Annotated in this window: 44 protein-coding genes, 2 tRNA genes and 1 pseudogene (2 of these 47 cut by a window edge); 20 read left to right on the top strand and 27 right to left on the bottom strand. The window is 33.6% G+C overall.

Annotation, left to right across the window (positions count from 1 at the left end; genetic code table 11):
- The 12 genes from dapA to ACNC7R_RS15535 form a co-directional block, all read left to right on the top strand.
- Positions 1–640, top strand: partial view of a 4-hydroxy-tetrahydrodipicolinate synthase gene (gene dapA, locus ACNC7R_RS15590; RefSeq protein WP_417941988.1) — the 3' portion only. Its footprint begins 242 nt before the window's first position; 640 of the gene's 882 nt are visible here — the last part of the coding sequence; its start codon lies beyond the left edge, outside the window; it ends in the stop codon at positions 638–640.
- Positions 641–776: 136 nt separating this feature from the next.
- Positions 777–1571 (top strand): outer membrane protein assembly factor BamD, encoded by a 795-nt coding sequence (locus ACNC7R_RS15585; RefSeq protein WP_417941987.1) that lies wholly within the window; start codon positions 777–779, stop codon positions 1569–1571.
- A gap of 8 nt (positions 1572–1579) precedes the next feature.
- Positions 1580–1897: a DNA-directed RNA polymerase subunit omega gene (locus ACNC7R_RS15580; RefSeq protein WP_008463064.1), complete on the top strand. Its 318-nt coding sequence runs from the start codon at positions 1580–1582 to the stop codon at positions 1895–1897.
- Positions 1898–1906: 9 nt separating this feature from the next.
- Positions 1907–3118, top strand: a complete 1212-nt coding sequence (coaBC, locus tag ACNC7R_RS15575; RefSeq protein WP_417941986.1) for a bifunctional phosphopantothenoylcysteine decarboxylase/phosphopantothenate--cysteine ligase CoaBC — start codon at positions 1907–1909, stop codon at positions 3116–3118.
- Positions 3111–3998, top strand: a complete 888-nt coding sequence (locus ACNC7R_RS15570) for a DUF4835 family protein (protein ID WP_417941985.1) — start codon at positions 3111–3113, stop codon at positions 3996–3998. Before coaBC ends, ACNC7R_RS15570 begins: the two co-directional genes overlap by 8 nt.
- Positions 3999–4037: 39 nt before the next feature.
- The gene (gene recN / locus ACNC7R_RS15565) at positions 4038–5690 is read left to right on the top strand and encodes a DNA repair protein RecN (RefSeq protein ID WP_417941984.1); all 1653 of its coding nucleotides are present in this window, start codon (positions 4038–4040) and stop codon (positions 5688–5690) included.
- Between the two features lie 7 nt (positions 5691–5697).
- Complete coding sequence (locus ACNC7R_RS15560) at positions 5698–6219, top strand: hypothetical protein (RefSeq protein ID WP_417941983.1); 522 nt, start codon at positions 5698–5700, stop codon at positions 6217–6219.
- A 24-nt stretch (positions 6220–6243) separates the two neighbouring features.
- Positions 6244–7434 carry an enoyl-ACP reductase FabV gene (fabV, locus tag ACNC7R_RS15555; RefSeq protein WP_417941982.1) on the top strand — a complete coding sequence of 397 codons (1191 nt, stop codon included), beginning with the start codon at positions 6244–6246 and terminating at the stop codon, positions 7432–7434.
- Positions 7435–7558: 124 nt separating this feature from the next.
- Complete coding sequence (locus tag ACNC7R_RS15550) at positions 7559–8557, top strand: glycosyltransferase (protein ID WP_417941981.1); 999 nt, start codon at positions 7559–7561, stop codon at positions 8555–8557.
- Position 8558: 1 nt separating this feature from the next.
- Positions 8559–9155 carry a dephospho-CoA kinase gene (gene coaE, locus ACNC7R_RS15545; RefSeq protein ID WP_417941980.1) on the top strand — a complete coding sequence of 199 codons (597 nt, stop codon included), beginning with the start codon at positions 8559–8561 and terminating at the stop codon, positions 9153–9155.
- 59 nt (positions 9156–9214) lie between these two features.
- Complete coding sequence (locus tag ACNC7R_RS15540; protein WP_417941979.1) at positions 9215–10798, top strand: sensor histidine kinase; 1584 nt, start codon at positions 9215–9217, stop codon at positions 10796–10798.
- A gap of 3 nt (positions 10799–10801) precedes the next feature.
- Positions 10802–11521 carry a response regulator transcription factor gene (locus tag ACNC7R_RS15535; RefSeq protein WP_163411274.1) on the top strand — a complete coding sequence of 240 codons (720 nt, stop codon included), beginning with the start codon at positions 10802–10804 and terminating at the stop codon, positions 11519–11521.
- 52 nt (positions 11522–11573) lie between these two features.
- Here ACNC7R_RS15535 and ACNC7R_RS15530 read toward each other — a convergent pair whose 3' ends face one another.
- The 7 genes from ACNC7R_RS15530 to ytxJ form a co-directional block, all read right to left on the bottom strand.
- A complete protein-coding gene (locus tag ACNC7R_RS15530; protein WP_417941978.1) occupies positions 11574–11990 on the bottom strand; it encodes an OsmC family protein in 417 nt (138 codons plus the stop codon).
- Positions 11991–12166: 176 nt separating this feature from the next.
- Complete coding sequence (locus ACNC7R_RS15525) at positions 12167–14122, bottom strand: DUF349 domain-containing protein (RefSeq protein WP_417941977.1); 1956 nt, start codon at positions 14120–14122, stop codon at positions 12167–12169.
- 162 nt (positions 14123–14284) lie between these two features.
- Positions 14285–15034, bottom strand: a complete 750-nt coding sequence (locus ACNC7R_RS15520) for a shikimate dehydrogenase family protein (protein WP_417941976.1) — start codon at positions 15032–15034, stop codon at positions 14285–14287.
- Positions 15034–16431 (bottom strand): tetratricopeptide repeat protein, encoded by a 1398-nt coding sequence (locus ACNC7R_RS15515; protein WP_417941975.1) that lies wholly within the window; start codon positions 16429–16431, stop codon positions 15034–15036. The genes ACNC7R_RS15520 and ACNC7R_RS15515 overlap by 1 nt, the downstream gene beginning before the upstream one ends.
- A 274-nt stretch (positions 16432–16705) precedes the next feature.
- Positions 16706–17902, bottom strand: a complete 1197-nt coding sequence (locus ACNC7R_RS15510; protein ID WP_417941974.1) for an aspartate aminotransferase family protein — start codon at positions 17900–17902, stop codon at positions 16706–16708.
- Between the two features lie 72 nt (positions 17903–17974).
- Positions 17975–19642, bottom strand: coding sequence for an OstA-like protein (locus ACNC7R_RS15505; RefSeq protein WP_417941973.1), 1668 nt, complete (start codon positions 19640–19642; stop codon positions 17975–17977).
- A 153-nt stretch (positions 19643–19795) separates the two neighbouring features.
- Positions 19796–20185, bottom strand: coding sequence for a bacillithiol system redox-active protein YtxJ (gene ytxJ / locus ACNC7R_RS15500; protein WP_417941972.1), 390 nt, complete (start codon positions 20183–20185; stop codon positions 19796–19798).
- Positions 20186–20390: 205 nt separating this feature from the next.
- On the opposite strand from ytxJ, the gene clpB reads away from it, so the two are divergent.
- Entirely contained in the window at positions 20391–22994 is a 2604-nt protein-coding gene (gene clpB / locus ACNC7R_RS15495; protein WP_417941971.1) for an ATP-dependent chaperone ClpB, read from the top strand.
- A gap of 360 nt (positions 22995–23354) precedes the next feature.
- The gene (locus ACNC7R_RS15490; protein WP_417941970.1) at positions 23355–24236 is read left to right on the top strand and encodes a DUF808 domain-containing protein; all 882 of its coding nucleotides are present in this window, start codon (positions 23355–23357) and stop codon (positions 24234–24236) included.
- A gap of 56 nt (positions 24237–24292) precedes the next feature.
- Here ACNC7R_RS15490 and pheT read toward each other — a convergent pair whose 3' ends face one another.
- The 6 genes from pheT to ACNC7R_RS15460 form a co-directional block, all read right to left on the bottom strand.
- Entirely contained in the window at positions 24293–26713 is a 2421-nt protein-coding gene (gene pheT / locus ACNC7R_RS15485; protein ID WP_417941969.1) for a phenylalanine--tRNA ligase subunit beta, read from the bottom strand.
- A 144-nt stretch (positions 26714–26857) separates the two neighbouring features.
- Entirely contained in the window at positions 26858–27721 is an 864-nt protein-coding gene (locus ACNC7R_RS15480; RefSeq protein ID WP_417941968.1) for a bestrophin family protein, read from the bottom strand.
- A gap of 26 nt (positions 27722–27747) precedes the next feature.
- On the bottom strand, positions 27748–29058 hold the full coding sequence (locus ACNC7R_RS15475) for a TolC family protein (protein ID WP_417941967.1): 1311 nt from the start codon (positions 29056–29058) through the stop codon (positions 27748–27750).
- Between the two features lie 56 nt (positions 29059–29114).
- The gene (locus tag ACNC7R_RS15470; RefSeq protein WP_417941966.1) at positions 29115–32213 is read right to left on the bottom strand and encodes an efflux RND transporter permease subunit; all 3099 of its coding nucleotides are present in this window, start codon (positions 32211–32213) and stop codon (positions 29115–29117) included.
- Between the two features lie 171 nt (positions 32214–32384).
- Entirely contained in the window at positions 32385–33443 is a 1059-nt protein-coding gene (locus ACNC7R_RS15465) for an efflux RND transporter periplasmic adaptor subunit (protein ID WP_417941965.1), read from the bottom strand.
- 592 nt (positions 33444–34035) lie between these two features.
- Entirely contained in the window at positions 34036–35826 is a 1791-nt protein-coding gene (locus tag ACNC7R_RS15460; protein WP_417941964.1) for an ABC transporter ATP-binding protein, read from the bottom strand.
- Positions 35827–36091: 265 nt separating this feature from the next.
- Here ACNC7R_RS15460 and ACNC7R_RS15455 point away from each other — a divergent pair.
- Both ACNC7R_RS15455 and ACNC7R_RS15450 read left to right on the top strand, forming a co-directional pair.
- Positions 36092–36166, top strand: a tRNA-Val gene (locus ACNC7R_RS15455).
- Between the two features lie 81 nt (positions 36167–36247).
- A tRNA-Tyr gene (locus ACNC7R_RS15450) sits at positions 36248–36328 on the top strand.
- A 101-nt stretch (positions 36329–36429) separates the two neighbouring features.
- On the opposite strand, the gene ACNC7R_RS15445 is transcribed toward ACNC7R_RS15450, so the two are convergent.
- Positions 36430–36849, bottom strand: a complete 420-nt coding sequence (locus ACNC7R_RS15445; RefSeq protein ID WP_417941963.1) for an ISL3 family transposase — start codon at positions 36847–36849, stop codon at positions 36430–36432.
- Between the two features lie 64 nt (positions 36850–36913).
- On the opposite strand from ACNC7R_RS15445, the gene ACNC7R_RS15440 reads away from it, so the two are divergent.
- A complete protein-coding gene (locus ACNC7R_RS15440; protein WP_417941962.1) occupies positions 36914–37318 on the top strand; it encodes a hypothetical protein in 405 nt (134 codons plus the stop codon).
- 315 nt (positions 37319–37633) lie between these two features.
- Here the strand turns inward: ACNC7R_RS15440 and ACNC7R_RS15435 are convergent, their stop codons facing one another.
- The 6 genes from ACNC7R_RS15435 to ACNC7R_RS15410 form a co-directional block, all read right to left on the bottom strand.
- Positions 37634–38467 (bottom strand): outer membrane beta-barrel protein, encoded by an 834-nt coding sequence (locus ACNC7R_RS15435; protein WP_417941961.1) that lies wholly within the window; start codon positions 38465–38467, stop codon positions 37634–37636.
- A gap of 166 nt (positions 38468–38633) precedes the next feature.
- Positions 38634–45056, bottom strand: a complete 6423-nt coding sequence (locus ACNC7R_RS15430; protein ID WP_417941960.1) for an MBG domain-containing protein — start codon at positions 45054–45056, stop codon at positions 38634–38636.
- A gap of 89 nt (positions 45057–45145) precedes the next feature.
- Positions 45146–45289 (bottom strand): hypothetical protein, encoded by a 144-nt coding sequence (locus ACNC7R_RS15425; protein ID WP_417941959.1) that lies wholly within the window; start codon positions 45287–45289, stop codon positions 45146–45148.
- A 581-nt stretch (positions 45290–45870) separates the two neighbouring features.
- A complete protein-coding gene (locus ACNC7R_RS15420) occupies positions 45871–47496 on the bottom strand; it encodes a hypothetical protein (protein WP_417941958.1) in 1626 nt (541 codons plus the stop codon).
- Positions 47493–47723: a hypothetical protein gene (locus ACNC7R_RS15415; protein ID WP_417941957.1), complete on the bottom strand. Its 231-nt coding sequence runs from the start codon at positions 47721–47723 to the stop codon at positions 47493–47495. The genes ACNC7R_RS15420 and ACNC7R_RS15415 overlap by 4 nt, the downstream gene beginning before the upstream one ends.
- Before the next feature lie 52 nt (positions 47724–47775).
- Positions 47776–48126, bottom strand: coding sequence for a hypothetical protein (locus ACNC7R_RS15410; RefSeq protein WP_417941956.1), 351 nt, complete (start codon positions 48124–48126; stop codon positions 47776–47778).
- Between the two features lie 175 nt (positions 48127–48301).
- Between ACNC7R_RS15410 and ACNC7R_RS15405 the strand changes: the two genes are divergently transcribed.
- Together ACNC7R_RS15405 and ACNC7R_RS15400 are read left to right on the top strand one after the other, a co-directional pair.
- A complete protein-coding gene (locus ACNC7R_RS15405; protein ID WP_417941955.1) occupies positions 48302–48706 on the top strand; it encodes a helix-turn-helix domain-containing protein in 405 nt (134 codons plus the stop codon).
- Between the two features lie 290 nt (positions 48707–48996).
- Positions 48997–50274 (top strand): PD-(D/E)XK nuclease family protein, encoded by a 1278-nt coding sequence (locus ACNC7R_RS15400; protein WP_417941954.1) that lies wholly within the window; start codon positions 48997–48999, stop codon positions 50272–50274.
- 84 nt (positions 50275–50358) lie between these two features.
- On the opposite strand, the pseudogene ACNC7R_RS15395 reads toward ACNC7R_RS15400, so the two are convergent.
- The 7 genes and pseudogenes from ACNC7R_RS15395 to ACNC7R_RS15365 form a co-directional block, all read right to left on the bottom strand.
- Positions 50359–50657 (bottom strand): annotated as a pseudogene (locus tag ACNC7R_RS15395) (transposase); the annotation flags it as partial.
- 45 nt (positions 50658–50702) lie between these two features.
- Positions 50703–51431: a Qat anti-phage system TatD family nuclease QatD gene (gene qatD / locus ACNC7R_RS15390; protein ID WP_417941953.1), complete on the bottom strand. Its 729-nt coding sequence runs from the start codon at positions 51429–51431 to the stop codon at positions 50703–50705.
- Entirely contained in the window at positions 51424–52722 is a 1299-nt protein-coding gene (gene qatC, locus ACNC7R_RS15385; protein WP_417941952.1) for a Qat anti-phage system QueC-like protein QatC, read from the bottom strand. The genes qatD and qatC overlap by 8 nt, the downstream gene beginning before the upstream one ends.
- The gene (gene qatB / locus ACNC7R_RS15380; protein ID WP_417941951.1) at positions 52719–53537 is read right to left on the bottom strand and encodes a Qat anti-phage system associated protein QatB; all 819 of its coding nucleotides are present in this window, start codon (positions 53535–53537) and stop codon (positions 52719–52721) included. Before qatB ends, qatC begins: the two co-directional genes overlap by 4 nt.
- Before the next feature lie 7 nt (positions 53538–53544).
- Positions 53545–55359 (bottom strand): KAP family P-loop NTPase fold protein, encoded by a 1815-nt coding sequence (locus tag ACNC7R_RS15375; protein ID WP_417941950.1) that lies wholly within the window; start codon positions 55357–55359, stop codon positions 53545–53547.
- Positions 55360–55750: 391 nt separating this feature from the next.
- The gene (locus tag ACNC7R_RS15370) at positions 55751–56068 is read right to left on the bottom strand and encodes a hypothetical protein (protein WP_417941949.1); all 318 of its coding nucleotides are present in this window, start codon (positions 56066–56068) and stop codon (positions 55751–55753) included.
- A gap of 231 nt (positions 56069–56299) precedes the next feature.
- Complete coding sequence (locus ACNC7R_RS15365; RefSeq protein WP_417943179.1) at positions 56300–56545, bottom strand: transposase; 246 nt, start codon at positions 56543–56545, stop codon at positions 56300–56302.
- Between the two features lie 558 nt (positions 56546–57103).
- On the opposite strand from ACNC7R_RS15365, the gene ACNC7R_RS15360 reads away from it, so the two are divergent.
- Positions 57104–57671, top strand: the start of a protein-coding gene (locus tag ACNC7R_RS15360; RefSeq protein ID WP_417941948.1) for a hypothetical protein. It continues 1397 nt past the right edge of the window; only the first 568 of its 1965 coding nucleotides appear in the window; its start codon is at positions 57104–57106; the stop codon falls past the right edge of the window.

The following is a 57671-nucleotide window of genomic DNA, read 5'->3' as shown; positions in this document are numbered from 1 at the left end:
CAATAATACTATGCAGGTTGTTGAGGAATTAAAAACAAGAGATTTCTCAGCATTTGAAGCTATTCTTTCTGTTTCTCCATACTATAATAAGCCTACGCAAGAAGGTATTTATCAGCATTTCAAAGCTATTGCTGAGGCTTCTCCAGTTCCGGTAGTTTTATATAATGTTCCTGGAAGGACATCAAGTAATATGGCACCTTCAACAGTCATTCGTCTGGCAAAAGATTTTGACAATGTTGTAGGTGTAAAAGAAGCGGCAGGTGATATGGCTCAGGCCTTGCAACTGATTAAAAATGCACCAAAGGATTTTTTGGTCATCTCAGGAGATGATATGATCGCTTTGCCAATTGTATTGGCTGGGGGAGCAGGAGTTATCTCGGTTATTGGTCAGGGATTCCCAAAAGAGTTCTCAGAAATGATTCGTTTAGGTCTGAACCGAAAAGTAAATGAGGCTTTTAAAACCCAATACTTGTTGTCTGATTGTATTGATATGATTTTTGAACAGGGAAATCCTGCCGGAATTAAACATGTATTCCAGTCTTTGGGAATTGCTGATAATACGGTTCGTTTGCCGTTAGTTTCAGTTGATGAATCATTGGCAGGACGATTAGATGAATTTGTAAGAACGGCATTAAAATAGGTTGCAGTAACCTCAGTATTTTATTGTATCAAAAATATTTTGTAGTAGCTAAATTAATAACTAAATTTGCCACCGAATCTTCGGTGTGGTTTTCCTTCGACATAATTGTCTAAGAAATCATAATAAAAGTAAGAAAATGAAAAAAATAGTATCGCTGTTAATTGTTGTTGTCCTTTTTTGCTCTTGTAGTGATTATCAGAAGGCATTGAAAAATGAAGATGTTGCGGCAAAATTTGAAATAGCGACAAAGATGTATGAAGCAGGAAAGTATAATAAAGCAATTAGGCTTTTTGAGCAACTTGCACCTTCATACAGAGGGAAACCTCAGGCAGAGAAGTTGTTCTATATGTTTTCTCAGTCTTATTATAAAACAAAGCAGTATTATTTAGCAGGTTATCAGTTTGAAAGTTTTGTTTCGGGTTATCCACGAAGTGAAAAAGTGCAGGAAGCTGCTTTTTTGGGGGCTTACAGTTATTCTAAATTAGCTCCTGTTTATAGTTTGGATCAAACAGATACAGTGAAAGCATTAGATAAATTACAGGCCTTTATTGATAATTATCCAAATTCTGAATATATAGCTCAGGCAAATGAGGCTGTTAAGGTATTAAGTGGTAAGCTTGAAAAAAAGGCATATGAAAATGCAAAAGGTTATAATACTATTTCAGATTACAAATCAGCATTAGTTGCCTTTGATAATTTTATTGCAGATTTTCCGGGAACTCCGTTTAAAGAAGATGCACTGTTTTATAAATATGATTCGGCATACCAATTAGCGATAAACAGTATTCCTCAAAAAATGGAAGAACGTTTAAATGTTGCCAAAGTGGCTTACAATAACTTGCTTAAGTTTAAAAGTGATACAAAATACAAAAAACTGGCAGACGAAATGAATGCCAGAGTTGAAACAGATTTACAAAAATTTACTAAATAAATAAAGTCATGGATTTAAAAAAGACGAATGCTCCTGTAAATACAATAACTTACAATAAAACGGTTATTGAAGAGCCAACAGGAAATGTGTATGAGGCAATCACTATTATGGCTAAAAGAGCAAACCAGATTAATTCTGAAATTAAAAAAGAATTGACTGAGAAATTAGAAGAGTTTGCTACTTACAATGACAGTCTTGAAGAAGTTTTTGAAAATAAAGAACAAATTGAAGTCTCTAAATTTTACGAAAAGTTACCAAAACCTCACGCTTTAGCTGTTCAGGAATGGTTAGACGGTAAAACATACCACAGAAGCTCAAACAAATAATACAGTACAATGTCAGTTTTAAACGGGAAGAAAATTTTACTGGGGGTTTCCGGTGGAATAGCAGCCTATAAAACAGCCTCATTAGTACGACTCTTTATAAAAGCAGGTGCACATGTTCAGGTGATCATGACACCTGCTTCTAAGGATTTTGTAACTCCGCTTACGTTATCTACGTTATCAAAAAATCCTGTATATTCCAGTTTCTTTAATGAAGAGGATCAGGATGCGGTATGGAACAATCACGTTGATTTAGCACTTTGGGCTGATCTCATGCTGGTTGCTCCTGCTACTGCCAATACCTTATCAAAAATGGTAACTGGAAATAGTGATAATCTTTTAATCGCTACTTATTTATCCGCTAAATGTCCTGTTTATTTTGCTCCGGCAATGGATTTGGATATGTATAAACATCCTTCTACTTTATCCAGTTTTAATACTTTAAAGCAATTTGGGAATGTAATGATTCCAGCTGAAAATGGCGAGTTGGCAAGTGGTTTATCGGGTGAAGGAAGAATGGCAGAACCTGAAAATATAATTGCTTTTTTAGAGTCTGATTTGGAAAGTAAATTGCCTCTGAAAGAAAAAAAAATACTTATAACTGCGGGTCCTACATACGAAGCAATAGATCCTGTACGTTTCATTGGGAATCATTCTTCAGGAAAGATGGGTTTTGATATTGCTAAAGCAGCAGCTAACCTGGGAGCATCTGTTATATTGGTGACAGGACCAACTTACTTAAAGGTTGAAAATCCTTTGATCAAGGTTGTTAATGTTGTTTCTGCGCAGGAAATGTATGATGCGTGCCATTTGCATTTTAATGATACTGATGTGGCTATTGCCGCAGCCGCAGTAGCAGATTATAAACCAAAGTTCGTTGCTGATCAGAAAATAAAGAAAGCAGCTGATGCGTTTACAATCGAACTGGAAAAAACAAAAGATATATTAGCTTCTTTAGGAAAAATTAAAAAAAATCAGTTTTTAATTGGTTTTGCTTTAGAAACTGAAAATGAAATTGAAAATGCTAAGTTGAAAATCCAGAAAAAAAACTTAGATTTGATTGTTTTAAATTCGTTGCAGGATAAAGGAGCAGGTTTTCAACACCAAACTAATAAAGTTACTTTTATAGATAAGGAATTTAAAATTGAACCAATGGATTTAAAATCAAAAGAATCTGTTGCAGTTGATATTTTAAATAAAGTTATAGAACATTTTTATGCGTAAATTAGTTGCTACTTTTTTATTGTTTTTGTTTTTTGGTTTTGCACAGGCACAACAGTTAAATTGTACAGTTACTATCAATACGGAGAGGCTGCCAAATCCAAATTTACAGGTCTATAAAACACTTCAGGCTTCTCTGTCTGAATTTGTGAACAAAACAGACTGGATGGGAGCTGTTTTGAAACAAAATGAGAGAATTAACTGTTCTATGTATATTACACTTTCTTCACATAATTCTGATCAGTTTTCGGGTACTATACAGGTGCAATCTTCAAGATTGATTTATAATTCGACGTATTCTTCTCCTGTTTTTAATTTTAACGATAAAGATTTTAATTTCAGATATACAGAGTTTGAACCTTTGCTCTATAATCCAACTACATTTGAATCTAATTTAGTATCTGTAATATCCTTTTATAGTTATATGATTTTAGGGTTGGATGGTGACACATTTCAGTTTAAAGGTGGTGATTCCTATTTTGAAACCGCCCAAAATATTGCCAATATTGCACAGCAAGGCGGCTCCAAAGGATGGACCCAGTCAGATGGATTGCAAAATCGTTATTTCCTGATAAATGATATGGTTGCTCCTGTTTATTCAGATTTGAGACAAACTGCTTTTTTGTATTATTCAGGTTTGGATGTAATGAACCAGGATTTAAAAGAGGCAAAAGAAAAAATAAAATCTTCACTAATGTTAATAGGTAAATTAAATTCTGTTAAACCAAATGCCTTTTTGACAAGAGTATTTTTTGATGCAAAATCGGATGAGATAGTATCTGTTTTTTCAGGGGGACCAAGTATTACAATTACAGATTTAGTAGAAAATTTAAACAGGGTTTCCCCTCTGAATTCTACAAAATGGTCTCAAATAAGATACTAACTGAATTTTATACTTCAATAATTTTACTTTTAAACCTATATGATAACTTCGCTGTCAATTAAAAATTATGCCTTAATTGAAAAACTTTCTATAGATTTTTCGAAAGGGTTTTCTATAATAACCGGAGAAACCGGAGCAGGAAAATCAATTATTTTAGGAGCTTTAGGAATGGTTTTGGGAAAAAGAGCTGATTTAACTTCTCTCAAAAACAAAGAAGAAAAATGTGTTATCGAAGCGCAGTTTGAAATTTCTAAATATAATTTGAAAGAATTTTTTGAGCAAAACGACCTTGATTATGAGGATGAAACCATTATCAGGCGTGAGATTCTTCCTTCTGGAAAATCACGTGCATTTATTAATGATAGTCCTGTAAATCTTCAGGAATTACAAGATCTGAGTCTGTTTTTGATTGATATTCATTCGCAACAGCAAACTCAGGAACTTTCTGATGAAGGGGTGCAGTTTAAAATAATTGATGCAATTGCTCAAAATTCCGAAATTATAGATTCTTATCAAAAAATTCTGAAAGTATATAGGTCAGATAAATCAAAATTAAATGCTTTACTTAAAAAAGAAAGTGATGCAGGCAAGGAGCAGGAATACAATGCTTTTTTATTAAATGAACTTGTCGCTGCAAAATTAAAATCAGGGGAACAGGAAGAACTGGAAGCTGATTTTGAAAAACTGAATAATGTTGAAATAATCAAAGAGTCAATTGATAAATCACTTGTAATTGCAAATGAAGAGCAATTTGGTGTTTTTCATAATTTGAATGAAATTAAGGCTTCATTACAAAAAATTGCAGCTTTTTCATCAGAATATCAAATTTTGTTTGAGAGAATTACAAGCATAGCAATTGAATTTGACGATGTTTCAAAAGAATTGCAAAATGCCACAGATAAATTATTAAATGATCCCGAGAAATTAGAATTAGTAAATCAAAAATTACAGTTGATTCATAATTTACAGAAAAAACATCAGGTTACTACTGTGGATGAATTGTTGCATATTCAGTCAAACCTGGAAAAATCGGTGTTGGAATTAGGTAATATTGAAGAAGAAATAGCAATTCTGTCCAGATCAATTGAACAAAAAACAGAAGAGTTAGATTTACTTTCAGCTAAAATTCATCAAAATAGAAAAGAAGCAATTCCGGTTTTGTCTAAACAGCTAATTTCAATATTGGAAACATTAGGAATGCCTAATGTTCAGTTTAAAATGGAGCTAACAATATCTGATACTTATTTTCAAAATGGAAAAGATGAATTACAATTTTTGTTTTCAGCGAATAAAGGAACAGACTTTGGCTTGCTGAAAAAAGTGGCATCCGGAGGAGAAATGTCCCGTATAATGTTGGCTGTAAAAGCAATATTGGCACAATATTCTAAATTGCCAACTTTGATTTTTGATGAAATAGATACAGGTGTATCCGGGGAAATAGCTATAAGAATGGGTGAGATCATGAAAGATATGAGTACTAAGATGCAGATATTCGCCATTACACATTTACCGCAAATTGCTGCTAAAGGTGACTCTCATTTTAAGGTATTCAAATCTACAATAAATGATGATACACAGTCAGAATTAAAGCTTTTGTCTCAGGATGAAAGAATTATAGAAATTGCCCAGATGTTGTCTGGAGCGAATATATCTGATTCTGCATTAAATCATGCAAAACAATTATTAAGTTAAAATAGAGATGGAAAGCCTTAGTTATTACGAAAATCAATTTATAAAAGCAGATTCATTAATTTCTGAAGGGAACATTGCTGAGGGAAAAGAATTACTTGAAGAAATATTATCTCAATATCCGGATTTCGGTAAAGCGCATAATCATTTAGGCTGGATTTATTATAATAAGCTTAGTAACTATGATAAAGGGATTTATCATTATAAACTGGCTATGAAATTTGAACCTAAATATCCTGCACCTTATTTAAATTATACTTACCTTCTTATTGATATTGGAAGGTATGAAGAAGCGAAAGAGCATATTAGCTTTACCATGCAGACGCTGGAAAATTTTGATTCCTCATCTTATAATAGTGAATTAGGAAGGATGTCCGAGTATGAGAATAATTATATAGCTGCTTACAAATATTATAATTTAGCAAAAAAGAATGCTTTAAATCCTAATTTTATAGACAATATGAATGCAAACATGAAAAGGGTTAAGGATAAAATGTCTATTTTTGAAAAATTAAAATTGAAACTGAATTAATACAATAAAATAATACAATACAAGATGATCATAGAACCTAGAATGAGAGGATTTATTTGTTTGACATCACACCCAAAAGGATGCGAGCAAAATGTTAAAAATCAAATTGAATATATCAAATCAAAAGGGCCTATCGAAGGGGCTAAAAAAGTGTTGGTAATTGGTGCTTCAACAGGTTTTGGATTAGCTTCAAGAATTACAAGTGCTTTTGGATCCGATGCAGCAACTATTGGTGTGTTTTTTGAGAAACCATCTGCAGAAGGTAAGACTGCTACACCGGGTTGGTACAATTCAGCGGCTTTTGAATCAGAAGCTCATAAAGCTGGATTATATGCAAAAAGTATTAATGGGGATGCTTTTTCAAATGAGGTAAAAAGAGAGACTTTAGATTTGATAAAAGCTGATTTAGGGCAGGTAGATCTTGTGATTTATAGTTTAGCTTCTCCGGTACGTACAAATCCTAAAACAGGTGTAACTCATCGTTCAGTTTTAAAACCAATTGGGCAGACATATACTAATAAAACTGTTGATTTTCATACAGGTAAAGTTTCTGAAGTTTCAATAGCTCCAGCTAATGAGGAAGATATTGTTAACACAGTTGAAGTTATGGGTGGAGATGACTGGGCAATGTGGATTGAGGCTTTAAAAAATGAAAATTTATTGGCTGATGGAGCTAAAACCATAGCTTATTCTTATATCGGACCGGAATTGACAGAAGCAGTTTACCGTAAAGGAACTATTGGTCGTGCAAAAGATGATTTAGAAGCTACAGCTTTTACCATTGCTGATAGTTTGAAATCAATAGGAGGAACAGCTTATGTTTCTGTTAATAAAGCTTTAGTTACGCAATCAAGTTCAGCAATTCCGGTTGTACCTTTGTATATTTCTCTTTTATATAAAGTAATGAAAGAAAAAGGAATTCATGAAGGATGTATTGAACAGATTCAACGTTTGTTTAAAGACAGATTGTATGCCGGAACTGAAATTCTTACCGATGATAAAGGAAGAATAAGGATTGATGATTGGGAAATGCGTGAAGATGTTCAGGCTGAAGTAGCTAAACTTTGGTTAGAAACTACCACGGAAACGTTACCTGCTATTGGTGATTTGGAAGGATATAGAAATGATTTCTTAAATCTTTTTGGTTTTGAATTAGCCGGAATAGATTATAAAGCAGAAGCAAATGAAATGGTTCAGGTAGAAAGTATTAAATAATTTATTTAAATCATTATAAAGGAAAACCATCAACCCAAAGTTGATGGTTTTTTTATGAATAAAACTTATCTTTGCGCAAAATTTTAAATTATAAAACTGTCCTTAAATTCCACATGTACTAATTATGGTTTTTTCTTTAATTATACCCGTTTATAATCGCCCGGATGAAGTAGATGAACTTTTAGAAAGCTTAATGAAATCTGATTATAATGAAGCTTTTGAAATTGTTCTTGTTGAAGACGGATCGTCAATTCCTTGCAAAAGTGTAGTGATGAAATATCAGGGAAAACTCAACATATCTTATTACTTTAAGCCTAATTCAGGACCTGGGGATTCCAGGAATTTTGGTATGATAAAGGCGATAGGTAATTATTTTATTATTTTCGATTCTGATTGTATCATTCCGTCTAATTATTTAACAGAAGTTCGTAAAGAATTAGACAGGGAATATGTAGATTGTTTCGGAGGTCCTGATAAGGCTTTGGATAGCTTTTCAGACATACAAAAAGCAATTAATTTTGCTATGACCTCTTTTTTAACTACCGGTGGAATTCGCGGTGGTTCTGAGAAAATCGGGAAGTTTCAGCCAAGAAGCTTTAATATGGGGATTTCAAAAAAGGCTTTTGAAGCATCAAAAGGTTTTGGGAATATTCACCCTGGTGAAGATCCGGATTTGTCTATAAGATTATGGAATTTAGGTTTTGAAACACGATTATTTCCTGATGCATTTGTTTATCATAAAAGAAGAATAGACTGGGAGAAGTTCTCTGTTCAGGTGAATAAATTTGGAAAAGCAAGACCAATATTGAATAGCTGGTATCCGGAGCATAATAAACTGACTTTTTTCTTTCCTGCCTTTTTTATTTTAGGGCTGTTGTTAGCTTTTTTATTGTTAATTTTTAATATAGATATTTTATTACAAATATATTTTGTATATTTCGTTATAATTTTTCTTACATCTAGTGTGGGTAATAAGAGCATTAAAATTGGGTATCTTTCTGTAATTGCTGTTTGGAAACAGTTTTATGGTTACGGAATAGGTTTTTTAGAATCTTTTGTAAAAATTATTATTTTAAAAAGAAAGCCTCAGCAAGCTTTTCCTAATATGTTTTTCAGGATATAACATGGCAAAGATTATTGGTTTGACAGGAGGTATTGGAAGTGGAAAGACAACTATTGCAAATTATTTTAAAGAAATAGGGTTACCCGTTTATATTGCTGATGATAAAGCAAAAGAAATAATGCAGTCTGAATTTGTACTAAAAGAAATTAAAGCTGTATTTGGGGAGGTAATATTCGAAAACGAAGTACTTAACAGGGCAAAATTAGCAGATATTGTTTTTAATAATGCCGATAAGCTTAATCAGTTAAATGCTATTATACATCCTGCTGTCAAGAAAGATTTTGAATTATGGCTTCAAAAAAATAAAAATTATGATTATGTAATTTATGAAGCAGCAATTTTATTTGAAAGTGGGAGATACATAGAATGTGATGTTGTTATTACGGTTACAGCTCCTGAAGAAATAAGAATTGAGAGGGTTATAAAAAGGGATAAAACAAGTAGAAAGCAGGTCTTAGACAGAATGAAAATGCAATGGAAAGATGAACAACGTATTCCTATGAGCGATTTTATCATATTTAATGATAGTCATGAAAATGCTAAACAAGAAGTTGTTAAAATTCTTAAAATTTTAAATATAAAACAAAATCATTCTTAAATGTTAATATTTGGTTAATGTATTATTTAGTATATTGTTAAAATATTAATTTTGTTTCGATGAATAAATTATTTTTTAGAATACTTGTTTTGCTAATGAGTTTATCCTTAATTGGGATAATTCTGGTTCAGGTATATTGGTTCAATTCTTCCTTAGAGAACAATGATGAGCAATTTAAGTATCATGTAACTCAGGTAATTAGCGATGTTTCAGAGACTCTTGCAAAACTGGAAGAATATAGTTTTCGGAACAAAATTAATCATATAAGGGATAGTACGGGTAAAATTCCGCAAAAAGAAGATTTATTGGAAATTTTATTTGTTCAAAGGAATACTAAAACTAATAAGACTATAGTTTATAAAAATAGTATTACATCTGAAAAGTATGATACTAATGGATCAATTTTTAATAAGAAGTTTAATTCAGATGGTTTTAAAAGCTTTAGTTCGAAGAGGTTAACAGAAGTTTACAATAATAATATTATTGATAATTCCGTCTTAAATCAAAGTACAATTCCGGATATAAAAATCGAAAAGAATGGTAATCTTGATATTTTAGATAAAGCTCAGTTGACGATTACATCTAATGATTATGCGTCAATATTACCAATAGACGAAAGAATTACCAAGAATAAATTAAATTCTCTTTTGAAGAAAGAACTTAAAGAACATGGTATAAAAACTAAATTTGAATTTGGAATTTATAGTAATGGTGTTTCTACAAAAGTGAAGTCGGATGGTTTTCATTATGATAAAGATGCTACTTATAGTATTCCTGTATTTACAGATAATGAAGGGAATAGTAAGTATGAGTTATTAGTTACATTTCCGTATAAAAAGAAGTTTCTGTTGTCTCAACTGGTAAGTATTACGATACTGTCTATAATTTTTACATTAATTATTGTAATTGCATATACAAGTGCTTTAAATCAGTTAATACGCCAAAAGCAAATATCTGAAATAAAAACAGATTTTATAAATAATATGACGCATGAGTTCAAAACTCCTATTGCTACTATAAATTTAGCTCTTGATGCGATTAGAAACCCCAAAATTATTGAAGATAAGGAGAAGGTATATCGTTATCTTCAAATGATCAGAGATGAAAATAAAAGAATGCACGCTCAGGTTGAAAATGTACTCCGAATATCCAAGCTGGAGAAAAAAGAACTGGATATTAGCAAAGAGCCTGCTGTGATTCAAAACATAATTGAGGATGCAATTGAGCATGTGAATTTAATTTTAGAAGACAAACAGGGTACAATTGTAAAACATTATAACGCAGCAAGAACTACTTGTCTGGTTAATGAAGTTCATTTTACAAATGTGCTGGTTAATATATTGGAAAATGCTATAAAATATTCTCCGGATATTCCTGAGATAGAGATTTTTACAGAGAATATTAAAGACATGATTCTGATAAAGATTAAAGATCATGGGTTAGGAATGAGTAAAGTAGCTCAAAAAAGGGTTTTTGAGAAGTTTTACAGGGAACATACAGGAGATCTTCATAATGTAAAAGGGCATGGTTTGGGACTTGCCTATGTAAAAAGAATAGTTGAAGACCACAATGGTCAGGTTTATGTAGAAAGCGAAAAGGGAAAAGGTAGTACCTTCATAATAAAAATACCACTAATAAATTGAAATATGGAAAATATTAATAAAAGAATACTTTTAGTAGAAGATGACCTTAATTTTGGTGCAGTTCTTAAAGATTATTTAATGCTAAATGACTTTGAAGTTACATTGGCAAAAAATGGTATGGAAGGTTTCGAAAAATTCAAGAAAGATGTTTATGATTTATGTATTCTTGATGTAATGATGCCTTATAAGGACGGTTATACTTTAGCAAAAGAAATAAGAGAGAAAAATAGTGAAGTGCCGATTATTTTTTTAACGGCAAAATCTATGAAAGAAGATGTTTTAAAAGGATATAAAGCCGGTGCTGATGATTATCTGAACAAACCTTTTGATTCTGAAGTTTTATTGATGAAAATAAAAGCGATCATTCAAAGAAAATCTTCTGATACAAAGGCTGAGCAAGTTCAGTTTGAGTTTAACATTGGTAAGTTTCATTTGAATTCTAAATTAAGATTTTTGACATTCCAGGATGAGGAGCCTATCAAGTTGTCACCAAAAGAAAATGAGTTGCTTAAAATGCTTATTTTACACGAAAATGACTTAATGCCAAGGGAGTTAGCTTTGACCAAAATCTGGAGAGATGACAACTATTTTACCTCGAGAAGTATGGATGTTTATATTGCGAAACTTAGAAAATATCTAAAAGCAGATGAAGATGTTGAAATTCTAAATATTCATGGCGAAGGGTTTAGACTAGTTGTTAAAAGCAAAGCAATATCTGAATAGTAAAAAAAGCTCCGGACAACCGGAGCTTTTTTATTTATAAAATATTTTGAGTTTAAATCAAATTAACACTTAATGTGATTTCGGTTTTTAATAGTTTGGAAATTGGGCAAATTTCTTTTGCTTTAGCTGCTATTTCAGAAAACTTTTCAGCAGTTATGGAAGGAACTTTTCCTTTTAGTTCTAAGTGAATTAAAGTAATAGAGCCATCTTCAAAAGTAACTGTGGCCTCAGTTGATAAGTCGTCCGCAACGAATCCTTCTTCGTTTAATAAGAAGCTTAATTGCATCGTAAAACAGCTGGAATGTGCTGCAGCAACAAGTTCTTCAGGATTGGTTCCTACTCCTTCTGCAAATCTTGTTTTGAAAGATAATTGTGCGTTATTTAGTGTAGTGCTTTGTGTGCTTATTAATCCGGCCCCTTCCTTACCGGTTCCTTTCCAGTTTGCGTTGGCTTTTCTAGTAAATTTCATATTGTAGTTATTAAAGTTAAAATTATATAGTTGAACTGCGAAATGATGTATCTTTCAAAGATAGTTAATATTTTACAGATTAGTTTTATTAATTTGTTATTGAAAAGTGAAAACAAAAAAAGGTGTAAGGAAAATTATCATCCTTACACCTCTCTTGATTATTAAAATTTAAAACCTTATTCCTGATTCAGGTTTCTTAATTGTTTAAGCTTGTCTTTCCATAATTCAAGACTTTCTTTATGAATGGCAATGTTTTTGCGAACTTCAAGAACAATTGAGTTTTCTTTTTTTGCATTTTTAGTGTTAGTGAAGAACTGAATGTTGTTTTCTAATTGGAATATTTCATTTTGTACTTCTTCAATTTTACGCATTATGAAAATCTTTTCATTATCTAATTTTCGCGTATCATTACTTTCAGATAAAGAATCAATTCTGTTTGAAAAACGCATCATTTCGGTTTCTTTCTTACTTAAGCTTAGCTTTTCAAAAAGTGCATCTAAGATTTTGTTGAACTTGCCTTCAATGTGTCGTCTTGAAAAAGGAACTTTTCCGAATCCTTTCCAGTTTTCAATATGTAATTTAATGGCATCTAAGTCTGTTTTGTGGTCTCCGGTGAGTTCAAATGTTCTTAAAGTATCCAGATATACTTTTTTATTGTCAAATGCAGCTACTTCTTCTGCATTTTCTTCAGATTTGTGTTCTTTTAATTTGTCAAAATAATGGTTGCACGCATCTTTAAATTCTTTCCAGATTTTGTCTGAATATTTTTTTGGCACGTGACCAATTTGTTTCCACTCTTCCTGAATTTGTTTCATGATTGGAGTAGTGGTGTTAAAATCAGTGCTTTCCTGTAATTCTTTTGCCTTTGCAACCAGGGTCATTTTTTTGTTTAAATTGTCGTTTTGATCTTTTTTGATGTCTTTGTAAAATGAGTTTTTAAAAGAATTAAAATTTCTAACGGCAGTTTTAAATGCAGCCCATGTTTCTTCGTTTACGTCACTAGGTACTTTTCCGGCAGCAAAAAATTCATTTCTAAGTGCTTCAACTTTTTGTATTTGTACCAGCCATTGCGAATGAGAAGCTACTTTTTCAGTGGCTAAAGTCTCGATAGCAGCAATGATTTCTTTTTTAATTTCAAGATTTTTTTGCTCGTTCTGTCTTTGGCTTTCAAACAAAAGCTCCCTTTTATCGTGGATTTTTTTAGTCAGTTCACTAAATTTATTCCAAATCGTATCACGATATTCTTTCGATACAGGGCCAATATCTTCTTTCCAGATTCGGTGTAAATCCTGTAATTCACGAAATGCCTTGTTAATGTCAGGCTCATTTACCAATTCTTCAACACGGGTTATAATTTTTTGTTTTTGTTCAAGATTGTATTTGAAATCCAGATCCCTCGCTTCGCGGTCTAAATGAAGATAGTCATAAAAATTCTCAACATGAAAATGATAATTGTTCCAGACGTGATTGTATTTATCTTTTGGAATCGATCCCGCATTTTTCCATCTCTCTCTTAATTCATTAAAATGTTTGAGAGTGTCTTTGATATTTTCCTGAGGATTGATAAGTTCTTTAAGCTCCTCTACTATAGCAAGGCGGTTTTCTAAATTTGATTTTAAATTACTTTGTAAATTTTTAAAGTGTACATTTCTTTTTTCTCGAAATATATTATAATATTCGTCGAACTTCGATTTTAAAGGAGAGTGATATTGAAATTCTTCATTAGGATCCTGGTTTGAAGCATTAAATTCTTCTTTTTTCTCTTCAATAAAGTGATTAAATTGGAGTAAAAATGATTTTTTAATTTCTTCTATATGGTCTTTAACAGACATGATTTTGTCTGTATTTACAAGTTTTTTTAATTCATCAACAAGTTTATCTAAAGAAAAAGTATCATAATCCTGCATAGGAATATCATGACGTTCCTTTAGTGTCTCGTCTTCGCTTTCTTCAGCATTAGAATTTGTTATAGCGTCTAATACTTCCTGATGAGTTGTTTCTTCGATCTCAATATTTTCTGTTGTTTTTTCAGAAATTGATGTTTGTGTTACATCACTTTGTGAAGAATCATTCAGGCTGATTCCTAATATTCCATCTGCTTCCTGCAGGTTGTCATTCTTTTCTTCTAACATTTTTAAATGTATAAGGTTATATTTTAAACATTGCGAAAGATAGTAAAGGTGTTTCTAAATACAAAATAAATCATTTTATTTATGCATATTTTGATTTAAAAATCTTACTCGTTTATATGTGAGAAGTAATTGATTAAGGTAGGGAATTATTTTTTATTTGTATTATTTGTTCCAGATTTTCCATGCTTTTTCTGCTTGAAAAATAAGCATATCATGACCATTTTTTATTACTGCTCCTCTTTCTTTAGCATTCTTTAAGAACTGAGTTTCTGCAGGATTATAAATTAAATCATAGGCTATATGTTTATCTGTGAAAAATTCATAGGGAAGATCGGGACAAGCCTCGGTATTTGGACTTGTTCCAACTGGGGTACAGTTAATGATGATTTGATAATTGTCAAAAGTTGTAGCATTAATTAATTTGTAATCTATGATATTTTCTTTCGCTTCTCTTGAAACAAGAGTATAAGGAATGTCAAGTTCATTAAGTGCAAATGCTACCCCTTTTGAAGCGCCACCGGTGCCGAGAATGAGTGCTTTTTTGTGATGTGGTTCAAGCAATGGTTTTAATGATTTTTTGAAGCCATAATAATCAGTATTATAGCCTTTTAATTTTCCTTTTTTTGTAAACTTTATAGTGTTTACTGCACCAATTAAGGTTGCTTTTTTAGAAAGTTTATCCAAATAAGGAATAACCTGTTCTTTGTATGGAATCGTAACGTTTAATCCTTTTAGGTCTGGATTGTTTTTAAGTAAGCCTGTAAAATGACTAATTTCAGAAATATCAAAATTTTCGTAGCTGTTTCCTGCGAAAATTTCGTTATTAAATTTTTCTGTAAAGTATCCTTTTGAAAAGGAATAACTAATATTGCGGCCTAATAAGCCAAAACGTCTTCTTAAAATATCAATCATTATTCTTTTCTATGTTTCTCAATGTAATTTTTCACCATTTTTTTAGACCAGACAACTGGGAAAAGATCTTCAATTAAAATGTAATTATCAAAATTTAAACGTAAACCATTGCTTAAATGAAACTTAGCCTTTGTGTTGTCCTGAATCATAAAATACAATCCGGCCAAACGGTATTCTATTTCGTTTTCTTCCGGAAAATATTCGGAAGCCTGCAGTAATGTTTGTATGGCGCTGTCAAATTCACCCAAAAACTGAAGGATGTCTACCCAAAATAACCAGGTATCTAATGCATAATCCCCAAATTCTACTGCTTTTCTATAGCCAAACTCAGCTTCTTCAAAAAAGTTCATTTGTTTGTTTATAGTAGCATACCGCTTCCAGTATAAACGATTTTGATTGTCTATAGCTAATGCTTTATTGACAAAAAATAATGCCTTCTGAAAATTGTTTTGGCGAACATAGAAATCAGTAATAGCAATCCATCCTTTGTCCAGAAGAGGGTCTTCGTGAACTGTCTGGTTGTAGTATTTTAATGCAAGGACATTATTTCCAAGCTTTTCGTAACATTTACCAATTCGCAATAAAGCATAAGAGGTTGCATCATCTAATTCTATGGTTCGGTTGTAGCTTTCTATTGCCTGGGCATATTTTTTAAGACGTTCGTATGCTTTTGCTTTTTCCATGAATGCTCCCAGAAATTCTTCATCAATAAGGGTTGCGTAATCAAAAGCGCGAATTGCATTTTCGTATTCTTTTATGCCGTAATGTAATCGACCAATCTGATGCCAGGCGATTTCGCTATATGGATTTTTGTTGATGTATTCGTTAAGATAAGCAATAGCTTCCTGATTTTGGTCTAAAAATTCAAAACAATAAACTACGTTATAAAGTGCAGACTGATCTTCTAAGTCTTCTTCAAGACATTTGATGAAACTGTCTTTTGCCATCTCAAAATTATCCATAAACAGATATTCCATTCCCATTAAGTTATATACATCAGCGAAATCATCTGTATATTGTAGCGCAATTTTAAGTAATTCTACTGCTTTTTCGTGCTGGTCTCTTTTGGAACAAATATTGGCTTTTTGGATATAAATTTCTTCGTTGTTAGGTTCAATGGCATACAATTCATTCAAAAGCTTCTCTGCCATGTCGAGTTTGTCATCGTAAACCAGCATTTCTACTTGTACTAATTTTAAGCCTGTAGATTTTGGGTGTTGATCTAATGCAAGTTTTAAGGCCTTTTTTGCTAAATTAGCCTTGCCTATATCTAAATAATGAAGAATAATTTCTTCGAATTCTTCAGAGTCAAAAAAGAGTACTTTGTTGGTTTTTAACATCGACTCAAATTTGGATAAGGATAGGTTATATTCTTCTTCTTCGTTGCTTAATTGCATACTTTATATTTTTGAAATTAGCCTGTTATAAATTTAGGTAACCATATTGTTTTTTTAGGGAAGGAGATTTATTGTTTTGAACAATTTAATTAACAATATAAACAAGGTTTGTGTTCTTTTTTTGCTTATAATCTTCTGATATATAGAAGATTGTTTGTTTGTTGTTTTGAGTTCTGTTTTTAATTTAGCTACCTAGCCCAGATAGGAACGACATCCTTTTGTTTTTTTCTTTAAAAAACAAAAGATATAGTGGAGAGCTGGAAATAGCTTCTGATTAAGCTGATTGTTCTTTTTTTAAAATTTCATCCATAACTTCAAGAATTACGGCACATCCTTCTTTTATTTCTTCTTCAGAAATGGTTAATGGAGGTGTTATTCTAATGGCGCAACCTTCAAATAATAACCAAAACAAAATAAGCCCTTTTTCCTGACAGTTTAAAATAACCTGATTCGTTATATCGGCACTTTTGGTCATAGCGGCAAGCATTAATCCCTTTCCTCTAATTTCTGTTATCAAAGGATGTACCAAAAGTGATCTGAAGAGTTTTTCTTTGGCTAAAGTTTCCTGCATCAGATTAGTCTCAGTTAATTCTTTCAAAGTTGCCAGACAGGCTGCCGCAATGACAGGATGACCTCCAAAAGTGGTGATATGTCCTAATTTAGGGTTCTCGGTTAAAAGATCCATTTTTTCAGCAGATGCCGTAAAAGCCCCTACTGGCATTCCTCCCCCCATTCCTTTTCCCATAACGACAATATCTGGAACCACATCATAGTTTTGGAAGCCGAATAATTTTCCGGTACGGCCAAAACCAGGCTGAATTTCATCTACAATCATCATCGCACCAACTTCGTTACAGCGTACTCGTACTTTTTGCAGAAAGTTGTTTTCTGGCTGAATAAAACCAGCGCCCCCCTGAATCGTTTCGAGTAAAATGGCTGCTGTTCTGGTCGTTATTTTTTGTAAATCGTCTTCGTTGTTAAATGTAATAAAATCAACATCCGGTAGCAATGGGCGAAAGGCTTGTTTGCGTTCTTCGAATCCCATAACACTCATAGAGCCCATCGTATTTCCGTGATAGGCATTGTTGCATGAAATGAGCTGACTGCGGCCTGTTGTTCGTTTTGCTAATTTAAGTGCCCCTTCGATTGCTTCTGTTCCTGAATTTACTAAATAAGTTTTGTTTAACGAATCTGGTAGGAGTGAAGCTAATAATTTGCAATATTCTACGGCCGGACTTTGTGAATATTCGCCATAAACCATTACGTGTGAATATTTGTCCAGCTGATCTTTTATTGCCTGATTTACTCTTGGATGCTGGTGACCTAGTGTACAGGCTGATACGCCGGCTACAAAATCTAAATATTTTTTATTTGTAGTATCGTAAATGTAAGAGCCGATTGCATGCGAAACTTCCATTCCGAGTGGATATGGAGACGTTTGCGCCTGATATTTTATAAAATCTGGATTCATTTTTTTAGTTTAGAACTACGATTTTGAGGATTTGATTGTTTACGGATGTTTAAACCCCTGTTTTACTAAAAATTATTTTTTAGCTTTTTTGTCAGTTGTTTTACTGGTTTTTGCTGCGGGTTTCTTTTTGTTGTAATTTAATGTTTCTTTTCGGACTTTCATAGGAATATTAGGTTTAGCATTTTCTGCTTTGCCTTCTTTAACTAATTTTTCGTTGAGTTCGTTTTCTTCAGGAGAAAAAATGTCATCTTTTGATTTTATTCTTTCCTCTCCACGCCAGACAAAACCTTTTAATTTGCGGTCATTTTCTGCCAACTCATCTTCTGGATAGCTGTCACTTTGAACATTTTTAAAAAGAGTAATGTTTTCAACAGCATTATTTTCTATAATAAGATTGATTCTGCTACTTACACTTTTATCGATCCCTACAAGTTCATTAGCATTATTTCTTGCGTAATATATTGCTTCGGTATTTTTTATTATATCGACATCATGTAGTTTTCCATCTTTGAATTTTCCAATGAGGTTTATGCCTTTGACCTGGTTGTAACCTGTGCCGAGCGTATCCCGGGAAATTAGGAATGTATTGTTGAACACTTTGAGCGTGTCTAATTTTTGGGTCTTGTTGTTGCCTATTAAATGCATGAGGTCACCTGTGATTTGACTTTCTGCATTCCATAAAATTGGCTTTCCAATTAATTTTGTAAGAGCAGTTTTACTATTTGAATGAAGTGAGTCGCATTTTCCACTCATATCGATTTTGTAAAAACGGACATTATTAAAAGCTCTGATGATTCTTTCTCCTTCTTTCCCGGTAACCATGAGTTTTTTACCATGAATATATACAGAATCTTTTTCGACCAAATTTATAGCAACTGCCCTTTTTGTTACAAACATAGAATCCTTTAGTTTGTATAATTCGGCATAATGACCTTTTACGATGCCCTTATTTATAGAATCTGTGATTTTTACATTTCGTGTTGCTGAAGCAAATTCGGTATTACGATTGTAGTATAAACTGTCACCCTCGATTCGCCGGTCATCGTATTTTATATATGATTTTCGCAGGAAATGTGCAAGGTTTTTTCTGGTGTCATAAAATCCATTTTCAGTATAAATATAATTTTTTTTGCTTGTGATGGTTGATGGGCCAAATAAGTAAGAATGCCCTGAGTTACTATAATAATCTAAGTGATTAGATTTCATAACATATTTAGGGTTTGTAAGTACTACTTCTGTTAAAAACTGAAATTTTTTCTGTTTCACGTAATACCTTCCGGATTTACTTACTAAGGTATTGTCTTTGTTTACAATTGTGCCTTTGGTATTGTAAAAAACTTCCTGAACATTTCTGTCAAAATTGATAGTGTCTGTTTGTAGCGTTGCATCAGGAGAAGTCATAATAGCGTTTCCGGTTGCGAAAGCCTTTTTTACGTTACCACTGTATTCAGCATATTTACTATTTAAAAATAAGGTGTCTCCTTGTACAAGCTGTACGTTTCCGAAAGCTTTGATATAGTTTTCTTTTTGAAAAAAATAGGCTTTATTGCATGTGAGGACTACGCCATCATGATTTATTTTTACATTTCCGGTAAGTAAAAGAGCGCCGGGAATTTCTACTTCGTTGACATCTGAAAAGTCTGAGTTTTCAACTATTATTTTTTTAGGAGCCTGCGCTTTTGCATTCTGAGCAATTCCTGTGACCAAACAAATGGATATGAAAAAGAGTAATTTCTTCAATTGATTTAATTTTTTTCAAATTTATGAAAAAGGTAGCAACCTAAGCTGATATTAAGATTTATTTATAATCGTGAATCAATGCAAATTTAGGAAATTAAACAGGCAGAGATGTGACTCTCTGCCTTAAGTATAGGTTCTTTGAAACGAAGAGAGCTAAATCTTTTTTTTCAATGATGCGGCATCAATGTCGCTATGTGAAACGTCATAAACTGCTTTTCCGTTTTTGATCAAAATCAATTGAGGGGATTCGTGGTGTACATTGAATTTGTTGGCGATTTCGTTTGAAATATCACGATGTGCAATCAAATCTAAAAAATAAGGATCAACAATATTTTCAAGAGCATATTCTCTTTCAAATTGTTTAAGTGCCATTCTGCTGATACTGCATCTTGTGCTGTGTTTGAAAATCACAACTGGTTTTTCGTATGATATTGCTTCTACTTCCTGTAATTGAAGAATATCGGTTAATTCTGTCCAGTTTACATTGCTTTTTGGAGCTTCTGAATTATCAGAATTTCCGAAAATTGATTTTAAAAAACTCATAATTTAGTTTATTTGTGACTTTTTGACATGTTTAAAGCGATAAAATAAGTTTAAAAAGGTCATTTTGTCTGTTTTTGTGTTCTGGAATATAATTTGTCCATTTTGTTACAAAGTTAATTTTTTTGAGTGAAAAATGTAGCTGTATAAATCTTAACTTTAATGGTATTGAATATTTGAAAACAATAAATCATCAAATCATAAAAACATGAACATTAACAAATTTACAATTAAATCGCAGGAAGCTATTCAACTCTCACAGCAGTTAGCTCAGCGAAATGGACAGCAGCAAATTGAAAACGAGCATATTTTCAAAGCTATTTTTGAGGTTGACGAAAATGTGGCACCATTTATTCTGAAAAAACTAAATGTAAATGTGCCTTTGTTTTTGCAAATTTTAGACAGTACGATTCAGAGTTTTCCAAAAGTTTCGGGAGGTGATATTATGCTTTCAAGAGACGCCAATAAAGCTTTGAATGAAGCTGAAATTATTGCACAAAAAATGAACGATGAATATGTTTCAATCGAACATCTGATTTTAGCCATTTTTGATTCAAAAAGCAAAGTTTCTCAAATTTTAAAAGATCAGGGCGTTACAGGAAAAGGGCTTAAAGCAGCTATTGAAGAATTACGCAAGGGCGAAAGAGTGACATCAGCTTCAGCAGAAGAAACGTATAATTCGCTAAATAAATATGCTAAGAACTTAAACGAATTAGCACGTACAGGAAAATTAGACCCAGTTATTGGGCGTGACGAAGAGATTCGTCGTGTGCTTCAAATTTTAACTCGTAGAACAAAAAACAATCCAATGCTTATTGGTGAACCTGGAGTTGGTAAAACGGCTATTGCAGAAGGTTTGGCGCATAGAATTGTAGATGGAGATGTTCCGGAAAACTTAAAAGAAAAGATTGTTTTCTCATTAGACATGGGAGCTTTAATCGCCGGAGCAAAATACAAGGGAGAGTTTGAAGAGCGTTTAAAATCGGTGGTAAAAGAAGTTACTGCCGCAGAAGGTGATATCGTTCTGTTTATTGATGAAATCCATACGCTTGTTGGAGCGGGTGGAGGCGAAGGCGCAATGGACGCAGCGAACATCTTAAAACCAGCTTTGGCTCGTGGAGAACTGAGAGCGATTGGGGCAACAACTTTAGATGAATATCAAAAATACTTTGAGAAGGATAAAGCGCTTGAAAGACGTTTCCAAAAAGTTTTAATTGACGAACCAGATACAGAAAGTGCAATTTCAATTCTTCGTGGAGTCAAAGAGAAGTATGAAACGCATCATAAAGTTCAGATTAAAGATGAAGCAATTATTGCGGCTGTTGAGCTTTCACAAAGATATATTACAAATCGTTTCTTGCCTGATAAAGCGATTGACTTAATGGATGAAGCAGCTTCTAAATTGCGTATGGAGATCAATTCAAAACCAGAAGAATTAGATGTTTTGGATCGTAAAATCATGCAGTTGGAAATCGAGATCGAAGCCATTAAACGTGAAAAGGAAGAAAGTAAGCTTAAGATTTTAGGTATGGAATTGGCCAACCTTAAAGAAGAGCGAAACGAAATCTATGCAAAATGGAAACAGGAAAAAGATATCGTTGACGGAATTCAGGCTGTAAAACATGAAATTGAAGACTTTAAGTATGAAGCAGAACGTGCAGAACGAGATGGGGATTACGGCAAAGTAGCGGAGATTCGTTATGGAAAAATAAAAGAAGCTCAGGAACGTCAGGAAACATTGCAGAAACAATTACAAGAGTTCCAATCTGGAAGTTCTTTAATTAAAGAAGAAGTTACCAGAGAGGACATTGCTGAAGTGGTGGCAAAATGGACAGGAATTCCTGTAACTAAAATGCTTCAAACAGAAAGAGAAAAACTCTTGCATCTTGAAGATGAATTGCACAAACGTGTGGTTGGGCAGGAAGAGGCTATAGAGGCAGTGAGTGATGCCGTTCGAAGAAGCCGTGCCGGTTTACAGGATATGAAAAAACCTGTTGGAACATTCTTATTCTTAGGAACAACCGGAGTGGGTAAAACCGAATTAGCAAAAGCATTGGCAGAATATCTTTTTGATGACGAAAATGCAATGACACGTATCGATATGAGTGAATATCAGGAACGTCACAGTGTAAGCCGTTTAGTTGGGGCGCCTCCAGGATATGTTGGTTATGATGAAGGCGGTCAATTAACAGAAGCGGTTCGCAGAAAACCTTATTCTGTAGTTTTGCTTGATGAGATTGAAAAAGCACATCCTGATACTTTTAATATTTTATTGCAAGTTCTGGATGAAGGTAGATTGACGGACAACAAAGGGCGTTTGGCGGATTTCAAAAACACGATTATCATTATGACTTCTAATATGGGAAGCCAGATTATTCAGGAGAAATTTGAAAATCTTAAAGGAGGAGTAGAAGCGGCAACAGAGGCGGCGAAAAATGAAGTTTTAGGACTATTGAAACAAACAGTTCGTCCTGAATTCATAAACCGTATCGACGAAATTGTGATGTTTACGCCGTTAACGGTAGATAATATTTCAAGAATTGTAAGTTTGCAGCTTAAAGCTGTTACTAAAATGCTGGCTCAACAAGGCATTACAATGGATGCAACTCCAGAAGCAATTGCTTATTTGTCAGACAAAGGGTTTGATCCTCAATTTGGAGCTAGACCGGTAAAACGTGTAGTTCAGAGAGAAGTTTTAAATCAGTTGTCTAAAGAAATACTGGCAGGAAATATTACTACTGAAAGTATTATTTTGATTGATGCTTTTGATGGCAAGCTGGTTTTTAGAAATCAGACTCAACCAGCAGTGTAATTAGGTATAACTATAAAATCAACTGCATAATTTATAATGACACCAGTAGAAATGCTGGTGTTTTTTGTGTTAATCAGTGAATAATGAAAGATTTTTAAAAAGTATTGTAAAAAAATAATCTGATTAATTACCAAATTTACACAAACATTAAATAATTTATTATGAACAATATATTTAGAGGATTGCTCGCCGGATACGGAGCAAAAAAATTAGGAGGAGGTTGTTTTGGTACAATAATCGTTTTTATAATTCTTTGGTTTTTGTTGGGTCAGTGTAGTTAAAATTAAATCCTCAATACATTAAAAGGATTAGGATAAAAGTAGTAGATTCGCACCACTAACATTAAAAAAGCAAAATATAATGGCATCAGGTTTTTTCGCACTATTAGATGATATAGCGGCAATTATGGACGATGTTGCTGTAATGAGTAAGGTTGCAGCAAAGAAAACAGCAGGAATTTTAGGTGATGATTTAGCAGTAAATGCAGAGAAAGCTTCAGGATTTGCATCATCAAGAGAGCTTCCTGTGCTTTGGGCAATTAGTAAAGGTTCGTTACTGAATAAAATTATCATTCTGCCAATCGCCTTTTTATTAAGTGCATTTTTTCCGGTTGCAATTATTGTCATTCTGGTACTTGGAGGGTTATTTCTGGCTTACGAAGGGGCAGAGAAAATTTATGAATTTGTATTTCCTCATACACACATTGAATCTGAAGGAATAACTGAAGAGACTTATACTGAAGAACAAATTCTTGAGATGGAAAAAGGAAAAGTAAAATCAGCCATTATTACTGATTTTATTTTGTCTGTAGAAATTGTAATTATCGCTTTGGGAACTGTAATCGGAGAGCCAATTATTCAGCAAATCATTGTAACCTCAATAATTGCCTTAGTTGCTACTATTGGAGTTTATGGAATTGTAGCTATTATTGTCAGAATGGATGAAGCAGGGTATAAGCTTATTAAGTTTAGTAAAAGCGAAAAAAGTGTTTCAAGATTTATTGGTACTATACTTGTAAAAGCACTTCCTTTAATTATTAAAGGTTTGACCGTTATTGGCACAATTGCATTATTATTAGTTGCTGGTGGAATCTTTGTGCATTATATTCCTTATTTTCATCATTTAGCGGAGGATATTCAACTTCCTTCGATATTAAAAGAATTTGTAACTGGTCTTGTTTTAGGCTGTGTTGTTTTGGTAATCGTAAATTTGTTTAAAAAGATTTTCAAAAAGAAACAGTAACCGGTAAAGCATATAAAAAAAAACACCAACAGAAACTTAACTGTTAGTGTTTTTTTTTATCTTAAGCTTGCTCCAAGCTCAGTTTCAAAAGTCTGTTGTAGTTTAGACATGATTTTGTCGATCTGGCTATCGGTTAGTGTTTTCGTGTTGTCCTGAATGGTGAAACTCAGGGCGTACGATTTTTTACCTTCCGGGAGATTTTTGCCTTCATAAACATCAAACAGATTTACGTCTTTTAAAAGTAATTTTTCTGTCTGTTTTGCTAGTGTATGGATACTTTCGTAAGTTGTGCTTTGGTCAATTAATAATGCTAAATCCCTGCGTACTTCCGGATATTTCGGAATCTCTGAATATTTAATTTTTCCTGTTATTATTTTTAGTACCAAATCCCAGTTAAAATCGGCATAATAAACATCCTGTTTGATTCCAAAATGTTTTAAAATGGATTTCTTAACTACTCCAATCTCGACTAATACTTCGTTGTTATAAAGTTTCGCAGTTCCTTCAGAAAAAACATCTGATTTTGACGGGACGTTTGAAATTTTATCGATTCCTAAACGACTTAAAATACCGGTAATATAACCTTTAAGTAAAAAGAAATCAGTAGTTTTTTGTGGGTTTGTCCAGCTCTCCTTATTTCGGTTACCTGAAATCAACAAACTTAAATGTTTGCGTTCTTCGTATCCATTAAGGTATTTATGGTATGTTTTTCCGAATTCGAATAGTTTCAAATCAGAATTTCTTCTGTTGATATTATATGAAATTGCTTCCAAACCTGAAAATAATAACGACTGACGCATTGTTGATAAATCACTGCTCAACGGATTCAGCATCGTAACATTGTATTCTTCTTTTAAGTCAGTAGATAATTTTGCGTAATCAGCTGTAGTTAATGAATTTGCCATCATTTCATGAAATCCCTGAGAGTTCAGTTGTGATGCGATTATATTTTGTACTTTGTAGTCTTCTGTTCGCGGAGAGTTGGCTACTGTAGCATTAAATTTCTTAGAAAAATCAATATTATTATATCCATAGACCCTTAAAATTTCTTCAATCACATCTATTTCACGCTGAACATCTACTCGATATGCCGGAATAGTTAATCCCAAACCAGATTCAGAAACGCTATTCACTTTAATGTCTAAAGAAACTAATATTTTCTTGATGGTGTCTTTTGGAATTTCCTGTCCGATGATTTTATAAACGTGGCTGAAATTTAGTAAAACAGAAAAATCTTCTATTTTTTTAGGATATACTTCTATTACATCAGATGTAACTTTTCCGCCTGCCACTTCCTGGATTAAAAGTGCGGCACGTTTTAATGCATATTCTGTAATAGTTGGATCAATTCCTCTTTCAAATCTAAAAGAAGCATCGGTATTTAACTGATGTCTTTTGGCAGTTTTACGTACACTTACGGCATCAAAATAAGCACTTTCTAGAAATATAGAAGTGGTTACTTCAGAAACACCTGATTTTTTTCCGCCGAAAACACCTGCGATACAAAGAGGTCCTTTTTCATCACAAATCATTAAATCTTCTTTATGTAATGTTCTTTCAACGTCATCGAGAGTCGTGAATTTTGTGCCTTCCGGAAGTGTTTTTACAATTATTTTTCCGTTGATTTTTGCAGCATCAAAAGCATGCAGAGGTTGTCCTAGTTCATGTAAAACATAATTAGTAACGTCTACAATATTATTTTTTGGTGTTAAACCTATCGCTTTTAAACGGTCTTTAAGCCAGGCCGGAGATTCTTCTACCGTAATGCCTGAGATGGTAATACCGCAATATCTTGGTGCAAGAGCAGGCTCTTCGACACTTACATCAATTTTTAAAGTACGCATGTCCACCCTGAAATTGCTAACAGAAGGCGTAATCAATTCTACATTTATTCCACGCTGCAGCATTCCCGCTCTTAAATCACGTGCTGTCCCAAAATGACTCATGGCGTCTGCACGGTTTGGAGTTAACCCGATTTCGAAGACTTCGTCATTTGCAATTTTGAAAACCTCTGAAGCAGGAGTTCCCGGAACTAGTTTTTCATCCAGAACCATAATGCCATCATGACCTGTTCCGAGGCCTAATTCGTCTTCAGCACAAATCATTCCGTGGCTTTCCTGTCCGCGAATTTTACCTTTTTTAATGGTAAATTCTCCTCCATCTTTATCATATAAAACTGTTCCAATAGTGGCTACAGGCACTTTTTGACCTGCCGCAACATTTGAAGCACCGCAAACTACCTGAATAGGACTCTCTAAACCAATATCTAAAGTTGTTACTTTTAACCGGTCTGCATCAGGGTGTTTTTCGCAGGTAAGTACATGTCCTACAACAACTCCTTCTAAGCCTCCTTTTACTGATTGGTATTTTTCGACAACTTCAACTTCCAGACCTAAATCTGTAAGTAATTCAGAAGTTTGCTCTGATGTCCAGTCTGTTTTAATGAATTGTTTTAACCAGTTGTAAGATATTTTCATGTTGATTTCAGTATTCTTGATAAGGGTACAAATATAAGGATTGATTGCGGGAGTTGGAAACTATTTTTTTGTTTTCTAAAATTCCTTAATCAAAATTATAAATGGCAATAAATTAATTTTTTTTTTTTAAGAGATAGATTAGACTTAAATCAGTTCCTCAACATGTTTTTTGATATTTTCGGATATTTTTTTAATAGGCAAGTCGTTTTCATCATCTCCAAACGGATCTTCGATTTCTTCAGCGATTAATTCTAAACTTGCCAGAACATAAAAAACAAAAACCACTACAGGAGCTACAAAGTAACCCAGGCTTACAGAATATCCGAAAGGAAGCGTCATGGTATAAAAAAAGATAAATTTTTTGATAAAAGCACTGTAAGAATAGGGTATGGGGGTGTTTTTTATTCGCTCGCAGGCACCGCATATATCAGTAAAAGATCTTAATTCTTCGTTTAATATAATGAGCTGATCCCCGGTAATTTTTTTTGCATCATACAAATCATTAATTTTTTGATATATGATTTTTTTTAACTGATTGGGTTTGTGTTTATGGTGATCGATTTCTAAATCAACATCTTCAAAAAGCTGTTTGCTTGTGTCATCATCTTTTAAATGAATCTGAAGAATATGGGCATACATTGGAATAAATTTCCTAAAAAAACTTCTGTCGCTTTCATCTTTTAAAATGGCAGATAGTTTGATGGCGAGATTACGGCTGTTATTGACAAGACTTCCCCATAGTTTTCTTCCTTCCCACCAACGGTCATAAGCGGTATTTGTTCTGAAAACAAGCAGCAACGAGATAACAAAGCCCAGCATGCCGTGCATGATATTGATATTATGTATGTAATCGTTTTTCCCGATTTTAAAATACTGAACTTCCAGATAACCAATAACCGCACTGTAAATTCCAATAATAACCATGACAGAAAACAATTTTCTTATGGTGTCAGATTTGTGAAAACGAAAAATAAAAGTTACCCAGTCCTTTGTATTGTATGAAATCATTTAAATGTTTTTCGAACAAAATTAAACTAAAAACTAATATTTCCAGCTAATTCCTTTAATGCAATTTCAGATAATTTTGCCTGATATTGAGCGTTGCTGTTACGAACTTTTGCATTCACATAATTCAATTGAGCTGTTCTAAATTCTAATGTTGTAATTGTTCCAATCCTGAATTTATCCAGCGTAATTGAAAGATTTTGTTTTGCTATTTCTTCATTATCATCTTCCAGTCCAATAAGTTCGATGTTGGTTAAATAGGTCTGAAAGGCAGTGCTCAACTGGGTATTCAAAATCATATTTTGCTGTTCGATAGCAATTTGAGAATTTTCGATTTGCAATTTGGCCACTTTTTCATTTCGATGCTGATTAAAACCATCGAAAATGTTAAGCGTAGCATTAAATCCATAATTTAATCCTCTGGAAGAAGCTTCACTTGTAAAACCCAGACTGGATTGACTTTCTGCAAAATTATATCCGGTGGTTAAGTTAATCACGGGATATCGGTCTGCTTTTACCTGTTTCAATTCCAATTCTGCAATTCGTTTATTGATTATTTGAGCTTCTAATGCAGGATTTTGTTTTTGTGCCAAATCCAACAAATCAGCAAAAATTAATTTATCATCAACGGTAAGCTGGTTTGTGACTTTGAAATCAATTTTTGGATCACGGGCTAAATATTGATTAAGTAAAATTTTTGAATTGATATAAGATTCTTTTTGTCGCAACAAAGCTACCTGATCTGAATTCAAATCAACCTGTGCATTCAAAACTTCCAATTTTGATGCTTTTCCAATTGTAAAACGGTTTTTTGCCAGTTCTAATCTTTGGTTTGAAATGACAATGGTGGTGTCTAAAGCAGCTAACTGCTGTTGCTGTTGTACCAGGTTATAATAAGCTGAATTAACCTGTGCAATTTTTAGTAAAATCGTTCTTTTTAACTCAGCATCGCCCAGTTTTTGAAGTTCCTTTAGTTGATCCAGCCTGGCAAACATTTTCATTCCATCGAAAACTGTCCAGCCAAGGCTTACCCCGTAGTTTAAGCTGTTGTTTTTGGCATTGTCCAAAGCCGTTGTCGTTCCGTCCTGACGTGTTTGAGAGGAGTTTGTGATACTGTTGTTGTCTGTAATCGAAGCGGTAGCGGTTGGGAGCATTCCTGCATTTCCGATTGTTACATTCGTTTCAGATATTTTTGAATTGTTTTTAGCAATTTTAATTTCAAAATTATTTTCCAGAGCTATTTTCATAGCCTCTTCAATAGTCAGGACTTGCTGGGCATTGGTTTTGCCAATACAGAATAAGAGGATTAATAAAATGCGGTATAAATTTCTATTATTCATGTTTATTTTCTTTTACTCAAATGATGAATTCTAAATTTAAAATTCATGATTCAGTGCTATTTTATACTTTCTTTTTCGTATTCGTCAATATGGTCAAATTCCGGATAATGTTTACGGGCTTTCGACCACATCAGATAAATTGCCGGAATCACAAAAAGGGTTAATGCTAATGAGAAAATAGTACCTCCTACAATAACAACTCCCATTCCGATTCTGCTCGTAGAAGCCGCTCCAAGTGACATTGCAATTGGCAAAGCTCCTAACGCAATGGCTAAACTCGTCATTAAAATAGGTCTTAAACGTGCTTCTGAAGCTTCCATAATAGCCTCTAATTTTGGCTTTCCTTGTTCCCTTAGCTGATTAGCAAACTCCACAATTAAAATACCGTTTTTAGTTACCAGTCCAATAAGCATTACGGTTCCAATCTGGCTGAAAATGTTCCAGCTCTGATTGAACAGCCATAGGGAGAATAAAGCTCCGGCAACCGCCATTGGTACCGTTAAAATGATAATTAACGGATCTATAAAACTTTCAAACTGAGCCGCCAGAATCAGGAAAATCAATAATAATGCTAATCCGAAGGCAAATGACGTATTAGAACTACTTTCGACAAAATCTCGTGATTCCCCACTTAAATCAGTGGTGAAACTCTGGTCTAAAACTTTTGCTTTAATCCGGTCCATTTCCTCAATACCATCGCTGATGCTTTTTCCAGGTGCCAAACCAGCAGACACTGTTGCAGACATGTATCGGTTATTATGGTACAATTGAGGCGGATTACTTTGTTCTTCAATTTTTACAACATTATCCATCTGAATTAATTCGCCGTTTTTGTTTTTTACAAAAATAGAAGTCAAATCAAGCGGTTTGGAACGGTCTTCCTGGTTAAACTGACCAATTACCTGATATTGCTTTCCGTTTTTAATGAAATATCCAAAACGCTGTCCACTCAAAGAAAGCTGCAACGTCTGGGCAATATCCATAATAGAAATTCCTAAACTTTCTGCTTTTTCCCGATCGATACTTACATTGATTTCAGGTTTGTTGAATTTCAGGTTGACATCACTAACGGAGAATACATCACTTTTGCCCACTTCTTCCATAAAAACAGGGATTTTCTCTCTTAATTTCTCAAAAGTTGAAGCCTGAATAATGTATTGAATCGGTAAACCACCACGTCTGTTCACAGCAATAGTAGGCTGTTGAATTACAGAAGTTTTTGCGTCCGGATATTGTTTGGTCCATTTGGTTAATTTATCGGCAATATCTTTTTGCGAACGAACTCTTTCGTCAGGTTGCTTTAGCGAAAGCCTGATAAAACCACTGTTGACTGATGAAGAACCAAATCCTGGGGAAGTAATCACCAGACTCACTTTTTTCTCAGGGATAGAATCATCAACCAATTTGGAAATCTCCTGCATAAAACGATCGGTATATTCATATGAAGATCCTTCGGGAGTAGTCATACGCATTACAACAGAGCTGCGGTCATCTAAAGGCGCTGTTTCCTTGGGAAGGATGGTGAAAAACAGATAAATAATTCCGAAGCAGGCAATCAGAATCGGGAAACTAATCCATTTACGATCCATAAATTTAGAAAGACTTTCTGCGTAAGTACTGTTCATTTTTTCGAAAAAAGGCTCCGTCTTAATATAAAATTTAGATTTTTTTTGTTCGCCGCCTTTCATCAGATAAGCGTTCAGCATTGGTGTCAAAGTCAGTGACACAAAAGCAGAAATCAATACAGCCGAGCCAATGACAACCCCAAATTCCCTAAAAAGGCGTCCTACAAAACCTTCAAGGAAAATTACGGGTAAAAATACGGCTGCCAACGTTACAGATATCGAAATTACAGCGTAGAAAATTTCATTAGAACCTTTTATAGCTGCTTCAATAGGAGACATTCCTTCTTCTACTTTTTTGAAGATATTTTCGGTAACTACGATCCCGTCATCCACCACCAGTCCTGTTGCCAGAACAATAGCTAAAAGAGTTAATACATTGATGGAAAATCCAAGCATCCACATGATAAAAAAAGTAGCAATCAAAGATACCGGAATATCAATTAACGGCCTGAAAGCAATTGCCCAGTCCCTGAAAAACAGGTAAATAATGATGATTACTAATAAAATAGATATACCTAGAGTCTCAGCAACTTCTAATACTGATTTCTTTACAAACAACGTATTATCTAGCGCAATATTAAGTTTGATGTCTTTGGGTAAATCCTTTTTGAGGGCTTCGTATTTTTTATAAAATTCGGATGAGATATCCAGGTAATTAGCTCCGGGCATCGGAACAATTGCCAGACCAATCATTGGAAGTCCGGAGGATGTTAATTGTGTTTCGATATTTTCAGGGCCTAATTCGGCACCTCCAACATCACTGAAGCGTATAATTTTATCACCCTCTGTACGAATGATAATATTATTGAACTCTTCCGGTTTAGAAAGATTTCCGATTGTTTTTACGGTCAGTTCGGTATTGTCTCCGGTCAGTTTTCCAGAAGGCAATTCAACATTTTGTGCATTTAAGGCATTACGAACATCGGCTACGGTACATTTATAGGCCGTTAATTTTACAGGATCAATCCACAAACGCATAGCATAACGTTTTTGTCCCCAGATCTGAACACCACTCACACCCGGTATGGTTTCTAAACGCTGCGAAATGACATTTTCGGCGTAATCGCTTAATTCGAGCGAGCTTCGGGTGTCACTCTGAAGCGTCATCGAGATGATAGATTCGCTGTCTGCGTCAGCTTTAGAAACTACTGGTGGAGCATCAATATCCTGCGGTAAATTTCGAACAGCCTGTGAAACTTTGTCACGAACATCATTTGCTGCTTCTTCCAGGTTTTTATCTAAATTAAATTCGATAGTAATATTACTGCTTCCCTGATTACTGGATGATGTAATATTCCGGATTCCGTCAATTGCATTTACCGCTTTTTCAAGAGGTTCGGTAATTTGTGATTCAATAATATCAGAATTGGCTCCTGTGTAATTAGTCCTGATCGAAACCTGCGCCGGGTCAATCGAAGGAAATTCACGAACGCCCAGGAAAGTATAACCAATAAAACCGAATAAAATAATTAAAAGATTCAGGACAATGGTTAAAACAGGCCTCTTTATACTTGTAGTTGATAAACTCATATAATTTATGATTTTAGATTTTAGATTGTTGATTTCAGATTTACTTTGCAAATCTTAACTGCCTAATCTCAAAATCCAGACTTATATTATTTAATTGATTGATGATTTTAGATTTAATATATTGAGATAGTTACACTCATAATATATAACCCAAAATTCATAACTTAAAAGTTACTTTATCTTTACTTTTATCGGAGCTTCATCTTTCAAAGACATTACGCCACTTGTTATTAAAGTATCACCTGCTTTTAATCCTGATAAAATTAAAACAGAAGCATCGGTTCTTGTGGCTGCTTCTACTTTGATTTCTTTGGCTTTGCCCATATTGGCGATGTACACTTTTTTGCCATCCTGTATCGGCACAATAGCTTCAGAAGGTATTACGATTGCCTCTTTAATGATGTTCAGAGGAAGTTTAACATCAGCAAATGTTCCCGGGAAAAGTTTACCGTTAGTATTTTCAGCAATGGCACGAATTTTCAAAGTACGTGTTGCCACTTCTACTTCGGGTTCAATGGCGTAAATTTTTGCTTTATAAGTTTTATCCGATCCTGAAACGGTAAAGTCAATAACAGATCCCGAGTTTACCTGAGCAGCATATTTCTCAGGAATAGAAAATGTAATTTTTAATTTGCCCGTGTTTACCAGTTTTGCTACTAAAACAGTTGGCGTAATATAAGTTCCCGGTGAAATAGAGCGCAAACCAATTTTTCCTGAAAAAGGGGCTTTTACAGAAGTTTTGGCAATCTGTGCGCTTATTAATTGTGTCTGTGCTTTCGCGGAAGCGTAGTCTGCATTGGCAACATCAAATTCTTCCTGACTTATCGCTTCTTTTTGCAATAACAATTTAGCTCTTCTTTGATTTTCGCCTGCCAGACCTTCTTTGGTCTGAGCCTGTCTTAACTGAGCTCTCAATTCAAGATCATTTACCTTAAAAAGTACCTGACCTTTCTTTACGTTACTTCCTTCGCTAAAGTAAATCCCTTCCACAATTCCGGAAATTTCACTGTGAATCTCGACCTGTTCATTGGCTTCAATAGATCCTGATAACGATAAATTATTGTCAAAAACTGAAGTTTTGATCACAATTCCGGTTACACTTGTTGGTCTGTCCTTTTCGCCGAATTTCTTAGATTCTTCGTTTTTCTTTTTGTTGGATATCACACGATACGTGATAAAACCTCCGAGTACTATAACGATAAGGGCGTAAATTAGGTGTTTTAGTTTCATGAAAATTGAGGTAAATGAGTTTTATGTCTCGAATTGGTATTTACAAATTTAGTTTTTTGATATGAATACAAAAGGGCTTAATGGTTATTTAACACTTGTATGTACAAGTGTTTTTGAAGCTATTTTGTTTTAATTTTTCTAATGCTAATAAGCTTAGACATTGCGGTTGGAAAAAGGTTTAATTCAATGTTTTTTTTAATGATTTTGAGAAGCTAATCCCGCTATCCGTTACAATCTTTTGTGGCGAACCCCGCCACAAAAGGATTTTCACTTCTATCGGGGCTAGGGCTTTTAGGTGGAAGAGGGTTTGTTATTTTCAAAAGTTATTAAAAACGTCAGTTCGAGTGTTTTTTGTGCGGAGAAACGGAACAAAAAAATTATCGAGAATCGTTTTTAATAATAATTTTTCTGTTCTCGATACAATCACGATGAAAAATCGTGATCACTCGAACTGACAAAAAATTATCATTAAGAACTCATTATGCTCAACGAATTATAATATTTATTTAGGTAAAATATCAGGCAAGCTTAAAAAAAATGCAATAAAACGTTTTTGTCTTATTGCATTTAAATTATTGATTTCCCATACTTACTATGAATTGCTGAACTGCAGATTGCTCAGGTTTTTATAAATTCCATTTTCAAGGTTAATCAGCTCCTGATGTGTTCCTTCTTCGGTGATTCTTCCATTATCCAGAACTAAAATTTTGTCAGCGTTTCTAATCGTCGAAAGTCTGTGTGCAATGATAATACTGGTTCTGCCTTCCATCAAAACTTCTAAAGCTTCCTGAACCAGTTTTTCGCTTTCGCTGTCTAAAGAAGAAGTTGCTTCATCCAAAATTAAAATACTCGGGTTTTTTAATAATGCCCTTGCGATTGCAATACGCTGGCGCTGACCTCCTGATAATTTTACGCCACGTTCTCCCACCAGCGTTTCGAATTTTTCAGGAAAGCTTTCTATAAAATTCAGTGCATTTGCCTGTTTTGCAGCTGCAATAATTTCTTCATCTGAAGCATACGGTTTTCCGTAGGCTATATTTTCCCTGATGGTTCCGCCAAATAAAATCACATCCTGAGGAACGATACTCATATTGCCACGAAGATTTTCAAGATCGTAGTCATAAATGCTTTTTCCATCAACCAGAATTTCCCCTGAAGTGATATCGTAAAAACGTAATAATAACGAAGAAATAGTCGATTTACCGGCACCACTCGGACCAACAAGTGCAATCTTCTGACCGAAATCGGCATTGAAACTGACCTCTTTTAACACCTGAACTTCCTTTCTTGAGGGATAACTGAAAGCTACATTTTTGAAAGCCACGTTTCCTTTTATTTTTTCCAGAGGAAGCGCTTTTGGGATAGCATTGATGGCTTCAGGATCTTCTTCCAGTAATTCGAAAACCCTTTCTGTAGCACCAACCGCTTTTTGAATCTGAGCGTACATTTCGGCTATACCTCCAAAAGAAGCACCAATAAAGGTAGTATAAAGTACAAACGAAATCAGATCGCCCACACCTTCAACTTCACCTTTTATGGTTAAGGTAATGCCGTACCATACAACAGCCACCACGCATCCGAAGAGGCATAAAATAATGAAAGAAGCAAAATAACCTCTGTACTGGCCACCTTTGATGGCTATTTTTACAATTTCTTTGATTTTGTTTTTATAACGCTGAATTTCGTACCATTCGTTAGCAAAAGCTTTAACATTACTGATTCCCTGTAATGTTTCTTCCACAATGACCTGACTTTCGGCTACTTTGTCCTGCGTTTTTTTGCCGTACTTGCGAATGAATCTTCCAAAAATTACTGCTGCAACGGCTACAACCGGAACGATGGCCAGCATCATCAAAGTCAATTTAGGACTTATATTCCCTAAAATTATAAATCCGCCGATAATTAATATAAACTGACGTAAAAACTCTGCGATTGTGGTGCTAAAAGTGTCCTGCAACTGCGAAATATCTGCGCTGATCCGGCTGTTCAGTTCCCCGACACGTTTTTGCGAATAAAACGACATAGGAAGTTTGATTAAATTCTCATACAAGGCAAAACGAATGTTAGACAATGAATTTTCAGTAAAATTAACGAAAAGAGAAATTCTGAAAAAAGAGAAAACGGCCTGAAGCATTAAAATTACCAATAGCGCAACTGCAATTTCGTTGGCCCGGCTAAGATTTTTGTTAGTAACGCAGTCCACCAGCATTCCCATTAACTTAGGAAAGGCGAGGGCAGTGGCACTAGTTAAGAGTAAAAAAACTAAACCGAGGAAAAATTTCCATTTATGGTTTTTAGCATATTTAAAAATTCGGATTGCTTTTTGAAGGGAGTTTGCGTCTAATTTAGCTTTCGGTAAATCATTTTCCTGAAATCTTGCCATTTGAGTATACAATTAAGGTATGCAAATGTATGACTATAGCAAGTGAATACAAAAGGAATAATTAAAATTAGCTTTCGGGATTTTCTTTTTTAACTAAATGTTGTGAAATACTTCATTTTTATTTCTTTTTAAGAAGTTGAAAAATAGGTTTTTAAAAGTATAAGTGAATTTTATTTTGCATTTTTTACCAAAAAGGCTTGGAATTACAAAATCTAGGTGTATATTTGCACTCGAAATCACGAAATGATAGTGGCCTAGTAAAATAGGGCGATTAGCTCAGCTGGTTCAGAGCACCTCGTTTACACCGAGGGGGTCGGGGGTTCGAACCCCTCATCGCCCACAAAAAACTCCTTAAGAAATTGGGGAGTTTTTTTTTACTATTTTCCAAGTGTTGACGGATTGTAGATTGACATTCAAATTCGGGGAGATACTCAAGCGGCCAACGAGGGCAGACTGTAAATCTGCTGTGAGAACTTCGCAGGTTCGAATCCTGCTCTCCCCACAAATTACCCAAAACTCCAAAGTCTTGCGATTTTGGAGTTTTTTATTTCCTAAAATTATGGATTTATTGGATCAAAGCAAAAACCTGTGGGGATGCAAAAATTAAGCATAAATATTAGTTAGCCTAAAAAGGAAGTATTCTATATTTCTAACACCTCTAAATTTTGATCTAAATGCTTTTATTTTAGCATTGAATGATTCTGCAGAAGCATTAGTACTTCTGTTATCAAAATAATTTAAGATGGTTTGATAATGATTCATAATTGTACGAGAGATTGTACCGAAAGACTTAAATCCAGATTGATCTACTTTTTCATGCCATCTGGCTAATTTTGCAAAACCAATGATTTTATCGGTTGTATTCTCAAAGATGCCACGGAGCTCTTGAGTTAGATTGTATCCTTTTTGAATATCAGGATATAACTCAAATAGTAAGGCAGCACGTTCTATTTGATTGTGAGTCCATTTCGATTTGGATTTATACAAGAAATAGCGACTCCTCGCTAGTAATTTTCTTACCATTGTTACCCAAAACAGGAAATGTATTTTGGGTGATATTGTCACAGGGGAAATACAATTATCCGAAATGGGTAAAATTGTAGAAAATGAATTTTTGAAATCATTTGAAATTCGAAATGAATTGTTTTTGCACGAATATATCATAATGCCTAACCATTTACATATGATTGTGGAAATATTTTATAACGGCAATGAATCAAACGATTTGATTGATAACGGGGATAACGTACAATCGCACGGCCGTGCGGTTCAACCCAACCGTGCGATTTTACAATTGCAATCCATAAAACCGAATCGTCCTGTACGATTACCGAAATCCATATCATCGTTTATTGCGGCATTTAAATCAGCGGTAAATACCAAAATTGATGATTATATTTACGAACATCATTTACCAATTCCGAAATACAATAAACAAAATTATTTTTTTCAACCCAATTACCACAACCACATTGTCAGAAATGATTTTTAATATCCAAGAATAGCGAATTACATTATACAAAATCCGATCGTGTGGGAAAATGATAAATTAAACCATAAGAAATGATTAAGTAATCCGAAGAATTTTTAGTAGAACAATTCGTTGGGCAATTACAAAAACCGGGTTATAAATATACTGTTATTGCTGCTGAAAAAGCATTACCGGCAAACCTTAAAATACAATTAGAGAAGCACAATTTTTTTCATGTATTATCCATGCACTATCCATGCTTTATCTATGCCTTATCTATACATGAAATTGAAGGGTTGTGTCGTCCTATGTGCCGTCCTAAAATAACTATACAGGTTATTTAAAATTCCATCCTATTGTTGCACCAAAAGCTACAGGTTTAATTTCAGCATCTTTATCCGTACTGTACAAGCCATTAATTTTTCTATCAGACGCAGATGTTGGGTTATAACCAATATAGGATTCATTCTTGTTTTGGTCTAAAATTGTACCATATCCATACTCCAGAAACATGGCGGCATATAACGAATTCTTTCTGCCTACATCAAATGTAAATCCTAACTCAAAAGAACTCATTATAATTCCTTTGGTTTTATACTCTCCTGATGAGGAATAATTATCCTGACTACCAAAACCATATTCTGGTAAATCATCAATAGTCAGGTTTACATCTGGATAATAAGCGCTACCATTTACGTAATCGGCTGTTGCTTTAATTTTATAGTTTACAGGTAAAAAATATTTAGCTCCGGCTCTAAAATTAAAATCAATACCCTTGTTGATATTTGTTTTATACTGCACAAAAAGAGGGATTTGCACAGCATGTAAAGTTTGTTTTTCTCTATAATTGTTCGTGGTAACATTGTAAAAAAATGCTGAAGTGGAAGCATCAACTTCAAAACTAGTGAGTGTTGCAGAAGGCTGAGAAAGAGCAACTTCTTGTTTGTATTGTGAGAACTCTATTCCTGAACCGATACCAAAATGAGTATTTAAAGAGTAGATATAACCTGCTTTTACAGCTCCGCCAAGGCGATTACCTGTTTCTATACCAGTAATATCACTCTTTATATTCCCTATTCCCGACTGTATACCTACATAAAACTGTGCCGCTATTCCTTGGGAAATTAAGAAAGCTATAGTTCCAATTATGTTTTTAATATTGAGTTTCATAGATGTAAAATTTATTTTTTAGTGACCCTATACGTTATCGCCTTTTTACTCATTGTTTTTTGTTCACATAAATTTGTTGCTAATGACGATTTCATACTTGTTTTTAAATTAGAACAATCCATCCTCATTCATTAAAAATGAGGATGTCATATTCTGTAAATTATTTTTAATTTTTAACGAGAAGGTTTTTTGTAAAATATTTACCATTTGCTAAGGTCATTTTTACAATATAAATTCCTTCAACGCTCGGAGCATTCATGTCAATAGTATTTTGACTTGGGTTTGTAATAGTAGTCAGTAAGTTACCTGTTAAGCTATACAGTTCAATACGTGCATTTTGTAATCTGCCTGAACTAACATTCGTTATCAATTGGAAAGTAGCATTACTTCTAACAGGGTTTGGAACAATTCTTATGTACTCTTCTTCTATTGTAGGAGATAAAGTCAAGGTACAGGTTGTAATTAATGTTCCGTCTAGTTTTGTTGCTACTGCATAATAAGTTCCATTCAAAGGACCACTTTCTTTGAAATATTGTAAAGTTTGTCCCGGAACTAAAACCCCATTTTTATACCAGCTATACGATTTAAAACTCTTAGAACTATTGTCAAAGAAGATAACATCTTCAAACTGTTTTCTAATCAGATTAGGCTGACTAGATACTACTGGTAAAACTACAGCCGGAGCTGCGTTGTAATTCATGTTGCCTGGTTGTGATGCTGTTATAGTCGCCGACCCATAATTTTGAAAAATTAATGAATTATTTGAAACAGTCGCAATGTTAGTATTAGAAGAAGTATAATTTACTGCTAAACCACTATTAGCAACAGCATTCAAAACAATACTAGTTTCTCCATTACAACCTAATTCCAAAGTCTGATTCCAGGTAATTACCTGATCTGCTTTTGTAATAATAAAATTAGAGCCATTATACATAATGGTATAATTTCCACCGGCACTTAAATTACCTTGTGTGATAGCGTAAACACCCACATTCTCTCCAGCAGTTCTGCTTAAAGTTCCTGTAAAGGCATCACTACCTACCAAACCTGGTGAAACTGTATAAGCAAAAGCAGGATCTGTTGTTCCATAAACTTTCGTTTGTGATGGAGTTGCTGTTACTGTAATTGGTTTTGCCGTAATAGTAAAGTTAGCGTCTGCGTAACTAATCGTGTAATTAGATCCGGCACTCAAACTTCCTTGGGTAATAGCATAGTTTCCAATATTCTCTCCAGCATTTCTGCTTAAAGTTCCTGTAAAGGCATCACTACCTACTAAACCTGGTGAAACTGTATAAGCAAAAACAGAATCTGTTGTTCCGTAAACTTTCGTTTGTGATGGAGTTGCCGTTACTGTAATTGGTTTTGCCGTAATCGTAAAATCTTTACTTACGTAAGTAATGTTATAATTAGAACCGGCACTTAAATTACCTTGTGTGATAGCGTAAACACCCACATTCTCTCCAGCAGTTCTGCTTAAAGCTCCTGTGAAATAATCACCACTTACTAAACTTGGAGAAACCGTATAAGTAAAAAGAGGATCTGTTGTTCCGTAAACTTTGGTTTGTGAAGCATCTGCTGTTACTGTAATTGGTTTAGCCGTAATCGTAAAATCTTTGCTTACATAAGTAATGCTATAATTAGAACCGGCACTCAAACTTCCTTGTGTTATAGCATAGTTTCCAATATTCTCTCCAGCAGTTCTGCTTAAAGCTCCTGTGAAAGAATCACCACTTACTAAACTAGGAGAAACCGTATAAGTGTAAACAGGATTTACTGTTCCATAAACTTTTGTTTGTGAAGCATCTGCCGTTACTGTAATAGGTTTTGCCGTAATAGTAAAATCTTTACTTACGTAAGTAATGTTATAATTAGAACCGGCACTTAAGTTTCCTTGTGTTATAGCATAGTTTCCAATATTCTCTCCAGCAGTTCTGCTTAGAGTTCCAGTGAAAGAATCACCACTTACTAAGCTTGGAGAAACGGTATAAGTGTAAATCGGATTCGTAGTTCCATATACTTTAGTTTGTGAAGCATCTGCCGTTACTGTAATAGGTTTTGCCGTGATAGTAAAATCTTTGCTTACATAAGTAATGTTATAATTAGAACCGGCACTCAAACTACCTTGGGTAATAGCATAAGTTCCTATATTTTCCCCAGTAACTCTAGTTAAAGTTCCTGTAAAGGCATCACTACCTACTAAACCTGGTGAAACTGTATAAGCATAAACAGGATCCGTTGTTCCGTAAACTTTCGTTTGTGATGGAGTTGCTGTTACTGTAATTGGTTTTGCGGTAATCGTAAAATCTTTACTTACGTAAGTAATGTTATAATTAGAACCGGCACTTAAATTACCTTGTGTGATAGCGTAAACACCCACATTCTCTCCAGCAGTTCTGCTTAAAGCTCCTGTGAAATAATCACCACTTACTAAACTTGGAGAAACCGTATAAGTAAAAAGAGGATCTGTTGTTCCGTATACTTTGGTTTGTGAAGCATCTGCCGTTACTGTAATAGGTTTTGCCGTGATAGTAAAATCTTTGCTTACATAAGTAATGTTATAATTAGAACCGGCACTCAAACTACCTTGGGTAATAGCATAAGTTCCTATATTTTCCCCAGTAACTCTAGTTAAAGTTCCTGTAAAGGCATCACTACCTACTAAACCTGGTGAAACTGTATAAGCATAAACAGGATCCGTTGTTCCGTAAACTTTCGTTTGTGATGGAGTTGCTGTTACTGTAATTGGTTTTGCGGTAATCGTAAAATCTTTACTTACGTAAGTAATGTTATAATTAGAACCGGCACTTAAATTACCTTGTGTGATAGCGTAAACACCCACATTCTCTCCAGCAGTTCTGCTTAAAGCTCCTGTGAAATAATCACCACTTACTAAACTTGGAGAAACCGTATAAGTAAAAAGAGGATCTGTTGTTCCGTATACTTTGGTTTGTGAAGCATCTGCTGTTACTGTAATTGGTTTAGCCGTAATCGTAAAATCTTTGCTTACATGAGTAATGCTATAATTAGAACCGGCACTTAAGTTTCCTTGTGTTATAGGATAGTTTCCAATATTCTCTCCAGTAGTTCTGCTTAAAGTTCCTGTGAAAGAATCACCACTTACTAAACTTGGAGAAACCGTATAAGTGTAAATCGGATTCGTAGTTCCATATACTTTAGTTTGTGAAGCATCTGCCGTTACTGTAATAGGTTTTGCCGTAATCGTAAAATCTTTGCTTACATAATTAATGTTATAATTAGAACCGGCAGTTAAGGTACCTTGTGTGATAGCGTAAACACCCACATTCTCTCCAGCAGTTCTGCTTAAAGTTCCTGTAAAGGCATCACTACCTACCAAACCTGGTGAAACTGTATAAGCAAAAGCAGGATCTGTTGTTCCATAAACTTTGGTTTGTGACGGAGTTGCTGTTACTGTAATTGGTTTTGCCGTAATAGTAAAGTTAGCGTCTGCGTAACTAATCGTATAATTAGATCCGGCACTCAAACTTCCTTGGTTAATAGCATAAGTTCCTATATTTTCCCCAGTAACTCTAGTTAAAGCTCCTGTAAAGGAATCACTACCTACTAAACCTGGTGAAACTGTATAAGCAAAAACAGGATCCGTTGTTCCGTAAACTTTCGTTTGTGATGGAGTTGCTGTTACTGTAATTGGTTTTGCCGTAATAGTAAAGTTAGCACCCACATAAGTAATTAAATATTTAGATCCAGCTGAAAGCGAACCTTGATTAATAGCATAATTACCAATATTTTCACCACTATCTCTTGTTAAAGATCCTGTGAATGAATCTCCAGAAAGCAAACTTGGTGATACTGTATAAGTTAAAACAGGATCATTCTCTCCATATATTTTAGTTTGAGAAGGTGTTGCAGTTACCGTAATTGGGATTTGATTTAATTTCAGTACATAATCATAGTTAGCAGTACAACTATTAGCATCAGTAGCGGTAACCGTAAAATTACTATCAGCAATTTGAGTTGAAATACCTGTTATCTGTCCAGCTGTTGATAGCGAAAAACCAGAAGGCAAACTTCCCGCTGTAACGGCATACGTTTTAGATCCTGTTCCTCCTGAAGCTACTATAGTTTGACTATATCCAGTATTGTAATCATAACCAGACAAAACTGTTGTTGTGAAATTAATTGCTGTTGGTTGTGTAATAGTAAAGTCAACGGTAGTAGTACAGTTGTTAGCATCGGTTACAGTACATGTCCATGTACCAGGAGTTAGACCTGTTACAGAAATTGTACCATCACCAGTTGGGTTACCCGGAGTCCAGTTATAGGTATATCCACCTGCACCTCCTGTAGGGGTGTTAATTGAAGCCGCTCCGTTCGAGCCACCATTACAAGATACATTTGTTTGTGAAGCCGCAGTAGCTACTAGAGCTGTTGGTTGTGTAATAGTAAAGTTAACTGCTGTAGTACAGTTGTTAGCATCGGTTACAGTACATGTCCATGTACCAGGAGTTAGACCTGTTACAGAAGTTGTACCATCACCAGTTGGGTTACCCGGAGTCCAGTTATAGGTATATCCACCTGCACCTCCTGTAGGGGTATTAATTGAAGCCGCTCCGTTCGAGCCACCATTACAAGATACATTTGTTTGTGAAGCCGCAGTAGCTACTAGAGCTGTTGGTTGTGTAATAGTAAAGTTAACTGCTGTAGTACAGTTGTTAGCATCGGTTACAGTACATGTCCATGTACCAGGAGTTAGACCTGTTACAGAAGTTGTACCATCACCAGTTGGGTTACCCGGAGTCCAGTTATAGGTATATCCACCTGCACCTCCTGTAGGGGTATTAATTGAAGCCGCTCCGTTCGAGCCACCATTACAAGATACATTTGTTTGTGAAGCCGCAGTAGCTACTAGAGCTGTTGGTTGTGTAATAGTAAAGTTAACTGCTGTAGTACAGTTGTTAGCATCGGTTACAGTACATGTCCATGTACCAGGAGTTAGACCTGTTACAGAAGTTGTACCATCACCAGTTGGGTTACCCGGAGTCCAGTTGTAAGTATATCCACCTGCACCTCCTGTAGGGGTGTTAATTGAAGCCGCTCCATTCGAGCCACCATTACAAGACACATTTGTTTGTGAAGCCGCAGTAGCTACTAGAGACGTTGGTTGTGTAATAATAAAGTCAACGGTAGTGGTACAGTTGTTAGCATCTGTTACAGTACATGTCCATGTACCAGGAGTTAGACCTGTTACAGAAGTTGTACCATCACCAGTTGGGTTACCCGGAGTCCAGTTATATGTATATCCACCTGCACCTCCTGTAGGGGTATTAATTGAAGCCGCTCCGTTGAAGCCACCATTACAAGACACATTGGTTTGTGAAGCCGCAGTAGCTACTAAAGCCGTTGGTTGTGTAATAGTAAAGTCTCGAGTAGCGGTACATCCGTTAGCATCTGTTACCGTTACCGTATAGATTCCTGCGCTTAATCCGGTTGCTGTAGCAGCCGTTCCACCAGATGGTGACCAAGAATAAGTATATCCACCAGCACCACCCGAAGCAGTCACTGAAGCAGAACCATTAGATCCACCATTACATGAAACATCTGTTTGAGATGCTACGACAGTGTTTGGCGCCGAGTAGACATTCAGAAAATCTGAAGGTGAACTATTTTCACTTGGGCTGGAGGCAACAGTTCTTATCTTGTAGTTAGCACTTCCAACAGTAGATATTGGAATTACAGCAGATAATTGACTCGCACTTACGATGGTAGTCGTTAAAAGTGTCCCAGGAAAATTTCCGTTTACATCTGATAACTCCAGCGTGTAGGTATTTCCTGTATTTCGCGCTACAGGGTCTAAAAAATTAACAGTCACATTACTTCCAGTACAAATCGGATTAGGGCTAGGTGCATAGGATACAAATTGACTTCCAAAAAGTTTGAAAGGCAGCCCTACTTGGTATGCGCCATTAGTTAAGGTGCCTGTATAACCGGTATTATTAAACTGCTTTGCATCTCCTGTATTACCAGTGCCCAAAATACTAATTTGCGGAGCAAATGGCCCAGAAGCCAATGAGCCTGTTAGCCCCCATTCAATCCAATGTGTTCCTGGTTGAATTATGGCACCAATCGAAATCCGTATTCTCATTATCGGACGATTATTTGTGAGCAAACTAACGTTTTCTTGAACTCGATAGCAATTTGTAAAATCAGTCAAGATCATTCGATTAGTGGTAAAATCACCGAATTCTGATATAGCTGTTCCACTGCTAGGGTCACTATTCCAAATTTTAACAACACCACTTGTAAACGTAGATGAAACCGAACTTCCAGTTTGGTAAGCAAAAACATCAACATAATCTAAATACCATGGCGCAGAATTAGTAAATTGATCAGTTAAACGTAAATTACCTGCGTTGTTTACATTGGACCCTATTGAAGTATATCCTAATGTAACGTTTTGCGCTACAGAAACATCTGAACCACCAAAACCAACAGCAGTATTTGTCGTAAAAGGGCCATTGTCAAATAGTAGCTCTTGCGCTTTTAAATTGTTTGTTATGAATATTTGGATTAAAAACACAACCAAGAACAATTTGAAAAATTTAGAATTCATAAGAATTTGTAGTTTTACGTTAATTTTAAATATCCACTTCCCTTTTTTAATATCTCACTTTATTAAATTTCTTTATGTCGAAAACCTTACTATACCATTGCAATAATTTCTTCCTCTCTTAGTGTCAACTGGTATTTTTGGATTGCTTTAATTAATAAACTATTTTTAGAAATCTGATTGGCTCCCATTACCGAATAGTTGGTTCCTCCAGTTACGTCAATAGCTGGTTCCATAACATAAGGACCATTTGGCCAATCGATACCTACTAATTAAAGTGTAAGTTTAGCACTGATAATATCAACAAACTTCAATTGTAATTAGTTTTAAACTTTGACATTTAATAAAAAAAGCCACTACATAATTTGAATATAAAGTCGTTTTTTATAAGCGAGGGAATATTTTTTTTAATTTGCGGGCAAATGTATAAAATACTTTATAAATGTTAAAATCGATTTGTATTATTTGCTTTTTCCTCTTTTTTTGGTTTTAAATCAATCCTTTCCTAAATAAAATTACGGCATATCAAATTCGACCATTTCATTGCGTTTAGCCTTTGAAATGGTCATTTTAAAAAAAACTGTATGTTTTCCAGGGGAGGCTCTATGTGTTCTTCAAATGGTTTATCTAGCCATTTTTGTAAGTTAATTTTAACGAAAAGATTCAAACGTATAAAAGCTACGCAATTAGTTCTATGCTATTTCCAGACAAAATCGTAAACTTTTTTGAGGGCAAAGAATTACTTATCGAAGCCTTTTGTTCCCATAACCCTTCGATTCCACTCAGGGTGACAATTGTTTCTGTTTTGCCTCGGAGTTTATTCCTCGTCTTCGTCTTCGTCAGAGTATATTAATTTGCCTTCAATGACCAGATGGTGTAATTCGAAGATTAGTTTTTCGACGATGAGGTTCATTTGACTGACCTGTTCTTTGCTGAGTTTTGACAGTTTGTGGTGGAGGCTCATGTGTTTGTCTGTGTAAAGAAAAATGTCTGTCGGGAATTGTTCGAGCAGGTAATGGTATTTTCTTATGTCGGGGTCTGCGTAGCTGCACAGCTGCCATAAGGATTGCGCGGACAGGTAATGGGGCAGGTAGTATGTTTTGACGAAAATATAGGTTCTGCAAAACGACAGGAAAAACAATGCAAACAGGTAGTCTAAACCCTGGTAGTTTTGTTTGGGATTGCCGGCTATTGCAAAAAACTGAAAAGCCACATTTTTGGCTGCTTTGTAGTGAAAATACAAATCGGCGTGCGAGGGCTCGAAGGGGGCTTCCCAATGGAAATCCGGGTGGTATGGGGCGGATGACCAGATGAGGTTCTGGTCCTGAATGATACCGGAAAAGAAATGCTGATACTGATACAGATTGTTCTGGATCCAGTACCGGCTGTGGCTTAACAGGACAAAATCGTATTGGTCTCCCAATTTGCTTTTGAGGGAGTGGGTTAAGGCTCTTACTTTTTCGTTGCCAACGGTATCGGCAATAAGCAGCAGGTAATAGGTTGTTTTTTCTCCGTAAGTGATTTGATGGAAGGCGTAAATTTGCTCGACTTCTACCGAATTTAGGATGTTTTCGATGGTGGCGTCAAGGATGCTGTCTTTTGGTTTGTTCTCAATTTGACAGGGAACTTCGTGTTTTTTAGCGGCTTCTTTTTTGATTTGTTTCTTTAATTCGTCAAAACGTTCTGTGGCTAGGCGAAGCAGATTTTGTTCGCTGTTTTCAACTGCCTGATACATTTCGTCTTTATAGATTGCATCATCCTCTGAAGCTGCTTGTTTGGCTTTTTCAAAAAGAGCTGTCAGGAAATATTGGTTTCGGTTGTTTCGGACGAAGTATTTTTGAATTTCGGGAATGCATGCGGTCAGGTTGCGGATTCTTTCGTCGAGACTTAGGGTGTTGCAAGTGTTTCCGGTATAGAGTTCTTCTAAACATTCGATGTCGTATGCCAGCAGTCTGGCATAAGAGGTAAAGACACTGTTTGAGGCGCCTTCTGCCATGAGGTTTTTAATCTGCCATTTCTGAAGTTCGTGATCGTGGTAAAAATTGTTTTGATAGGCATTCAATTTCCTCTTGTATTTTTTCCATTCTCCTGTACTGAAAACAGCTTCTTCTAATTCTTCATTTTGATAGATCACAGCAGACGGACGGCAATACAACGCAATGAAAGGTGACCCTAAAGCATACTGATGATGCAGTTTTGAAGAATAGATAAAACAGACATTGATTTGATACTGGGTTCTCACTTTGGCGACCCATTTGCTCTGCCGAAGCTCCTGGACAGAGGTATTTTTTTCGGTATGGATGATGAGTTGTGAAAACAGGGGCGAAGGTTCCCGGGTAAAAAACACCTGAACGATGGTATGCTGACTTACCAACTGGCGCTGGATGTTTTCTAGATATTCGTTTTGGAGTTTTGGGAATGAAAGTTTTGCTGAAGTTTTCATATTGTTGTGGTTTTAAGGTTTTGATCCGGATGGTTGAAATAGACATATACTGATTCTGTAAACAGTCTGGTCATGGCAAACCAAACCATCAGGTCGAAGTGTTCCTGCAGTTCAGGGTCACTCTCCAGCAATATGGCGTTTTGTGTTTCAAAATTGAAGTGCTGTATTTTTTGCCGATACTTTTTATAATAACCTACTCCTGTGACTATGATTACTATAAGGAGCAATTCGTTTATGAACTCTGAGGCGGTGATCGATTTTAAAATATACCGAAGACTATCAAACTGATGATGAGCCGGATTTGGGTTTTCTTTCTAGGTCATAACAAAAGTATATTAGTACCTGCAGGCACGAAAGAATTCCTGCTGTTTTGACTTCCTGTTTCTTAGTATCAGGGATTTCCAGATTGCCTGAAAGTAGTTCTTCTAAGTCGTATTGCTGCAAAAGGTCAGGATAGTTATCGAATATTCTATTGACACCGGGATTTTTGAGTTTTTCGAGCAGTGCTGCAATTCCTTTTTCGAGTTTCATTTTTTCCGGATGTTGCAAAAACATACTCAATGCGGTCTTTGCCTGTTCAGGCGTTATTATGAGCCTTTTTTCTCTCTTACTGTTTTTATTATTTTTCATAGTGAGTAGCTTACGATTCACGAACGAAGTTCTATTCTTTCAAAAGGATAAACTATTCCTGATTTGGATATACTATCTGACAAAGGGATATTTTACGGATATTTTTTTATCTTTGAAATTCACACTTTTTAATGCAGATGGCTTTATCTTTGAGCCTTCAGAAATTGTACTCGATATGGAACAAAAAATACATCAGGGAAGAAACGTAAAACGTTTCAGAGAAATGCTTAACATCAAGCAGGAAGCATTGGCTTATGATCTGGGTGAAGACTGGAACCAAAAGAAAATTTCTATGCTGGAGCAGAAAGATGTAATTGAAGATGATCTGCTAAAACAAATCTCAGCTGTATTAAAAATTCCGGTTGAGGCTTTTCAGAATTTTGATGAGGAGCAGGCAATTAATATTATTTCTAATACATTTGATAATTGTCAACAGCCTGCCTCTGTATTCTATAATTCGACTATTAATCATATCGATCAATTTATTAAACTACATGAAGAAAAGATTGCATTGTATGAGCGCATGCTGAAAGAAAAAGATGAAATGATGGTAAGGCTTGAAAGACTAATAAATAAATGATTTAGGGATCATTCTTATTATAAATTAAGGCTCAACTATTTAGTTGAGCCTTTTTTCTTTAAAACAAAGATGAATAGTTAACTTCTTTATAAAGTGTAAAATAAATCTTATTTTTTATGGAAAACCAGAATTGTAATACTATTTTTTTATGTAGTATTGTAAAATCAACAAACTATGAGGACTAGAACATATTATTAACTACTTTAAAATCAGATAAAACACAATTTTCAATTTTATCGAATTGAAATTAGGTGATGTGAGAATAAACAAACTTAAGTTAATTAAAAAAGATGATTAAAACCGATAGTTTATTGCAACAAGTATCTATTATTCAGAAGAAGTTTAATGAGATTGCTGGTATTACTGGTGAAAATTTTAACATTTTCTCCGTACTGCAAATGGAATCAGATGAAGTTAAAACTCATTCAGCTATAATTGGAGAACTTTTAAATCCGTGTGGAACTCATGGTCAGGAAAATATATTTCTGGATTTATTTGTAAGCCATTTAAAATTAAAGTTTAATGAAAAACATGAGAATATAAAATTATCTCCATTTGATAAATTAGTAAATGAAAAAATTTGCGAAAGAACAATCAGCGTTAACAATGATTGGGTCAATGTCACTGGGGGAAGAATTGATATCATAATTGAAGATAATAAACAAATCATTATTATTGAAACGAAAGTAAATGCCCAAGATCAGGATTATCAATTAATAAGGTATCACAATTATGCAAAGAAAAGAAGAAAAAGATTCTATATTTTTTACCTGACAAAAGAAGGAAAGATTTTAAATCACGAAAATAAATCTTTGACTGATGGCAATATAGAAGGATATAACTTTCATTACAAAGACAAAGAAGAATATAAGAGAAACTTGAAAAATTATGAGGGAATCCAAAATATACACCAATGTTTGTATTATCCAATTTCTTTTAAAGATGATATTAAACAATGGATTGAAAAATGCATTGAAAAAACTGTTTCACTTCCTTTAATTAGAGAGACTCTTTTTCAATATTTAAATTTGATAAAAAAAATAACTAATCAATCTACCAATAATAAGATGAGTAAAGAAATTGTAGAATCAATGAAAAATAATGTCATTAGCAGTTTTGAAATATCACGAAATATTGAAGCTTTAAAAAGTGATTTATATTATAATTTTATGGCTCATCTGAAGGATTATGCCTTAAAAAACGAAATGACAATTAATGCAGATTGGGAAAAGAAAGATTCAGAATTCGGATTATTTTTTAAGCCTAAATCCTGGAGTAATAATCATATTCAAATATGTGTGATTTTTGAATATAAAAATTATAAAGGATTGTATGTTGGTGTTTCTTATCTGCCTGAACTCAATTTAGATGATAAAAATAAAATACGAGAAATATTCAGACAGAATGGTTTCAAAGAAAACGATTGGTGGATTTGGAAATATACTGAAAATTGTGATTGGGGTGATAACTCTGAGATATGGAATAGTATTGCTGCTGTTGAAAGTAGTAGAGAATATAAAGAAATTATTACTATAATACAGGAAATTTTAGATATCTATCCTGAATAAGTGCGTATTAGTTTACTATAATTTAGACACTGTCCTAAAAAGTGTGTAAGTATAAAAATAATGGGGTTTGACTTTTTTGACTTTTTAATTAAAGTTGAACCCTTTTTCAAATATAGTTAAGAACTGATTTAGTATTAATCCCCAATTATGGATTGGCATTGACCATTTTTTGGTTGTTTCCCTTAAAGCCAAATATACAGATTTTAAAACAGCTTCATCTGTAGGGAATGATAATTTATTTTTGGTGTATTTTCTAATCTTTCCATTGAGGTTTTCAATCAAATTTGTTGTGTAGATGATTTTTCTAATTTCTCTTGGAAATTTAAAAAACACGTGAGTTCTTACCAGTTTTCCTGCCATGATTTGACAGTATAAGGATATTTCTTTCTTTAGTCATTCTTTTGTAATAATATAATTATTTTTTACGTTTACTGCAATAAATACTTGAAATTAGTGTATAAAATATGAAGCATCTCTTCAAAACTTATATTTTTAATCACTGCTAATTTTGTAACCACCTTATCTATTTCCAGTGTACTGAAAGGTTTTTTATTTATAAGTATAAAAGGAGAATCTGATTCAAGTAGCAACCTTTCATTTGGTATGCTTTCAATGATTTTTTGCCCTGAAGACGATGTAACCATAGCGTAATTGATTGAAAAATACGCGCCATTAGATATTGCAGTCTGGAGATCTTTTATATTTCCAGAATACCAATGTAAAATATATTTGCCATTAAATTTTTCACCTATAATTGAAATTACTTCTTTAGCACTTCCTCGAGAATGGATGGTTAAAATTTTCCCCCCTAAATCATTACATCGAAATATTAATTCTTCAAAAAATTTCGTTTGCAACTCTTTAGAATCTTTACCAATCTTAAAGTCTAATCCTACTTCCCCAATATATCTTGCATCAGGTAATAATCTCCACATTTCAGGTATATATTTCTGATACTGATCAATTAACTCAGGATGAAAGCCTAATGCTGGTTTTATATATTTTGAATCAATTTTTGTTATCAGCTTTTGATAAAGAACAGGCAAATTAGTTACAGCAATAGTATATATCTTCTTTTTTTCGATTTCCTGAACAGTATAATCAAAACTCTTTAATAAGTCTAAATGGGAATGTGTATCAAATAAAAAATCACTCATTTTGCAAATCTAAAAAATTTGATAGTTCCTCCATCCCTCTTTTGTATAAATCATTGTATTTATCAAAATCCTTTACTAATTGACCAGCAATTTGAATTCTAAATTTACTTGCTTTATTATCTTGATGGTCTTTAACTCCAATTTTAAATGATCTTAATTCAACTCTTGCTTTTTTATTCTTGTAATTTGCATCATTGTAATCTGTATTATCATCATTAAAAGCTTTTAAAATTGAAGCTCGTCGTATTGTACATGGCAAACACGTACCGCAATGCTTAGGCTTATTACCTTTAATATACCTAACTTGATCTGGATGCGAACAAGACATAGTATAAAAATAATTATCCTTTACAAAACTCTCATCCTTACAATTGATTAACATCTCTCCTTTTGTAAGAAACTGAAAAGGATTATACAAAACAACATCAATACTTAAATTATTTAGAAGTAGTTGTAATTGTTCCATATAATATGGGTGAGTCGTTCTTGTACTACTACTTCCTAATCTTGAATTAGTAAGTGGAATATTTAAAGATATTAATCCATTTTCAGGAATATATAATTTAACTCTTTTTTTCATACATGAAGCTAAAATAATGGCATGAGTAAAAAACATAAACGAACGTGTTCTTGTACTATCTTCTTTGCCTTTTTGTGGAGCTGCATGAAAATTAAAGAAATTTTTCTCCTCAATTTTAAATTTTTCTTTAAGTAAGCCGTTAACTTTGTCTTGAAATGGTTTAACTCCCTTGCCTCCTCCATAATGCCCTACAAATGCCACCTGTTTGTTTTCAACTAACAAATCGACAGCTCCTATAAATGAATCTAAACCACCTGAAAGCATACAAAATGTATCGGTTTCAAACTTTTCATCAATAAACCATTTAGGTATCTTTTCCGATATTTTAACTTCTTTATAATTCAAAGTCCTTTTTCTAAACTCTATATCCCATAAATCGCCACTCAAATATGATAATGTAGTAATTAACAAATCTTTGTTAACGTTCCATTTTTCAATTTCTATTACTGGTATATATAGTTTAATTTGCCTAGTCCAATTATCATAAGTTCCTTTTCTTAAAATCACTCTATCAGCATAATAAATCATCAATGATATATACCATAAATCTAAAGCTTCGTTTTGAAAAAAATGAGGCATTTTATAGAGTCTTTTATATCTATTAAAAAAAGTATGGCTATACTCCTTTTTTGATGTCAAATCTACTTCAAAATCACTATCCTGAATACTGAAATTGTCATCAGTATTTAATTTAAAAACTATCTTACTCATTTTAAATCCTCCATTACTTTATAACATTGATTATATAAACTTTCCACTTGTTTTTTTGAAAATTCAGTATTTGTCGCATCCAACCCTTTGAATGCAATTTCAACCTTCGAATTAATATATTCTTTTAATTCCTTTTCTAGTTTAACTGCATTTGCTGAATTTAATGAATTTGCCTCTATTCGACTTCCAAGATCATTTAATAATCGCTCATAAATATAACTCTCAACATACAGAGGAATTATCTGTTTTATAGTCTCTTCATTTAATTTATCAATTGATTCAATATCTATATTGTCATTCTCAATTAATTCATATAATTTTTCCATTGTAACAATCAGAGCTTTTCGAGCAATTGAATCTTCTTTTGTTATGGGATTAGGCGCGAGATAATTAATCAGATCGTTAAGAACTTGATTCGTCGATCTATTTTTATACTCTATTTTAAGATTTTCAAGTGTTTCCTTAAATCCTTGAGTGGAAGCATTACTTAAAAAATTTCCTAAATTAACAGTTGTTCTTATTCCTGATACAGCATTCTTTGTTGCTGATTTAGAACCTCCATAAGCTTTAATATATTTAGATACTGCACCTCTTGTATTTTTAGAAGTACCAGATGCTAATTTAGAAAAACTTCTCTTAGTGTCTTCCCATTTTTTATCATTTGGTTTACCATTTTCTTGACTATCTTGTTCATTTTCTTGATTTTGATTTCCATCATTACTATTCCCAGTATCATCATTAAAATCATCAGGAAGTAATGGATTTCGTTGACTATTACCATCTGAATATCCATTATACATGCTTGAAGTTCCCATATTTACTCTATTTATTTTCTAGCCCAATTGCTGTTTTTAATTTAGGATTTTCTTTTTCCCATTTACTTGCTAATTCTTTAATTTCAGTTAATTTATTACTAAGTTTCCCAAATTGAAAAACACTTGGTATAAATGAAAACTTAATTCTTTCAGCTGGTAAACTTGATAGTTTAGAAATCGCATCCGTATATAATTGTTCTCTTGTAGCCGACCATTCTATAAACGACTTGAATAAACTAATATCAATATCCGAAGATGATTCTATTGAAAAGAAAACTGATTTTAAAACTTCTAAGGATTCAAATTCATTAATATTAGACGACTTTTTTATAGCTTCGTTTCTTTTAGAATCTGATAAAGAAAGAAGATCATTCAAAATACTTAATGCTTCTGTACTTAAGGATGTAACAGATTTAATTGAATTATTTTGAAGACTTTCTCTAGTAAAATAAAAGTAAGGTTGCAAATCAACATCAGCTAATTTGGGCTCTATATTCAACCAGTTTCGAAACCATTCATCGTCTTTCCACAATTTTAAAACATCAACATCATTCCACTCATTGTTTTCAATCAATTTAAGCTCTTTAGGTTTACCTTTTTCATTTGATTGTAATTGTCCAATCTTTTTAAATACGTCGTCTTTAAAGTATTCAATCAACATTATTTTTGCTAATGCCTTTTTCTCTAAATTGATTTTCTTTAACTCTGCCATCTTTAAACGCATTGACAGAGAGTTTAAAAACCTTTTGCAATGTCTTGGATTACCATTCAAACTACTTGAAAGAACTGAAGATAATTGTTTTGAAAGTGAGATTGTTTCTTTTATTTTATTTTCATCAAGACCATTAAATTTTCCTTTAATTAATTCAAATGTAATTTCGAAATCTAAAAAATTATCTTGTCTTCCTTCTTTAATAAACTGAAGTATCTTACTGTAGTCATCTTTAAATTCATGCTGAAAAAACAAACAGGTTATATAAAATTCCACTTCATTGACACCTAATTGAGGAATTTTAATTGGATATTGGATCATTTTTTCTAAGTATTCCTTTCCTATATCAATTTGATTCCCCTTTACCTCAGGAAATTTTGTTCTTACTGCATACATTACTTGCCTTTCATCTGCCCCAATTATAAATGATGTACCTTTTATAAACAGGAACAATCTAATAGCTTCTAAAGTTTCTAATATAGTATCATGGTTACATCTATCTAATTCATCGATAAATACAACTAATTTTATTATATTAGTCTCTTTGAGTAATTTTTCAAAATCATTTCTAAAGTCTCTTAAATTCTTTCTGACCTCATCTTTTTTCGATGCCTTTTCCAAAATTTTCTTGATATCCTCACTTTTTACATCTTCTGTTAAAGATTTTGTCTTATTAAGAACAGTTTGAACAGTTATATCCGCAATTGTTCCAATGCCTCCCGTTAATAATATATCAGCACCATATTTTAATCCTTTGCTCGCAACATCTAGATAATTAAGATTTTTAAAAAGCTTTTTTAAAGTAGATTTAGCTTTAGTAGTAATCGTTTTATTTTCTTTTATTTTATCTAAAATACTCCCTAACAAAGCTGTCTTAGCATCTTCATAATCTTCAAAAAGCCATCCATTGAATTTAATACATAGATAACCTTCCTTTTTTTCATAGTCTTTCAATAGCATTTCGACCAAACTCGATTTACCACTCCCCCAATCCCCATAAACACCTATAGTACAAGGTGATAAAGACTCATTTTCGATAATATCTTTTGTTATTCCTATTAAATAATCAAAATCTAATAGATCAATATCAGTTTCACTATCTTTCCACATAATTTATTTTTGAAATTGGGTTAGTTTTTATAATTCTTGGTTCTCAATTAATAATTTTTAATCACAAACAAATATTAGATATTAATTAATAGCTTTTTTACGGATAACCATAATTCATTAATTTGAATAAGTAGTTTCAAAAATATCAATTAAAGTTATGTTTGTTAATAAGTATTTATACCTGTTTTTAATTGTATTAAGACGATAGAGAATAATAATGAAAAACATTTAGTGTAGTTTTTGAAAATAAAAAAGATTTTAGAACAAATGCACTTATTGACAAGATGTTAGTTAAAATCTTTTAGAACTTTCTTTTCACAGTTTTCATCCTACAAGTTTTGTAATTTTTTATGTTTAAATAGATATTTCTCCTAAAAACACTTCCATTATTTTATAAAAGTAATTTAGAGATTATTGATTTGTTAAAAACTTCGCTATTTTTATACAACTCAATTTTCCTTCCTTCAAAATCTTCAATTACAGTCCTAAATCCAAACTCCGTTTGTGTAGGAGGTAATGCAAAAACGACTTCTAATGCTCTTAATTTTTGAATCGTAGCCTCGAAGTTGTCAATACCGAATCCTAATCTGAGGTTTTTGTCTGCTTCGGTCTGGCTTTTGGTTAAAGGATAAATTTCTAAAACTGTTTTTCCGATAGTCGCACTATAATGAAAGGGCGAATTTCCGTGTTGGTGGTACTCAAAAGTCAACCCGAACAGGGTTTAAAAATCGAATAGTTTTTTTGTGTCGCCTGTTCTTAAAACCAATAATAAACGTATTTCCATTTTATACTTTTGTTTTTGAATTTTGCTGTTTATAGTCTGGGACTAAATTAAGTCTTTTTGTCTGTGGATTACATATAAAACAAGTTTTCCAGTAAAAGGATTTGTTTGTGGTGCATCCTAATTCTGTCTTTGTGTGCGGCATTGTAAACGTTTTATTTAGTTGAGTAACTCGACTATATATGCTCTATTTTCTCTCTTTACCTGTAATATTAATTGATTTTCAGAATCCATAGCTTCCCATCGATGTTTAATTCGGATTTCCTGCAAAGCTTTCACTGCTAGTTTTTGAACATGGAACCTATCGGTCACCTCTACGGCTTTAGGAAAGCATCTCCCAGGGATTAATTTCATAGAATTGGGCGTATCAAGTGTGATCTCTTTAACCGGTTTTTTTATGGTCAATCTTACTGATATGTTCAATAATATGTTCTGCCTTTGTTCCTCCAATAATAGCCACTAAGCAACTTTTTTACCTTTGGATTTCTTATTGGTTCCAATGGTGTAAAATCCTCCCTTGGATAAAGTCACTTCATCAAATTGACTATCATTTTGTACTCGAATTTTATTTTATGACAGATTGTTTTAAAAAAAATTGCTCTAAAGATATAATAAATGAATTGTAAAATATAGAGTCATTGTCTCCACATGTTCAGTAAAACCAGTATTTTTTTTTCGTTAATTAAGTAAAAGTTTTTTTTAATATAATGTTTTTTTATTGCCAATTTTATGAAAATAAATTAAAATATTAATACTTATTTTTATTAAAACAGGATAGTGCAGGATAGTTGTTTGTTTCCTTGTATTTAATTTTAACAAGTTTAAATTTATAATTATAACGAAATATTAACCTTTAATTTCTTAATAATTATTTGTTTATTCGGGATTTTTTTATACCTGTAAACAAACGCTTTTGAATAGAATTTAATAATGAATCTATAAGAGCAATAAAATTTAGAATCTATGACTAAACAATATTTAAGGAGCATTTTTTTATCAAGTATCTTAATGATAAGCTGTAAAAATGATAAATTAAAAAAACAACCTGACTATTGGCATCATGAAAATATAGACATAACAGAATACCCCAAAGATTCTTCTTATTTACAAAAAGGGACAATTCTTTCGGGTAACCCTGACTCATTGTTTAAATTCTTACGTGTTTTGGATCGTATAAAAAAGAAGGATAGTGCATTAACTAAAGAAAACTTAGATTCTATTGCAAATTTGCTTGTTAAATCATTAAGTATAGCTGAAAATGCCAAACCTTATTTGATTTTAGATAAAAAATATATTCCTAAGAGTAAAGTATTACATAATAATCAACTTGCTTACAAAGCTTTACTTGAGTCTAATTGGAAACACACAGTTAGCTTTAAAGATTATCAAGAATATTTATTACCATATAAATTAACAAATGAAATTTATGATAATTGGCGAGATACACTTTATAGTGTTCATAAAAAACTGATCGGATCACATCCTGTTTTAAAGAATTTAGACTCATTATACAAATATCATATATCTAAAA

Source organism: Flavobacterium adiutor, from assembly GCF_048282555.1.
Classification (GTDB): Bacteria; Bacteroidota; Bacteroidia; order Flavobacteriales; family Flavobacteriaceae; genus Flavobacterium.
This window is presented reverse-complemented; position numbering and strand designations above follow the sequence as displayed.

Bases quoted from the DNA above. Each gene is read 5' to 3' on its own strand.
- ACNC7R_RS15585 (WP_417941987.1), top strand. From the start codon at position 777: ATGAAAAAAATAGTATCGCTGTTAATTGTTGTTGTCCTTTTTTGCTCT.
- ACNC7R_RS15580 (WP_008463064.1), top strand. From the start codon at position 1,580: ATGGATTTAAAAAAGACGAATGCTCCTGTAAATACAATAACTTACAAT.
- coaBC (WP_417941986.1), top strand. From the start codon at position 1,907: ATGTCAGTTTTAAACGGGAAGAAAATTTTACTGGGGGTTTCCGGTGGA.
- ACNC7R_RS15570 (WP_417941985.1), top strand. From the start codon at position 3,111: ATGCGTAAATTAGTTGCTACTTTTTTATTGTTTTTGTTTTTTGGTTTT.
- recN (WP_417941984.1), top strand. From the start codon at position 4,038: ATGATAACTTCGCTGTCAATTAAAAATTATGCCTTAATTGAAAAACTT.
- ACNC7R_RS15560 (WP_417941983.1), top strand. From the start codon at position 5,698: ATGGAAAGCCTTAGTTATTACGAAAATCAATTTATAAAAGCAGATTCA.
- fabV (WP_417941982.1), top strand. From the start codon at position 6,244: ATGATCATAGAACCTAGAATGAGAGGATTTATTTGTTTGACATCACAC.
- ACNC7R_RS15550 (WP_417941981.1), top strand. From the start codon at position 7,559: ATGGTTTTTTCTTTAATTATACCCGTTTATAATCGCCCGGATGAAGTA.
- coaE (WP_417941980.1), top strand. From the start codon at position 8,559: ATGGCAAAGATTATTGGTTTGACAGGAGGTATTGGAAGTGGAAAGACA.
- ACNC7R_RS15540 (WP_417941979.1), top strand. From the start codon at position 9,215: ATGAATAAATTATTTTTTAGAATACTTGTTTTGCTAATGAGTTTATCC.
- ACNC7R_RS15535 (WP_163411274.1), top strand. From the start codon at position 10,802: ATGGAAAATATTAATAAAAGAATACTTTTAGTAGAAGATGACCTTAAT.
- ACNC7R_RS15530 (WP_417941978.1), bottom strand. From the start codon at position 11,990: ATGAAATTTACTAGAAAAGCCAACGCAAACTGGAAAGGAACCGGTAAG.
- ACNC7R_RS15525 (WP_417941977.1), bottom strand. From the start codon at position 14,122: ATGTTAGAAGAAAAGAATGACAACCTGCAGGAAGCAGATGGAATATTA.
- ACNC7R_RS15520 (WP_417941976.1), bottom strand. From the start codon at position 15,034: ATGATTGATATTTTAAGAAGACGTTTTGGCTTATTAGGCCGCAATATT.
- ACNC7R_RS15515 (WP_417941975.1), bottom strand. From the start codon at position 16,431: ATGCAATTAAGCAACGAAGAAGAAGAATATAACCTATCCTTATCCAAA.
- ACNC7R_RS15510 (WP_417941974.1), bottom strand. From the start codon at position 17,902: ATGAATCCAGATTTTATAAAATATCAGGCGCAAACGTCTCCATATCCA.
- ytxJ (WP_417941972.1), bottom strand. From the start codon at position 20,185: ATGAGTTTTTTAAAATCAATTTTCGGAAATTCTGATAATTCAGAAGCT.
- clpB (WP_417941971.1), top strand. From the start codon at position 20,391: ATGAACATTAACAAATTTACAATTAAATCGCAGGAAGCTATTCAACTC.
- ACNC7R_RS15490 (WP_417941970.1), top strand. From the start codon at position 23,355: ATGGCATCAGGTTTTTTCGCACTATTAGATGATATAGCGGCAATTATG.
- pheT (WP_417941969.1), bottom strand. From the start codon at position 26,713: ATGAAAATATCTTACAACTGGTTAAAACAATTCATTAAAACAGACTGG.
- ACNC7R_RS15480 (WP_417941968.1), bottom strand. From the start codon at position 27,721: ATGATTTCATACAATACAAAGGACTGGGTAACTTTTATTTTTCGTTTT.
- ACNC7R_RS15475 (WP_417941967.1), bottom strand. From the start codon at position 29,058: ATGAATAATAGAAATTTATACCGCATTTTATTAATCCTCTTATTCTGT.
- ACNC7R_RS15470 (WP_417941966.1), bottom strand. From the start codon at position 32,213: ATGAGTTTATCAACTACAAGTATAAAGAGGCCTGTTTTAACCATTGTC.
- ACNC7R_RS15465 (WP_417941965.1), bottom strand. From the start codon at position 33,443: ATGAAACTAAAACACCTAATTTACGCCCTTATCGTTATAGTACTCGGA.
- ACNC7R_RS15460 (WP_417941964.1), bottom strand. From the start codon at position 35,826: ATGGCAAGATTTCAGGAAAATGATTTACCGAAAGCTAAATTAGACGCA.
- ACNC7R_RS15445 (WP_417941963.1), bottom strand. From the start codon at position 36,849: ATGGTAAGAAAATTACTAGCGAGGAGTCGCTATTTCTTGTATAAATCC.
- ACNC7R_RS15440 (WP_417941962.1), top strand. From the start codon at position 36,914: ATGGGTAAAATTGTAGAAAATGAATTTTTGAAATCATTTGAAATTCGA.
- ACNC7R_RS15435 (WP_417941961.1), bottom strand. From the start codon at position 38,467: ATGAAACTCAATATTAAAAACATAATTGGAACTATAGCTTTCTTAATT.
- ACNC7R_RS15430 (WP_417941960.1), bottom strand. From the start codon at position 45,056: ATGAATTCTAAATTTTTCAAATTGTTCTTGGTTGTGTTTTTAATCCAA.
- ACNC7R_RS15425 (WP_417941959.1), bottom strand. From the start codon at position 45,289: ATGGAACCAGCTATTGACGTAACTGGAGGAACCAACTATTCGGTAATG.
- ACNC7R_RS15420 (WP_417941958.1), bottom strand. From the start codon at position 47,496: ATGAAAACTTCAGCAAAACTTTCATTCCCAAAACTCCAAAACGAATAT.
- ACNC7R_RS15410 (WP_417941956.1), bottom strand. From the start codon at position 48,126: ATGAAAAATAATAAAAACAGTAAGAGAGAAAAAAGGCTCATAATAACG.
- ACNC7R_RS15405 (WP_417941955.1), top strand. From the start codon at position 48,302: ATGGAACAAAAAATACATCAGGGAAGAAACGTAAAACGTTTCAGAGAA.
- ACNC7R_RS15400 (WP_417941954.1), top strand. From the start codon at position 48,997: ATGATTAAAACCGATAGTTTATTGCAACAAGTATCTATTATTCAGAAG.
- qatD (WP_417941953.1), bottom strand. From the start codon at position 51,431: ATGAGTGATTTTTTATTTGATACACATTCCCATTTAGACTTATTAAAG.
- qatC (WP_417941952.1), bottom strand. From the start codon at position 52,722: ATGAGTAAGATAGTTTTTAAATTAAATACTGATGACAATTTCAGTATT.
- qatB (WP_417941951.1), bottom strand. From the start codon at position 53,537: ATGGGAACTTCAAGCATGTATAATGGATATTCAGATGGTAATAGTCAA.
- ACNC7R_RS15375 (WP_417941950.1), bottom strand. From the start codon at position 55,359: ATGTGGAAAGATAGTGAAACTGATATTGATCTATTAGATTTTGATTAT.